The following is a 57,671-nucleotide window of genomic DNA, read 5'->3' on the forward strand; positions in this document are numbered from 1 at the left end:
CGACTCCCCTACTTAGTCCAGGGTATTTTTCTTCGACCAGGTCATGGATTTTAGAAGCTAATTCCATGTTTTTCTCATAATTTGGATTTTCATTTCCATAAACAAACATGATCCTTGCATAAGATTCCCCATCAATTTCTGTTGTGGTTTGTTCTTTACGTAGAGCATCGCGATGGATATCAAATACGTATTGTATATCTTCATTTGTTGCAAAGGCTTCTTCTACAACATCTCTTGAGGCATCATATGATTGCCAGTATTCCATATTATTTTCAGGAAGGACGGAACCGATAATATCTGTATCATCTACCTCTGTCCCTATTCCTTTTGTCTCTAAAGCTTTTGCTAGACGTTCACTAACTAATGATATATTCACTTCATCATGTTGAGCTAAATCAGGGTTATCTTCTCCAGGTAAATGTGGAAGAAAAGACTCCCTGTTATGCGTGTTATAGATAAATACAACATCCCGCTCACCTGTACTTCGCATATTTTCATCTGGTTTGTGTTCTGCTTCTTCAGGTTCATCCATAACTGCTTCTCTATCTTTTAACACTTCTTCCAAAGGTGGAGAGGATTCAATTGGAAGGTTGGTATAATCTGTACCTTCCCCTGCTATTAAAATGTCTCGATCAAAAATAGAAAAACCAGGTATTTCATTGCCCAGCAAACTTCTAGGGTCATTTGGTTTTAGGTTTGTTACAATTTGAAATAAGCTATTCGATAGACTTGGTAATTGATTTTCATCAGAGAAAGCATGATTAAATGCTTTATTTTCCATTCCAAGTAAATTTAAAAAAACAGCTCCATCGATATCACTTGTCCAATTTGAAATCACATCAGAAGAAATTCGATAAGCGGGTTTTGCTGTCGTTAGTAAACCAATTAATATGAATAAAACTGCAATACTAATTACGTATAACCCGCTTTTTTTAGATAGACCTGCTACTCTCTTTTTTAGGGGTTGCTTGTTACTCTGAAGCATGATTTCACCCTTCCTACCATTGCTCTTAATAAAATCTATGAGCAACATGCAGAAAGTAGAACTAAAAAAGAGAGCAAATCTAATAAAATTTAAAGAGTTAATAGAGCATTAGAAGATTTACCTTGAATACGATGCAAAATTCGTTACGTCAATATTTTCATGTAGTGCAGCATTTACACCTTCCGCCAATAAATTGGCCATATCTACCATAAATCCATCAACTTCTTTTGGAGTTACCATCAAATTATGTCCAATCGGTGTTAAGACTTCAGAAATTAATTTACGCTTTTCTTCATCTGATAATGTACCTACTATTCCCATAAATGTATTTCTCTTTTCCTCATCTGGTAAATCCTCATCCGTTAACTTCTTCCCACCAAAAGACATACTCGCAGGTGCCAACGCTTTTGATGGTCTATCCTTTTCATTCCATTCTCTACCAAAGTGCTTCAAAATAAAGTCGATTGTGTCACTCGTAATCGTTACTGCATCAACTACCGTTGGAACTCCGATTGCAATGACCGGTACCCCTAACGTATCTTTGCTAAGCTCTTTCCGCTTATTCCCAACCCCGCTTCCGGGATGGATACCAGAGTCAGAAAGCTGAATGGTTTCATTCACACGCTCAATCGATCTTGAGGCAAGTGCATCCACTGCTATAACAAAATCCGGCTTAAAATTTTCGACAATTCCATGAATAATATCACCTGTCTCGATACCAGTTACACCCATCACACCTGGAGTTACTGCAGCAACAGGACGATAACCCTCTGCTACGGACTCATATTGGAGTTTGAACAAATGACTCGTTACTAATGTCTTTTCTACAGTCATAGGTCCCAGAGCGTCAGGGGTAACATTCCAGTTTCCTAAACCAACAATTAACCCTGTACCACCTTTAGGAATATTATTCTTTGCAATTAAGTTTTCTAATTCCTTTGCCAATATCTTCGCTGCTGCTTCCTGCCTTTTCGTATCTTGGCGCTTCACACCATCTGCATAAATGGTTACATATGTTCCAGTTTTCTTTCCTAAAGCGCTTGCACCTTCTTCATTGATTTCCACATATGAAATTTTAATATCATCTTGATGCTTTTCTTTAAATGTAACACCTTTAATTTCACTCTCTTGCTTTTTCTTTTGTTTTTGAGTCGATTCAACATACATATCTCTCGCTTCAACTGCTAAATCTGTTCTCACTTGATATGCTTGCACATTTTCATCCATTTATATTACTTCCTTTCACACTATCTTAACTATAGAATTGACAAGTTAATAAAAAACATACAAAATGATAAAGGAGCTTAACATTTAAATTAGTGAATAAAATAAAGGAAATTCAAGTACAAACCTTCTACAGATAAAATTAATGTGTCAAGATTTTATACTTTACTATTGAAAAGAACCGTTTCCTTTGGTAAAATATCATTTGTTATCTTGATTCAAAAGCGTAAGCGTCGGTTTAGCGAAACAACTTCTTGCTTCACTTCCTGAATTACTCCTTGGAATTGTCTACTTGTAGCTTTGCGAGGAGCGTTACTTCACCGAATAAGATTGAAACGTGACGAGCAACATTTATGTTGATTTATCGTGTCGTGAGGTGAAGGAAATCTCGCTAAAAGCACGGACGCTGGAGCTGGATGTAGATACGTAACCTAAATGAATTTCTAGTGTTAGATTGAAATAATTGGCATTTGTTCAATATGAAATCTAATTATACCCGCTCTAGGAGGTGAAATCATGGCAAATAACCCATCAGCAATCAAACGTATTGGAATTAATAATAAAAAACGTGTAGCTAACCAATCACAAAAGTCAGAAATGCGTACAGCTATTAAAACAGTAGAAGCATTAGTTGAAGCTAAAGATGTAGAGAAAGCTCAAGTTGAACTTAAAAATACAGTGAAACACATCGATAAAGCTGTTCAAAAAGGACTTATCCATAAAAACAATGGAGATCGTCAAAAATCTCGTTTAACAAAGAAAGTTAATGGCTTAGCGTAAATAAAAAAACGATCCATCATCGGATCGTTTTTTTATTTACGCTCTTTTCTAGAAGATTGTTCCTTTATGACATAATATATAAATATACTGCCAGGTAATGAAATTCAATTTGTGAAGCTCTCGCTCACACTTATGAATACAATGTGCTACGAATATGCGTTTCCTCTAGTTACCTCACAATTTATATCAACGACGAGACCAAATAAACAACAAATATTACGATAACAGCATTTATTTTTCTAGCGTCTCTATGCAGCTTTAATGATATCGAATAATAATAATTCAAAAGCCAAGCCTTTTTCCATTTTCCCTTGTTTCATGGAAGCATCTGCATCTGTTAATTTCTCTATTATATCCTCTAATTTATTGATTGCGAAATGTTTTTCACGATTTATTGCAATCTTTACAACATAAGGGTGTACACCGAGCTGCTTTTGCATTTGAAACTGTGAGTAGCCCTTTTGTTTAAGCAACTTCACACGCAAAATAGTACGAAATTGAAATGCTAATAAACCAATTAAAGCAATCGGCTCTTCCTTCATGATTTCAAGGTCTTTATAAATAGAAATTGCACGATATAAATCTCCTTCAATTACTGCATCAACTAAACGTAATGAAGAGCTATTTGAAGTATGTGCTATTAGATTTTCGGCTATTTCCTTCGTTACATGTCCGTTTTCGCCTACATATAAAGCAAGCTTTGTTAATTCTTCTTCAAGTAGCATAAGATTGGTCGATAATTCCGTTTCTATAATTTCATAAACATCATTGTCTAACGTTATATGTAGTTGATTTACTAATGATTTAATCCACTTGCTTATATCTTTTTCTCTAATTGGATCACAATTAGCAACTGTTGCATGTTTTTTTAGTAATTTACTCGCTTTCTTGCGTTCATCGATCTTTTCATACGCTGCAATAATTACGAGTACGGAATAATCAACGGGATTCGTCAAATAAGTAGCTAAAGCATCCATATCATGTTCAAATGATAGTTTTTCTGGTTTTGCCTTCAAGAAGACTGGATTCGTGGCAATAATTAACTTTTTTTCACCAAAGAAGGGATACGTTTCCACATCATTTATTACTTCTTGAATTGGAATTTCCTCTAAATTATACATGGACAGATTATCTAGGTCACCATGTAAGACCTGTTTCGTAATTTGCTTTTTTATATTTTCAATAAAATAATTCTCTGACCCATGTATTAAATAAATAGGTGCGACTTGATTTTTCTTTAACTGATTTAACACTTCAACATATGACATATAATTCTTCACTCCAACAAACAAAACAAATAGGCTTGTTTGACATATTTGTCCATTCCATGTATATAAGTTATATGGTAAAGCGTAAATATAAGAATAGCAAGTAGGAAATGAAGGGAAATGGCAAATTGTTCAACCATTTATAACATCGGGCCATTCCCCCTAAAGCATCTATATAAACGTTTAACCTGTAGCTCTAGAAACTGCATGTTAAACGATATTTGTTATATAGCATATGTTTTCTTCGTAAAACTATAGATGTTAAGTCTTTCTAATTTTGGAGTTATTTTGTGACAATTTTCATACATAAGTAGATTTTTTATTTTATTTACTATATACTAATCTTGATACAGGAGGGATAAATATGAACGAATTCGAACAAAACCCACAGTCTGCTCATAGCAATGACGTTGTAGATTCCATTAAAGGATTTGCTTTTTCTTTCCTATTTTTCGTAATCATTTTTGCTATTGGCGTTACAATTAGTGTGGTTACTGGTTAAATAGGAAACAAACCAACAAATAATGTTTCCGATCAAAGAGACTGAATTGCTTGTAAGCGCAGTCTCTTTTTATTGTTCCTTTCGATGTCATATACTATGGGAAAAAGGAGAAAAAAGTTCCACTTTCAGCTTTGAATCGATACTGTATCATCCCCTGCTGATCTGAACGTAAGGTAGTAATAGCTTCATCAGCAAGTAACTGCAAAACATCTTGAGAGGGGTGACCATACATATTATTCTGACCTACTGGAATAAGTGCAACTTCTGGATTTATGTGTTGGAGATAAAGATGATTTGTAGAGGTGTTGCTTCCATGATGCGCAACTTTTAGTACATCTGCATGTAAGCTAGGGTATCGTTTAATTAACTCCCTTTCAACTACATCACTTATATCCCCCGTAAACAACCATTTTAAACCTCCAATTTCTGTATACAATATTAGTGAATTATCATTTACCGAGGAATACTGCTGGGAAGGCCCCAAAACAGCTAATTCTTGCCCCTTCACATTTACCGTCGTATTGTATGTGACCTGCTCTACATTTACTTTATCCTGTATTCTTTGTTTTTGTTCTGCTGGTAATTCAAAATATTCACTAACAACTATTTTCCCTACTTCTTTATCCTCCAGCAAATTTGAAACACTTCCAATATGATCCGCATCTTCATGCGTAAGAAAAACAACATCAATCTTCTGTATTCCTCTTGAATCAAGGTAAGGCTTAATAATCTGCTTATATACAGCATCTGTTGCCCCTGCTTCATCAAAAGAAACCCTTGCACCCGCATCGATCATAAAGACACCTTTTCTGTAAGGTAATTCAATGACAAAAGCATCTCCTTGTCCAATATCAAGCATTGTAACTGTTCCTACTGGAGAAAAATATGGACGCAGTGCCAAATAGAAAATAATGATGGTGATGCACGCACCAGATTTCCATGCTTTGTTTAATTTCTTTTGTTCGATATTATTCATAAAAGCTAGAAGGAAAACATAGTACACAATTGTAAAACCTAAGGAAAAGTTTCCAATTAGCCATGGGTAGTCTGCTACCCTGTCAACCCAATGAATAAAAGACAGGACGTACTCATGAATAAAAACAAATGCTTGGTCTAGAAATCGTATAATTGGTAAAGGTAATATCGATAATGGAAGTAGTACGTACATAAATGGAATCACAATGATGGAGAAATATGGGATAACAATGACATTTAGAAGAATAGAAAGTGGTTGGAAAATGGTAAAATAATTAAATTGTAGTGGAATAATAATCATTTGTGAAACAAAACTAATGTTTAGGGCTTGGAAAAAACCATTACCTGTCTGAAAAATCCACCTTTTCGAGAGGAGGATACTAAAGGTAACGAGAAATGACAACTGGAAACCAACATGATAAATAACATGTGGCTCAATTAGGATTAAAAGGATAAAAACAATAGAAAGAATATCTGTAACACTGTAAGTTACCTTAAGCTTACTTAATAGAATAAAACACATTACCATCAAACTCGCTCGCCACACTGAGGGTTCACCACCAGCAAGTAAAGCATACACAGGCAATATCCAAATTACTACCCATTGCGCTTTTTCTCTTGTTAATAAATTTAATTTAATCATTAACAAATATAGAAAACCAAGTAACAGCCCAATGTGTGTACCAGAAATAGCGATAATATGCGATAATCCCCACCTTTGGAATAATTCAACTGTTTCTTTGTCCAATGAAGTGTCATCGCCTAAAACAAGAGAGTTTAGCCATGAAGCGGTATAGGGACTAACACTTTCTTTTATTGTGTTGATTAATTGTAAGCGAAGTTTGTAGAAACGGTTTAAGAAAGACGAACCTTCACAATGAATGTCACCGAGCGAACGCAAGATAATTTGATAAGATATATTTTGTTTTAGGAGGTAATCTCGGTAATTAAATTGTCCTTTATTCCTACTTTCATTCGGGGATTCTGATTCTCCTTTAATGGTACAATTAGCTCCATAATTCAAAGAAAAATTGTGGGGATCTTTAGGTAGGTCATTCTTATCAATAAAGTAAAGAATGAGAAGTTGATTGCTCGTTTTCTTCTCTTCAAAAATAAATTCAATCTTTGATTCAGAAACCTTAACTTCACTTATAATTTCACCATAAAAAGCTTCAGATTCTACTTCCTGTTGGGGAGAAATTACAGACGGGACATTTACATCAGGAATATAATGAGGGAATACGAGGAGAAAGGTTAAGGACACCAGAACTGGAATTTTCCCTAACCTTTCACTGAAAAACAAATAAAATAACCACACAATAATTGCAAAAACAAACAAATAACTATGCATAATTACCGTAAATGCTGCTGCAACAACCGACAATGCTGCAATATGCCAATATCCTTTCAAAATACTTCACCTTATTCTAAATTAAAAATTTTATCCGCTTCTTTCTTTAATGCATCGATCTCTTCAAGGTTAACATTGCATTGATCAAGTTTGCCAATTAATGTTTTAACAAATCTATTTTTTTCCTGATAATTTGTATCAACAGCTAAGTAATCTAGTTTCACCTTTTTTGTTTCAATTCCTGCTTCTGCAAATAACTGAATGGCATACTCATGATTATGATAGTCCTCTGCATAATAAACGGTTGTAATTCCACTTTGAATAATCTGTTTGCAACATTGTAAGCATGGGTAATGCGTTACATAAAGGTCTGCGTTATCCGTTGGCACACCGAACTTAGCACATTGCAGGAGCGCATTTGCTTCCGCATGTACCGTTCTAACACAATGACCATCAATTACATTACAACCTTCATCAACACAATGCACACTACCCGAAACACTTCCATTATACCCACCTGCAATAATTCGCTTATCACGGACTATCGTTGCCCCAACCATTAATCGCGTACAGGTACTTCTTAATGCTAGTAAATGACTTTGTGCCATAAAATATTGATCCCAAGATATTCTTTCCATATACGTAGACTCCTTCATTCGTTTTCTTTAAGTTTACATGCCATCGACAAATTCCGTCAACAGGCGATTTGAAAGTCACTAAGGTACTTGAATCTCCTCTTTTATATTTTCTAACGTCTTCTCACCGATTCCTGATACTTCTAGCAAATCCTCTACCGTTTGAAAATATCCTTGCTCTTCACGATGTTGAATAATCGCCTCTGCTTTTGAAGGTCCAATTCCACTTAAGCCTTCAATTTCTTCTTTTGATGCACTGTTAATTCTTATTTTACTCGAATCGTTTGTTGGCCCTGTTTGTATATTCGAAACATCGCCTATTACAGGTATGAAAATGATCATTTCATCATGTACCTTTTGTGCCAAGTTCACAGTTGTTTGGTCAGCATCAGCTGTAAAACCACCAGCTTTTTTAATGACATCATTTACTCTTGCATCAATATTCATTTCATAGACACCAGGGTTTACCACCCCTCCTTTCACGTCAACAACTGCACTATCTTGCGTTTCCGTTTCTATTGAACTTTCTTCTGGAAGAAGGTTATTAGAAGAAGTTACTGCGGTTAAATCACCATCTGGTTCATTAAAGTCTTCTCTTGTAAAGAAAAGAAATAGAAGAAAAACAATACAAGTGAGGATAACGAAGGAACCTTTCTTAAGAAGGTTAAGCATGTAGAATTACCTCCAATTTAAAAAATAATTTTGCGGAAGGATAAAGAAGAAGTTTACCATACGGCCGCTTTGTGAGTGACTGTTACTTATTCTCATCATTGATATTTAATGAGCGGTAGATGTAAAGTGTGGACTATTTGAATTCAGTATTGGTGAAGCACGTCGTTCCGGAAACACACTTCGCGCACCTTAAGGCGGCTGATGAGCCCCCTTACTACGGTGTCTACTTCACTAGTCTGGGTGAGTGTAGGGCGGTGACTCCTGCGGGAATAGCACGTGTCCGAAGACCCCGGAAGAAGCGTTCTGTGCTTCTGAGGAGGCTGAGGCCGTGCCCTAAGGTCCGCATCCGCCCGGAGCGATCCGAGACGGCGAGATGTGCTCCAATTTAAGATAATCTGAATTAAGTTAGTTTGGAGTTTATACATTTTACGTCATAAATAAATGATGGAAGGCAATAAAATTTCTAAAAAAACCTACCATTTCGTCTCAATACATACTTATTCGACACAAACTACTATATTCCTGCAAAAACAAAAAGATTGGGATAAATGATTTATCCCAATCTTTTTTCAGCTGAAAAGAAAATTCTTTCTGCATTTTCATGTATGTTTTCTTGATTTAATGAAAAATCAGCATAGATTTTCACATTTTCAAATCCTGCTTCATATAAAATTTTTTCATAAAATTGTATAGAATAAGTTCGCTGATGATGGTATTCATCAAACCGTATATATTTTCCATCATCCAATGAGAAAAAGGTTAAATCATGGTACATTTCACCGGGTACATCTCCTTGTGAACAGTACCAAATATATGCAGCATCATCTAATACATCTGCAAAGGTATTATTTTTATAATGATTCTCTACTTGATGGAGCGAATGTACATCAAATAAAAAAATACCGCCATTTTTTAATAGATCAAAGGTTCGTTGAAATACGTTCTGTAGTTCTTCTTCTTCTGTAATATAATTTATAACATCACAATAACTAACAGCTACATCGATATCGGATAATCCTTCAAGCTCCCGCAAGTCTTGATGAAGCCACTGAATGGATAAATTTCTTTCGTTCGCTTTATGTTCCGCATATGCGAGCATATCTGTAGAATTATCCACACCAATCAATTGGTACCCTGCTGCACTTAATCTTGTTGTTATTTCTCCAGTCCCACAGCCGAGGTCTACCATTTTATTAATGTCCCTATTCTTTAACTTTTCAATGGTGAAGTTGGCCCATTCATCATAAGGAGCTTCACTCATTAACTTATCGTAAAGATTCGCCATTTGTTGATACGCCATATGTTTATCCTTCTAACCCAAATTGTAGGGGTACACGGTTAGCATCGCCCCAAAGGCGCTCTAAATTATAGTAGTTACGTTCATCTTTATGGAAAATATGGCAAACTATACCACCAACATCGACCAATATCCATCGAGCTTGCTCAAAACCTTCCATACGTTTCACATCAATATCCTGTTCCTGCATCTTCTCTTTAATCCCTCTTGCAATGGATTGAACTTGACGCTCATTGTTTCCATGACAAATAACAAAGTAATCAGCAATTAACGAAACTTGCTGCATATCTAAGGCTACAATGTCCTCTGCTCGTTTGTCATCACATGCTGTTGCAATTTGTTGTAAGATTTCTTTATTTTCCATCTAATTAATTACCTCCATTAACACGTTTTGTTAAGTCATTATATGCATGAAATGTATCAGGGTAAATACTTGCACCTTTGCTAAGTAAATGATTAATCGTATTTTTTGATGCTAAAAGGCACGCCCCAAGTAAATCTTCCCGAGCAAGTTCACGAACCGCATGAACCCCTGGAAAATCTCTACCCGGTTCGATATAATCTGCTAAGAAGATAATCATTTCCAGTTTACTCATATTTGCTCTACCAGTAGTATGATAGTAGATAGCACTCCTGATATCACGATCAACTATCCCATATTCTTTTTCGACTAAAACAGAACCAACAGGTCCATGCCAAAGTTCATGGTGGAAATCTAGTAAATCTTTGGGGAGTGTGCGAGTAGATACGATACATCGCTTCATTTCTTCTAATGGTCTATACTTACAATAATCATGAAAAATAGCTGCTAAAGTCGCCTTCTCCTTTGATTCATTGTATATTCCTGCCAACTGCTCTGCCGTATCCGCTACCCGTAATGTATGTTCAAACCGTTTCTTCTTAAGATGAGGTTTAACGATTTCAATTGCGTTCTCTTTTTTCATATAACCCCTTCTCCCTAATATAAAGAATCACTTCTTCAGGTACGATATACTTTGTTGGTTTGTCATTACGTAATCGATTTCTTAGCATAGACGAGGAAATATCAATCATTGGAATATCAACTTCAGTGATTGGATAATCGGTTTCCAGCCCATATCCTGCCCGCTTTACCCCAACAAATTGCACTAATTCGACTAACTCTTCTATTTTATACCAATGTGGTAAATATTCCACCATGTCTGCTCCGATGATAAAATAGAACTGGTTCTCTGGAAAATTCTTTCTTAATTCCTTCATTGTATCTAGTGTATACGATTTACCAGATCGCTCAATCTCAATGGTATTCACTTTAAAATAGTCATTACTTGAAGTAGCGATATCAAGCATTTTTAGGCGATGTTGTGCACTTGTCTTAGAATAATCCTTATGCGGAGGCGTGTAGGTCGGGATAAACCAAATTTCTTCTAAACCAAGTGAAACACGTACTTCCTCCGCTATTAATAAATGGCCTAAATGAGGAGGATCAAATGTCCCTCCTAGTATTCCAATCCGCTTCATATTAAACTCCTTATGGTAACTGCAAGTGTTTATGCTCCGTAGATTCTTTGTACAATACAATATTATTCCCGATAATCTGGACAATCTCTGATTCCGTACCTTCAGATAATTGTTCTGCTACAATGTCTTTATCTTCCATACAATTTTGTAAAATACTTACTTTTAGTATTTCCCGTTTTTCCAAAGCCTCCCCAATTTGTTTTATCATATTGTCATTTACCCCTTCTTTTCCAACTTGGAAAATTGGCTTTAAATGGTGAGCTTCTGAACGTAAAAATCTTTTCTGTTTACCTGTTAACATACTATCTTCCTTCCAAAATTTGTTGTAAATCTTGATCCATATTGCCTATCGGTACTTTTACACCTGTCCATATTTCAAATGCTAATTGCGCTTGATATAAGAGCATCGTATGTCCAAAATGAATATTCGCACCTTTTGCTTCTCCTTGACGAAGGAAGCTCGTTCTTATTGGTTGATATACAATATCACTTAAAATCATCTGGGGTTTAAGAGACGGAATAGATACAATCATATCATTTATATTCGGTTTCATCCCAACTGAAGTAGTCTGGATTACTAAATCATATTCTTCCAAATACTTCTTTACATCCTTTAGTAATATGATAGTAGATTTTGTCTCTTTATTTTTAAACCTTATTAGTTCATTCGCCTTCGCAGCCGTTCGATTTGTCAAATCAATGGCTCTGAAGCCAGCCTCATCTAGAGCATAATAAATCCCTCTTGCTGCTCCACCAGCTCCTATAATCAAGATTCTTCCGGAACGATTTTCTAGTACAGATGGATACTTAGCCTCTAATGAACGCAAATATCCAATTCCATCCGTATTATAACCAATCCATTTTCCTGCTTTATTAACGACGGTATTTACTGCCCCTATTTTTTCTGCATAGGCGTCTATACCATCTAGAAACGGAATAATTTTTTGTTTATATGGAACCGTAACATTAAATCCATCAATAGGATTTTCTTTCATTTGATAAATTTCCTCTTCAAATGAAGCTGGCTCAATTTCATTGATCGTATATGTTCCCTCAAGATTAGCTTTTCTCAAAAATTGTTCGTGTATCCATGGTGAAAGCGAATGTTTAACTGGATACCCAATAACTTTGAAACATAACTCCATAAACTTCTCCCCCGTATATCAAGTTAGATTAAAGATTTCCTGATTGAAACAGCAACTCCTTTAGGACTATGCGCGCATACGGTTGCACCCTCTCCTGACAAACTTATCCATCCTAAACCTGGAAATACGATATCTGTTTTATCAGCACTAACTTTAAACGTACTCTCTGTTAATTCCGGTAGCATTTCCAACGTTTTCTCGTTCGGCGGAGATAATAACTCTCCTACGTGTTTTTCATACAAATTATCCGCATTCTCTAATTTCGTGCGATGGACTTCCAGTTCGTTTGCAAAATAACAAACAAAGGATTGCCGTTCCCCTTTAATAAAATCAATACGTGCAAGTCCTCCAATAAACAATGTTTGTCCACTGTTTAGCTGATAAACTCTTGGTTTTATTTCCTTTTTTGGAGTAATGACTTTTAAATCTTCATCAGAAATGTAATGAGCAAATTGCTGCTTATTTACAATTCCAGGTGTGTCAATTAAGGAACTATGAGCATCTAAAGGAATTTCAATAAAACCTAAAGTAGTACCTGGGAAATACGAAGTCGTAATGACCTCATTTAATCCAGTTGATTGTTTAATGAGTCGATTGATAAATGTAGACTTTCCAACATTTGTCGTACCTACAATATAAACATCTTTCTGTTTGCGATGTACCTCTATCTGGCCAGTTAATTCTTCAATCCCGTATCCTTTAGCAGAAGAAATTAAGAAAATGTCCAATACTTTGATACCCGCTTCCTTTGCTTGGGAACGAAGCCACTGCGTTAATTTCTGCTTATTCGTCGATTTCGGTAATAAATCCATTTTATTACCCACTAAAATTATTGGATTGTCCCCAGTTATTCTAGGTAATCCTTTAATCAAACTGCCGCTCACATCAAAAATATCAATAACATGGACAACTAATCCATTCGCATTTCTTATCTGACTTACCATGGATAGAAAGTCATCATCCGTAATTGAAACATCCTCGATCTCATTATAATGTTTTAACCGAAAACATCTCCTGCACAATATGTTTTCTTTTTCCAAAGATGATTTTGGAGTATAACCAAGCTTTTTTTGGTCCACTGTTTGAATCGGTGTACCACAGCCCTGGCAATGTATTTTATCCAAGCCTATTCCTCCCAGCTGATTTTGCCTTTTTTACGCAGATAATTTAAAATAAATCGCTCAATTTTCCGATTGAATTGTGTTATCTTTTCATCCGTTTGTACGATAGGTACTACTAATATCGTCTGTAATCCAGCTGAATTCCCACCTAACACATCTGTTAATAATTGATCTCCAATGACCACAAGTTCTTCCTTATTTAAATTCATTTGTTTTTGTACCTTCTTAAAAGCACGTCTAAGTGGTTTCCTAGCGCTATATACAAAAGGCGTCCCTAGAGGCTCGGAGAAAATCGTAACACGTTCCTCATTATTATTGGAGATAATCGTAACTTGTATATCATTTTCCTTCATTAATTTAAACCACTCAACTACCTCAGGTGTTGCATTTTCCACATCCCAGGCAACTAAGGTATTATCTAAGTCTGTAATTATTCCCTTAATACCCTTTTGCTTTAATTTTTCTGGTTGTATATCAAATATACTTTTCACATGTTCATTGGGTAAAAACCTCTTTAACACAATCCACACCTCATACTTTTCCATTTCAAGGATTACATATTTTTCTTAAAGTATTGATTATAACTTATATCCTACAATAAGTTTCTATAAAATATAAGCTATACTATTTTACCAAATATATTTGTTTAAAACGAGGAAAACTATAAATTTATGATAAGAACTGTTAAAAATATGCATTTTTTCGCTAAAAACCTAAAGAATCGTTCGACAAATATCTCCAATTTCCTCGATGTGGATAACTTTATGCACATTTCAAATTACCTATTTAAACTGTTTTTCTGAAGGAATTTACAATTTAATCACAAGTTATCTACAGGTTAATGTAGATAACTTTCGCCTTGTTCAGTCTCAAGAAACATGATAAGTTATTAATAACTTAAAACTAGTAAAACAATTTGCTCTTAGGAGGGCTGTAGGGATGGAACATTTATCAGACGATCTGCTTATTGAATCCTATTATACAGCAAATGAATTAAATTTAAGCGTTGACTTCATTACTCTAATAGAAGAAGAAATCCAAAGAAGGTCACTATCACATAAAGTAAAGTACACAAAAAAATCTAGTTAATCAACAGTGTAATGGACTAATATATTTCGCTTACCCCTATCATTTAAAATGATAGGGGTTATTTGTTTTTTCTATTAAGTCTCGTGTGTTAAACTATGTTTGTGTGTGGTTTTATTATATAATATATTTTAAATAACTTTTAGGTTCTATTGCAGTCATCATTATAACCGCTATTTTCTGTACTATTCCCAAAGCAATATACAACAACAAAACCCCATTATTTACCACCAATACTTACTTTATTCCTAAGAAGACCGTGTAGATGCATTACCGTCTTTTCTTGCAAGTATCAGTAAGTAAAAGGAAATGATTTATTTAAGGAGGAATACCATTAGATGATTTATGCTGTTTTTGCACCACTAATTTTTGCTTTATTTATACCCTGGATAAGCAAGTTTAAAAATAAAGTACATACTGGTATTTTCGTGTTTTTGGTCCCGTTAGTTATTTTTCTTTATTTTGTACAATTCATAGGAAGCGATTTCTCACCTATTCGAGAAACGATACAATGGATTCCATCATTAGGTATGAATTTTGATTTTTATCTTGATGGTTTAAGTTTGTTATTCGTTCTTCTTATAAGTGGAATTGGGGCCCTTGTTGTATTGTATTCGATTTACTATTTATCAAAATCAGAGAAATTAGGCCATTTCTACGTATATCTATTAATGTTTATGGCTGCGATGCTAGGTGTCGTTTTATCTGATAATGTCTTTGTTTTATATGCTTTTTGGGAATTAACATCTATTTCTTCATTCTTATTAATTGGTTATTGGAATTTTAAAGAGCGTTCAAGATACGGCGCATTAAAATCAATGATGATTACTGTATTTGGTGGACTAAGTTTACTAGGTGGATTCGTTTTACTTACAGTTATCACTGGAACAACAAGTATCCAAGAAATGATTTCTCAAGTAGATGTCATTTTATCTAGTAATTATCTCCCACTAATTATGGCTTTTATTTTGCTTGGAGCCTTTACCAAATCTGCACAGTTTCCCTTCCATATTTGGTTACCTGATGCAATGGAAGCACCAACTCCAGTTAGTGCATATTTACACTCAGCAACTATGGTTAAAGCAGGAATATTTTTAGTTGCCCGTTTTTCCCCTATCTTTTCAACATATGAGTGGTTCTTTATTACCGTTAGCATCGTAGGGATTATTACCTTATGTTGGGGGTCATACATGGCTGTAAGACAAACAGATTTAAAGGGAATCTTGGCATTTTCTACTATCAGCCAACTAGGAATGATTATGGCAATGCTTGGTTTTGGTACGGAAGCTGCGGTATTTGCTGCAATATTTCATATTTTAAACCATGCAACATTTAAAGGAAGTCTATTTATGATTGCAGGTATCATTGACCATGAAACAGGTACACGTGATATCAGAAAACTTGGTGGCTTATTTACCTTAATGCCGATCTCAGCTACACTTGCACTTTTTGGAACATTTTCAATGGCTGGTGTGCCATTTCCATTCTTAAACGGATTCTATAGTAAGGAATTATTCTTTGATTCAACATTAGGTTTAGAAGGAGCAAGTTGGTTGGCTCAGGCTATCCCATATCTTGCTGTACTTGGTAGTATCTTTACATTTGTTTACTCCATGTATCTCTTCTTTGGAGTGTTCACAGGACCTAAACATTTAGATCAACTACCCAAGAAGCCGCATGAAGCGCCAATTGGTATGTTAATTTCACCTATAATCCTTGTACTAGGAGTCATTTTAATTGGTCTATTTGGAGACAAGTTAAATCAGTCATTCCTACTACACGCGGCTCAAGCAGTAAATAGCGGAGTAGAGTATCATGAAATATACTTTTGGCATGGTTTCATAACACCATTCATCATGTCATTAATTGTTGTTGGTGTTGGAATCATACTATTCCTAACGATGAAAAAATGGACTGGTGTATACAATATCCTTCCTGGAAGATTCAGCTTTAATCGCGTTTACGACCGTATCATTGAAAAGCTGGATTCCTATTCTAAAGGGATTACAAACGTTTATATGACGGGGTCATTAAAACATTATATGGCCATCATACTCGGTACTACGATTGTGGTTACCTTCACTTACATGTATATATCAAATGGTTTCTCTATCAGTTTTGACAATTTAGCAGAAGTAACCTTTATTGAAGTAGCTGTCATAGTAATTATCATCATTGGTGCGATTGCAACCTTATTCATAAACAACAATATTGGGGCAATCTTAGTTACTGGTATTGTTGGATATGGTGTTGCCATCATGTTTGTTCTCTACCGTGCACCTGACCTAGCTTTAACACAATTAGTAGTTGAGACGATATCCATCGCATTATTTCTACTTTGCTTCTATCATTTGCCAAAATTACGAAAAAGAGAAGAGTCAACTTCTTCAAAATTGTTGAATCTCTTTATCTCAGGTGGTTTTGGTCTACTGATAATAATGATTGGTATTGCTGCACATAGTACGAATTTGTTTGATTCTATATCTCAGTATTTTGTAGAGAATTCATATAAATTAGGTGGCGGGGATAACATTGTTAACGTAATATTAGTAGATATGCGTGGACTTGATACACTGTTTGAAATTACAGTATTAGGTATTGCCGCACTTGCCGTCTTTGGACTTATTAAAATGAAAAAGAAAAAGGAGGCGGAATAAGTGGAATTTCTAGTTATTATACTGAGCGGCGTATTGTTTGCAACTGCGATTTATAATTTATTACAAAAACAGTTGCTGCGAATTATTATTGGTACGGTTTTATTATCACATGGTGCCCATCTAATGATCCTGACAATGGGAAAGCTGAAAAGAGGACAGCCTCCTGTATTAACGGAAGGTGTAACACAATACACTGATCCTCTGCCACAAGCGCTAATCCTAACGTCGATTGTTATCAGTTTCGGAATTACCAGTCTTATTCTTGTACTGGCATACCGTACCACACAGGAAAACAAAACAGATAATATGGAACAGTTGAGGGGTAATTCAAATGAGTAATTTAGCAGTTCTTCCAATCATTATACCTTTAATATCAGCAATTATCTTAGTCTTCTTTAATTCGAAGACTAACATCTCCAGAATATTAACAAGGGCTTTTTCCCTTATTGGATTAGGTGTTACTGGATATATTGCTTGGTATGTAATCGAAAATGGATCTATTATTTTAGAAACAGGTGACTGGATAGCGCCATATGGAATAATTCTAGTCGTTGATGCACTTTCCGCTATTCTTGTATTAACAACGAATATTGTAGCTGTAGCATGTGCCTTTTATGCTCCACATGCAGGCTTAGGAGAAAAGGAGAAATTTTATTTTTATCCATTCTTCTTCTTTCTCATAACAGGCGTTTCTGGTGCTTTTATAACTGGAGATTTGTTTAATCTGTTCGTATTTTTCGAAGTTCTTTTAATGGCTTCTTATGCTTTAATTGTGCTAGGTGGAGATAAAATTCAATTTAGGGAATCACTCAAGTATCTACTAATTAATTTATTTTCTTCCATGCTATTCGTAACTGCCGTTGCTTTTCTTTACGGTGTGGTTGGTACGATAAATATGGCACAAATTGCCCAGAGAGTGGCGGAGGTAGACCAACAGGGAATATTAACTACAATTGCAATGCTTTTATTCTTTGTTTTTGCAACAAAGGCAGCACTGTTTCCATTATACTATTGGTTGCCGAATTCTTATGTCGTTCCAAACCCAGTAGTTTCAGCATTATTTGGCGCACTACTTACGAAAGTAGGTATTTATTCCATTATAAGGGTGTTCTCGCTAATCTTTGTTCATGACATCCATTTAACGCATGAATTCTTTATCTGGATTGCTGGATTATCGATGATATTTGGTGTAGTTGGTGCTCTATCAACGAATAATATTAAATTAATTGTCGCATATAATATTATCCCAGCTATTGGGTACATCATTATGGGAATTGGTATTTTCAATCAAGAAGCATTGAGTGGCTCTATTTATTATCTAATGCAAGATATGATTGTTAAAGCTGCACTATTCCTACTCGTTGGAGTTATTGCATATGTTGCTGGAACTTCTGATTTACGAAAAATGAGTGGTCTTATTCATCATTATCCAGTATTAGGATGGGTTTTATTTGCTTTTGCATTTGTTTTAGCAGGAATACCACCTTTCAGCGGATTTATTGGAAAACTACTCCTACTAGAAGGTGCATTTGCAGATGGAGAAATTGTAATTTCAATCATTGCGCTATTGACAAGTCTATTAATTCTCTACTCGATAATCAAAATCTTTATTAGAGGGTTCTGGGGTGATGAGAATGCAATGAAGAATTTAGAAAAGAAATCTACAAAAGGCCTCATCGCACCTATCGTGTTTCTATTAGTAACTGTTGTTATCTTGGGTGTTGGAGCAGAATATTTTTATCCAATTACTGATGCGATTGCAGCGTATTTACTTGATCCACAAATCTATATTGATTCTGTATTAAAGGAGTAGTTTACCATGGCCTTTCAAATTGTTATTAATTTAATAATCGCTATTATGTGGATGTTTCTAGGTGAATCATATACTACCCCAAGTTTTATTGCAGGTTATCTATTTGGGATTCTAATACTATATCTATTAAGGCGGTTAATTCCAGGAAAGTTTTACTTTAGTCGAGTGATTAGCATTATCAAATTAGTATTACTTTTTATTAAAGAATTAGTCTTATCCAACATCGCAATGATTAAGTATATCTATTCACCAAAACAAATAGCTGAACCCGGTGTATTTGCATTACCTCTAGATGTTAAATCAGACTGGGAAATCACCTTATTAACGAGTTTAATATCACTAACTCCTGGTACATTATCTGTTGCATTGTCAGATGACAATTCAAAATTGTTCATTCATGCAATGAATATAGATGATGTAAACGAATCAATCTATGATATTAAGAACTCGTTTGAGAAAGCAATTATGGAGGTGACGAGATGACAGATGCGCTCAAGTTTACTGAAAGTATTCTCGATATCACATTAAATATAGGGTTTATAATGATTGCTATTTCACTGGCGTTACTTATGTATCAGATTATTATCGGTCCTAATAATGCGAATCGTGCGATAGCCCTGGATACAATTGGTGTTTCTTTAATGGCGGTTGCAGGTCTAATGTCCATTCAGCTTGTTACAGTTAAGTTAAATGATATCGTCCTATTGATTGGAATTCTTGCCTTTTTAGGTACAGTAGGGATTGCGAAATACTACGAAGAAGGTGTTATCATTGACAGAGACTGAGATTCTTTTTCATATCATTGTAAATATACTGATCATCCTTTCCATTTTGATCGGTTCATTCTTGATACTATCTGCATCAATCGGAATTGTACGGTTTCCTGATATTTACACAAAATTACATGCAGCTACCAAGGCTTCTACCTTAGGTCTAGCAGGTGTATTAATTGCAGCTTTTATGTTTTTGTATATTCAGCACGATATTGTCAGTGGAAAACTATTATTAGCGATTTTGTTCATGTTCATTACCAATCCTGTTTCAGCTCATATGATATCTAGAGCTGCTCATAAAAAAGGTATCAAGCCTGTAATAAAGAACAGAAAAGATGCATATGAGCAATATAAAGAAAATATAAAGACAAATTAAAAAAGTGGCCAACTTGGTCACTTTTTTTTAATTAAAATAGTGGTAACCGCAATTTTTTAAACTTTATTTTGATGGACAGACACAAAACATAACCACGCCTCATAAAGATGTTTATATAGGCAAATACCTATACGATGTAATGCCCGATATCTATAAGATGGGGCTACACTATCTAATCCCATCGAAATGAATTGTTGTTTCTGTCGGAAAAGATATAAATAGTGGACTTATTTAATTCAGTATTGTGTGAAGAGGTCGTTCCCAAAACACACTTCGCGCACCTTAGGGCAGCCGATGAGCCCCCCTCGTGCAGGTTCGCCTACGTCTCCTAGTAACGCTACGAAGTAAGGTTCCTCGGCGCAAGGTAGCGAAGAAGTTTCTCAAAGTAGTAGCCTTACTACGGTGTCTCATCTAGGCCTCTCCTCCAGCGGGAATAGTACGTGTCCGAAGAAAGACCCTGGAAGAAGCGTTTTGTGCGTCACAAGAAGGCTTATGCTGTGCCCGCGCGGATAGCATTTGCCCGGAGCGATCCCGGACGCCAAGATTTACTCCGATTTAAGAAAATCTGAATTAAGTTAGTTCGGAGTTTATATCACCTACACAGTACAACAACAAAACTCACGAATAGGGCCGCAAGTAATACATCTAAATTTTCCGCATTTCTAGGAGGTGCATGTGTTTGTCAGGAATTTTAACCGTTCTTGCTCTACTCGTCAAAGAAGCCCTTTTTTTCGTTTCATATGTGAAAAATCATGCCTTTCCTCAACCTTTACCACCTGATGAAGAGAAGAAATATATTAAAGAAATGCAAGAAGGTAGTGAAACTGCAAGAAATAAACTAATTGAACATAATTTACGATTGGTTGCACACATTGTGAAGAAGTTTGAGAATACTGGTGAAGATATGGAAGATCTAATTTCCATCGGTACCATTGGATTAATTAAGGGAGTTGAAAGCTTCTCTTTAGATAAGGGGACGAAGCTTGCAACATACGCAGCCCGTTGTATTGAAAATGAAATACTTATGCACTTAAGAGCATTAAAAAAAGTAAAAAAGGATGTTTCACTACATGATCCCATTGGCCAAGATAAAGAAGGAAACGAAATCAGCTTAATTGATATATTAGAAGCTGAAAACGAAAACATTATTGAGTTTATTCAATTAAATATGGAAATAACAAAGATGCAAGAATATTTTACTATTTTAGACAATAGAGAAAGAGAGGTAATTGTGTACCGTTATGGGCTAAATAACGAAAAAGAGATGACCCAACGGGAGATTGCAAAAAAATTAAAAATATCCAGAAGTTATGTTTCACGGATTGAGAAGCGAGCCCTGATGAAAGTATTCCATGAATACTACCGTAAAGAGCGCAACAACTAAGAAATCGCAAGCACCTGTTTAGGGAAGCAATGTCTTGTTCCGACACATAAATAACTTCCTAGGATTGATTTACGGGGAGCATCATTCACCGAAAATGCAACGTGACGAGAAATGTTCACGTTGATTTTGATGAATACATGGGCTAACGGATGTTTCGATAGCCTGTACGGGTTCTGTAGCTGCACGTCGGAGCAAAATATATACATTTTTATCCTCTAACAAAGATTGAGCACTTATCTACGCGATAAGCACTCAATCTTATGTTTTACCTCATATTTTTAATGATTAACATAATTAAATTTGCGGCATTTTTAGCAGCTGTATCTAAGAAAGCATCAAATGAAATTGATGACTCTTTCCCCGCTATATCTGACAGTGCCCGGATAATCACAAATGGTTTATTATACAAATGACATACTTGCGCTACTGAAGCAGCCTCCATTTCACTAGCAATCATTGTAGGGAATTTTTCACTAACAAAGCGCACACGTTCTGGGTCTTCCATGAATGAGTCTCCTGTTGCGATGATCCCCTGTTCATAATTGATTCCCAACTGATTAACAGCATTAACAGCCATTGAAATGAGATTCTTATCTGCTTCATACATTGCTGGTAGGCCAGGCACTTGACCATAATCGTAATTAAAAGCTGTTACATCTACATCATGATGCACAACTCTTGTAGAAATAGCGACATCTCCAATTTCTAATTTTTCTGCAAATCCACCAGCTGATCCCGTATTTATTACATGGGAAGGTGAAAATCGTTCATGCATAATAGTTGTTGACATTGCTGCATTTACTTTTCCGATACCTGACTTCAATAACACAACATCTTTTCCATGAAGTTTCCCTTCGACAAAAAGACATCCAGCTACGGTTTGTTCTTTTTTCATTTCGATGTTTTCTAGTAGTAATGCTATTTCTTCATCCATTGCTCCGATTATTCCGATTGTCACTATATATTCCTCCTACACGATACTATCAATATTTTTCCCAATCATTTTCTATTAATATTTCTACTTTCGTTGGCTGCCATCCCTCATTATCTATCCAGGATAGATAAACACGATAGACTTCTGTTTCTTCTGCATCAGAGACCGTTGCAACTACTTTCTGGTCCCCTCCATTAGCTACCCACCACTCTCGATAATTACTGTCATTTAACCCCGTAGCTAATTGTATAGCTTTTCTCATTTCCAAGCGGTCCTGCGAATCATTATCATATTTAACCGTATGTGGCCCTTCCTGTTCCGTTCCAACAGGTTGCCAATTTCCAGTATATGCTTCCGCTACATTATCATCAGAAGGTTCCACTTCTTCCGTGACAACTTCTTCATTGTTTACATTCTCATCATCTAGATTTTCCGAATCCTCCGTTGTTCCTGATTCAGAATCTTCAACAGACCCTTCTTCGTTTAATTCATTTTCATCAGTATCTGTTTCTTCTTCTCGTTCTTCAATTAACTGATTATCATTATTATCAACTTGTCCCTGCTCCACTTCATCGGTAGACTCATCATCATTCCCGCCAAATAACCACATACCGATTAATATCAGTAAGAGAATAACACCAACTACAAGTAGAACAGAAATAGATTTCGTATTTTTTCTGCGTTTTTCAAATTTATTTTTACGTGTACTGTTCTCTCCCATTCGTTCTCCCTCCCCAATTATACTATTTATATTTATTGTATAATATAACAGAATTCATGGAAACTTCCATCAGATTTTTTACCCAAAAATCTGCTTCGATTAATACTAAAAACAGAGAAAAGCAGGATGAACTCCCGCTTTTCCCATTTATTATCCCACTTTAGTTATTTTTACTTTAATATCTCCACCAGGTGTAGATACAGATACTTCTGCACCGATTTCATGTCCTAGTAGGCTCTTCGCCATTGGTGAATCATTTGATATTTTACCTTCAAATGGATCTGCTTCTGCACTTCCAACAATGGTGTATGTTTCTTCTTCTCCATCAGGTAGTTCGATAAAGGTTACTGATTTCCCTAATGAAACGATATCAGCATTTTCTTCGTCGTGTTCAATAATAACAGCATTACGAATCATTTTCTCCACTTGAGTAATTCTTTGTTCAACAAACGCTTGTTCATCTTTTGCTGCATCGTATTCAGAGTTCTCCGAAAGGTCACCGAAATCACGAGCTATTTTTATTCGTTCAACAACTTCTTGTCTACGATCTGTTTTCAAATATTCAAGTTCTTTTTCTAACTTCTCTTTCCCCTCTTGCGTCATATAATAACTTTTCTCTACAGCCATTTAAAACACTCCTTTTTACACTATACATAACAGATAGGCTAAAAAGCCCAATAATAATATATTTATAATTATACTATCCATAACTATGGCAGAATTCCAATAAATAATCAATACTTACGAGTTATTTTTCAGTATTTTTTGCTAAAATATTTTCAATCTTTGATGCCATTATATCAATGGCAACGTAATTTTCCCCACCCTCGGGAATGATGATGTCTGCATAACGTTTCGTCGGTTCAATAAATTGAAGATGGGAAGGTCTTACCGCTGTTAGATATTGGTCAATGACCGAATCTAGCGACCTACCTCTATCTTTAATATCTCTTTGCAGTCTGCGAATAATGCGTAAATCTGCATCTGTATCTACAAATACCTTTATATCCATTAAATCAACTAATCTCGGGTCCTCTAAAACAAGAATTCCTTCTAATATAATAACGTCTTTTGGTTGTACATGTATAACCTCTTCTGAACGGGTATGGATTTTATAATCATACACGGGTTTATTAACCGATTTACGATTTAATAAATCATGTATATGTTCAATTAACAAATCATTATCAAATGCTAATGGATGATCATAATTTGTATTTAACCTTTCTTCAAAAGGTAGATGACTTTGGTCTTTATAATAATAATCTTGCTCAATAACAAGGATCGTCTTGTCACTGAAACGATTGCAGATCGAACGGGTAACAGATGTCTTCCCACTACCACTCCCACCAGCAACTCCAATTACAACTGGTTTATCTTTCATTGATTATGAAGCTCCTTTCATTTCTTATAACTGACAGCAACTCCATCTCCTATTGGAATGATAGATGTATGAAAAAGAGGATGCTCGTTTAAATATTGATTATAATCTCTGATTTTTTCAACCATATTCTTATATCTTTTTGGTGTTTCCTCAGGATTTGCAACGTGTCCTCTAAATAGTACATTGTCAGTAATAATGATCCCATTATCTGCAAGCAATGGTACAGCAAGTTCAAAAAAACGTTTATATTGGCCTTTTGCAGCATCAATAAAAATAAGATTAAATGTTTTACCTGTTAATCTCGTCATTTCTTCAAGTGCATCACCATGAATAACGTCAATCTCTCCATTTTTATTCTGCTGACGTATATTATTAATTGCTTGTTGAAAACGGTTTTCATCTTTTTCGATTGTAACAATCGTAGTATCGGGGTAAGCCCCTTTCATTCGTAAAGCAGAATATCCAATTGCTGTACCTATTTCTAGGATTCGTTTGGGCTTTGTAATTCGTATTAACTGCATTACTAAATGCATCCCTGCCTTATCCATTATTGGTACACGATCTATTGCTGCTTGTTCTTCTAGCTCGATAACCCAATCTTGTTGTTTTGGTAATGTTTGAATTAGATAATCACCAATTTGTTTGTCCATCCTAAAAAAACCTCATTTCTAATTAGAAAAGTGTAAGCGCCCGTTTAGCGACGTACGGACTGGACTGAGCCGAAGGAGATAAAGGAAACACGGCGACCGTAAGGAGCCGAAGGAGATAAAGGAAACACGGCGACCGTAAGGAGCCGATGTTGACTTATCGTACGGAGGTGAGGGAAGTCTCGCTAGTCGCTGGGCGCTGGAGCTGGACAGTATTAAGAAAAAAAACGAGAAATGTGAACAGAATTCACATTTCCATATTGTCCTTAATTCATAAAGTCATCTCTATTTTGATTATGTTCCTCAAGGGTTTCTGCATAATGAATCTTCCCTTCACTGTCATGCAAGAAATAGAAATAATCTGAGTCTGTTGGCTCTAGTACAGCAAGTAATGAGCTTCTTGAAAAGTTCGCAATTGGTCCAATCGGTAGGCCATTAACTTGATAGGTATTATAAGGTGACTCTTCTTCTAGGTGCTCATATAATGTTGTTTCTAGGTGCTCGCCAACCGCATATGCCACCGTTGGATCTGTCTGCAGTGGCATTCCTTCTTCTAATCGATTATAGAATACACCTGCAATCTCATGCCTTTGTTCTTCATTGCTTGCTTCCTTTTCAACCAAAGATGCAAATGTAGCAACTTCATGTATTGTTAAATTTTTATTCTCAATAGCATCTAGGTTCTGATAGATAAGATTTTCTGTTTCCATTAACATCCGTTCTATAATCGAAGGAATACTTGGCTCTTCCTCGTAGAAATCATAGGTAGCAGGATATAGGTATCCTTCTAATGGCGTGTAGATTTCTTCATTAAGAATATCCTCTGGAAGGACGGAATACTTATCCATTAACTCTGATATATAATCATCATCATCAACTACTTCAATGAATTCTTCTTTCGTAAAATGCAGTTTTTCTGCGTATATTTCAGCAATCTGTTCGATGGTCAATCCTTCGGGAATCGTTATGGTATATAAAGGCTCGAGAGAAACCTTGCCTTGCTTAAGATTATTAATAATTTCATCGACATCCATCGATTGCGTAAATGAATAGTTCCCTGCTTGAAATTCAGATTCATTATTAAGTTTTATGTATATCCGAAAGATAAGTCCATTCTTAATTACTTCATTTTCTTCTAATATACTCGCAATAGTAGAGCTAGAAGAGCCTAGTGGTATTTCTACCTGTATTTCTTCTTCACTCGTTGCATCAACAGGTTCTAAAGCTGATCGTATATAGTTATATCCTGAGATTCCACCAATTACAAATATAACAATTAAAGCTAAAATAATGATTGATACAATTTTACGAACCTTTCTTGCCTCTTCACTCCGCGTAATGAGGTTGTCCTTGAATTTATTATCCTTATTCTTTTTGGACATAAAATCCCCCTCTCATTCGACTTATTATACTAAAAAAATGTAATAATATCCATGTTTTTGTCAAATCAGAGAAGAAGCTGATGTCTAGGTAGACATCAGCTTCTTTCTTTATTTCTCTTCTTCTAACTCTTCATCTGTTAATGTATTTAGCATTTCTTCTACAATATCCCACTCTTCATCTGATTCTATAGGAAAAAGAGTTAAATCATCCTTTTCCGTTTCTTCATAGCGAAAAGCGTATACCTCGACTTCATCATCCTCAGCTTGTTCAACTGGAACAACTGCAATGTATGAGTTATTTGTCTCATCTACATCAAATGTAAATAACACTTCAAATAAATGTTCATCACCATTTTCATCAGGGACAATAATTCTTTCTTTCTTTTCTAAAGACACTTTATCACCTCATTTTTTATCTAGATAGCCTTGTAAGATCATAACCGCAGCCATTTTATCAATTACTTTTTTTCTTTTCTTTCTACTCATGTCCGCCTCTAGTAGGACCCTTTCAGCAGCCATTGTTGTTAATCTTTCATCCCACATTTCAATTGGTATGTGAAATGTTTCTTCAATATGCAGAGCAAACCTTTCTGAGGCTTCCCCGCGCTCACCAATTGTACCATTCATATTCTTTGGTAGTCCAACAATAGCTTTCTCAATTTCATGATCATTAATGATTTGTTGTAATTCTTTATCTGCTGAGTGGATATCATTTTCATCCCAATAAATTGTCGTTAACCCTTGGGCTGTCCAACCGAGTGCATCGCTAACAGCGACACCAATAGTTTTAGACCCTACATCAAAACCTACTATTTTCATTTAATCCGCCTTTTGTTGTTCTAAATAAAATTTAACTAATTCTTCAATTACTTCGTCACGCTCTACTTTACGAATTAGATTTCTAGCATCATTATATCTTGGGATATATGCTGGATCACCAGATAATAGATATCCGACGATTTGATTAATTGGATTATATCCTTTTTCACGTAACGCTTCATGCACCGTAAAAAGAATCTCTTTAATATCCTGATCGAATGGTTCATCTGAGAAACTAAACTTCATTGTGTTATCAATCGAACTCATTTAGACACCCCGTTCTTTAGAGAAGTAGCCATCAATCAAGCAAAAATGACACGTCTCCTATAATCTGATACGTATACAACTATCTTAACATGACTTTACATTTAATTATATCTTTACGTTAAGAGAATTCAAGTGTAATCCATTACTTCTCCGTAATATATCGTTTAGCGATAAGTAGAGCTTCATTAATCTTAGATGGATCTTTCCCACCAGCTTGTGCCATATCCGGACGGCCACCACCACCGCCACCACAAACACCAGCAGCTTGTTTAATTAATTTCCCTGCATGGTAGCCTTGCTCTACTAAATCTTTTGAAACTCCTGCTGCAAGCTGAACTTTACCTTCATTCTCAGCAGCTAGAAGGATAATACCTGATGAAATCTTTTGTTTTAAATCATCAACCATGTTTCGTAGCTGATTCATATCTTTGACATTTACATTTTGAGCAAGGAGAGAAATACCTTGCACATTTTCCACTTGATCTAATATGGAAGATGCTTCTGCATTTGCTAACTTAGCACTTAATGATTCGTTGTCTTTTTGTACTTGTTTCATTTCATGGAATAAACTCTCAATTCGTTCAGGAAGTTTCTCTTCATTCGTTTTTACTAATTTTGCAGCCTTCTGTAAGACTTCCGTTTTCCCACGTAAATATTCATAAGCATGCTTACTTGTAACAGCTTCTATTCTTCTTGTTCCAGCACCTATTCCGCTTTCTGACACAATTTTAAACAAACCAATTTCAGAACTATTTCTTACATGACAGCCACCACAAAGTTCAAGGCTATAATCACCAATTTGCACAACACGTACAATATCTCCATATTTCTCACCAAATAAGGCCATCGCCCCCATCGATTTTGCTTCATCTATATTCTTAAGGTTCGTTTCCACAGGAAGTGCAGCCCAAATCTTTTCATTCACAATTTGTTCAATTTTCTCTATTTCTTCCTCTGTAACAGCATGGAAGTGTGAGAAATCAAAACGTAATCGCTCAGGTGTTACAAGAGACCCTGCTTGATTCACATGAGAACCAAGTACGTCCTTTAAGGCTTGGTGTAGTAAGTGTGTGCCCGTATGGTTCTTTATTGTAAAGGTTCTTGAAGTTGTATCAACATGTGCTTTTACATAATCGCCTACATGGATTTCTCCCTTTTCTACAACTACGCTTTGGATGTGCTGACCTTTCGGAGATTTTTGAACATCTTTAATGGAAAGGGAAGCAGTTTCGGTAGAAATCCAGCCATGGTCAGCAATTTGCCCGCCACTTTCAGCATAGAAAGGTGTTTTACTCAGAAAAATGTATACTTCTTCTCCTTCTTTTGCAACATCGACTATATTGGTACCATCAAATATTGTGGCAACCGTTGTTTCAACGTCTAACGTTTCATAGCCGACAAATTCACTCTCAATATCAATTTCACTTAAAGCATGATTCTGTACCTGCATAGAGTCGACTTTTTGTCGGGCATTTCTTGCGCGTTCTCTTTGCTTTTCCATTTCTGTATGATACGCTTCTTCACCTATTGTAAACCCTTCTAGACCAACATATTCTTCTGTTAATTCTTTAGGGAAACCATACGTGTCATACAAACGGAATACATCTTCTCCAGGAAATACCGTATTCCCTTTAGCCTTTTCTCTAGCAATAATAGATGTTAGTATTTCTAAGCCATCATTTAATGTTTCATGAAAACGCTCTTCTTCCACTTTTACAATCGATACGATAAAGTCTTTTTGTTTCAATACTTGTGGGTAGAAATCTTTCATAATTTCTCCTACAGTTTCTACTAGCTCATACATGAAGGGTTTTTCAATACCAATTTCTTTTGCAAAACGAACTGCACGACGAATCAATCTTCTAAGTACATAACCTCTTCCTTCGTTTGAAGGGACTGCTCCATCGCCAATTGCAAAACTAACCGTTCGAATATGGTCAGCAATGACTTTGAATGCTGTGTCACTTTCTCCATTCTTCCCATATGTGGTTGCTGCTAATTTTTCTGTTTGCTGAATAATTGGCATAAATAGGTCTGTTTCAAAGTTAGTCGGCTTATTTTGAATCACCGACACCATGCGTTCAAGTCCCATCCCTGTATCAATATTTTTCTTCGGAAGAGGTGTGTACGTGTCATCCGGATTATGGTTATATTGAGAGAAGACTAAATTCCAAATTTCAAGATACCGATTATTTTCCCCACCAGGATATAATTCGGAGTCATTCGGGTCATTTCCATAATCCTCTCCACGATCAAAGAAGATTTCCGTATTCGGTCCACTAGGTCCCTCCCCTATATCCCAAAAATTCTCTTCTAAGCGAATAATGCGTTCTTTTGGAAGTTTTATATTGTTAAGCCAGAAATCATATGCTTCGTCATCTTCTGGATGAACAGTAACGGATAACTTTTCAGGATCAAGGCCTAACCATTTTTCACTCGTTAGGAATTCCCATGCCCACTCAATTGCTTCTTCCTTGAAATAGTCACCGATTGAAAAGTTACCAAGCATTTCAAAGAAAGTATGATGTCGTGCAGTATAGCCTACATTTTCAATATCATTCGTACGAATTGATTTCTGAGCATTTACAATCCGCGGATTTTCTGGAATAATGCGACCATCAAAGTACTTCTTTAATGTTGCAACACCGCTATTGATCCATAGTAACGTTGGGTCGTCTTTCGGTACTAATGATGCACTTGGTTCTACCCGATGACCTTTTTCTTTGAAAAAATCAATATACATTTGTCTCACTTGTGCTGAAGATAATTGCTTCATCGTATTTTCCTCCTGTTTCATTAAAAGCTATTTTAGTAATGATTGCTGTATTACTGCGGAAAAGGTATAAAATGCGACGTAAGTGCATGTTGATTTCCGCTGCGGGCAGTACGCTTTCCGCGGGCACGGCCTCAGCCTCCAAAGAAGCAAAGAACGCTTCTTTCGGAGTCTTCGGACACGTGCTTTTCCCGCAGGAGTCGACTGTCCTCCGCTACAATCAACAATTATGTTTACAGTAATCACGTTAGAACGTTGAATAGCACAAACTCAGTGGAGGCAATACACGTAGACTCCTGTGGGAGGACAGGCCTAGGTGAGACTACGTAGTGCGTTAGCACGAAGTAGGCTCACCAGCCGCCCACGGAAAGCGAAGTTTATTGCCGGAACGTTAGGAAGAGCACTATCTCAAGTTACTTCGCATTTTATATCTATCGCGAGAAACAACCTTATGGATAGTTTTGAAAACTCAGCTACATTCTTGTAATAAGTAGCCAAAAATCAAAAAAATCCCCTCTCTGCTATTTAGCAGGGACGAGATTACTTCGCGGTACCACCCTAATTATGAACAATTTACATTATTCATCACTTTGTTCATGTTAACGGTATGAATCCGGCGGGGATTAGCCGCACTTAAGCGTAGCTTTCCATGACTCTTGTTTAGGATTTCTTTCAGCCAAATGAAAATCCCTCTCTATAAACTGAAATTCATGTACTTATCACTTTCATCGCTTTTTAATATTTTTACTGACCCCAGTATATAAAAAGTTTAGCCCTATTGTCAATGATTAGCAGGTATCTGCCATATGTGTTTAACAATTACCCTTACAATCGTAAGAACAGGCACTGCCATAATCATTCCTAATACGCCAAACAATTGACCACCTAATAACAGTGCAATAATAATGGCCACTGGATGAATGGCTACACTTTTTCCAACGATATATGGAGACAGTAGATTCCCTTCGATAATTTGAATGATGAAAATACCAATTATCACAAAAATCACTAACTTAATTTGGCCAGTCGTTGTAAAGGCAATAATTACTGCCGGAACAGCTCCTAATATTGGACCGAAATATGGAATAATATTTGTTACTGCCATGCCAATTGCGAGTATCAGTGCATATTCTAAGTCTAAAAATTTAAATATCAAAAGTGAAGTTAAACCAACAAACAAACATACGAGTAATTGGCCACGGATATATTTTCCTAGACTATCATCAATCGCATGAATAACTTCACTCGTTTTCTTTTGATAATTACTCGGTACAAACTTCTTAAAAAAACCTTTTATTTTATCATAATCTTTTAGAAAATAGAAAACAAGAACAGGTATAACAGTAATGATTACTACCATATCAAAAATACGAGTAAAACCATTTACTAACTTGCTTAATAGCGCATCTAAACTGTGTTCGATACGAAAAATAACTTGATCCATCTTATCATGAACGGTTTCTGGTAGAAAGGATGTGTACTCATATAAATGATGAATACTATTTTGGTACAAAGACATAAATTCAGGAAAATTATTTGTTAAATCTCGTACTTGATGTACAACTTGGGGATATACCCGATATACAAGGTAACCAATACCACCGAAAAATAATAAATAGATAAACAGGATGGCTAATCCTCTATGAATACGATAGCTATGAAGCTTCTCTACAATAGGATACAACAAATACGCGATTAATCCTGCTATTAAGAAAGGTGTAAAAAATTTCCACAGAAACGAGAAGATGACTCCATAAAATGGAAATGTTTTTACTAGTAAATAGATAAATAAAAAAAGTAGAATTCCAATTAATATCCAATAAATAAAATTTAACCGTTTTTCATTTCGAAACAAAATCATCCCCCCTTAGTACAAATTCTGTAACTAAGGAAGTTTACTGCAGCCTGAGTTCTTCTTCAGAGAATAAATCATTTAAAGAACTTAGACTACCATCTGATTCAATTTGATGAACGGTTAATTCATTGTTGACTACTGTCATTTCAATAAAACATGTCCAACAATAGTAATTTTGTGAACCAATTTTCCCAATATCTCTTCCATTACAATTCGGGCATCGCATTAACATATAAACACCTCATCATAGTATGATATCTTCTTATGAATAGATATACTTTACAATGAAAGCATTGCCCGATTGCTAAATATTTATACGTATTACATAAAATCATATGGAGAAATCTCTTCTTCATCAACCTCTTCTGTTTTCAATACATCTACTAATATTTCTTTTAATCTTTCTTCCAACGTTGTATGCCGCCTGTTTGTATCCATTGTCCCGATTCCTTTAAAGAACGCAGGCTTCTCCCCACAAATAATAAGTGATTCTTTACTTCTCGTTATTGCTGTATAAAGTAAATTCTTTCGTAACATCCGATTATAGGTTGACACAACCGGCATAATCACAATCGGAAATTCACTTCCTTGTGATTTATGAATAGAGATACAATAGGCATGGGTGAAATTAATATAGTCTTTCCGAACATATACGACATCCTTCTCGTCAAAGGAAATAACAACTTGCTCGACATTTTCTTGGTTCTCATCTTCTCTAAAAATTGCTACAATCTCTCCAATATCCCCATTATAAACACCATCTTCTGGCTGATTAACAAGCTGGATTACTTTATCTCCAACCCGGTACACAACATCATTCACTCTTACCTCACGTTTCTGCTTCGTCTTCGGATTGATTAATTGTTGCAGTTCCCTGTTAATCATTGTAATTCCTGCTTGTGAACGGTACATTGGTGCAAGCACCTGGATATCTTTTACATTCAACCCTTTTTTCTTCGCTCGATCAAATATCTGTATAATACAATCTATCATTTGATATTCATGACAAGATATAAAGCTAAAGTCTTTATCATTTGTTATGGAATCCATTGTGCAAGTATCATTTTTAATTTCATGTGCTAATTGTATGATTTTTGAACCTTCTTTTTGCCTGTATACTTCATTTAATGTCGTGGAAGGGATAAAACCACTACTTAATAAATCAGATAGAACTTGTCCTGGACCAACTGACGGTAACTGATCCTCATCCCCAACAAAGAGAACTTGCATATCGTCAGGAATCGCTTTAAATAGGTGATTTGCTAGCCATATGTCAACCATCGAAAACTCATCAACGATAATAAATTTCCCGTCCAGTTTTTCATTTTCATCTTTATCAAATTCATTACCATTCCAACCTAATAACCGGTGAATGGTAACTGCTGGCAAAGCAGTCGATTCACTTAATCGCTTGGCAGCTCTCCCAGTCGGTGCCGTTAAGATAAAAGGAAAATCAGCTTTTTTATCATAGTCTTTGGGATTCAGAGAAAGACCATGAACTCGAGCATATGCATTGATAATTCCCTTAATAACGGTTGTTTTCCCTGTCCCAGGTCCTCCAGTCAAAATCATAACTTTGGAGTGAATTGCTTGATTAATCGCATTAAATTGTTCTTTACCGTAGCTTAAAACTTCCTGTTCTTCTATATCTCCGATTATTTTCATTACTTCAGCTAATGGCGTTTCTTCCTCTAGCTTATGATCAATGACTCGTTTAAGATGTGAACTAAAGCCATCTTCAGCATAATAAAGGGAAGGGAGATAAACATTGCCCTCTTTCACAATAACCTTTTTTTCTGTGTTTAACTCTTCTAAACGCTCAGCAATTACCGACTCTGATAATTCATTACGAGCATTCAATAAGTCAATAACTTGATAGACGCATTGATCGAGTGGTAAATATACATGCCCATCTTGAATACTCGTTTGTAATACATAAATACATCCAGCACCGATTCGATTTGGATGTGTTAATGAAAGTCCATTTTGTTTCGCAATTTCATCCGCTGTTTTGAAACCAAATCCTTCAATATCAAACACATAACGATACGGATCATCCGTTAAAATATCGATTGCCTCTTCTTTGTACACTTCGTACACTTTTTGTGCCATCTTCAAACCAATATTATATGTTGATAGATTGATAACAACATGTTCAAAACCCTGGTTTTCATGAACGCTTTTGACTAATCTTTCCTTAGTCTCCTTCTTCAAACCAGGGATTTCATTTAGACAATCAGGATCATTGAGGATTTTTGAAATAGCACTCTCTCCCAAGTATCCAACAACACGAGAAGCTGTTTTTTCGCCAATACCATAAAACAAATCACTGGATAAATAGGCAATAAGCCCATCCTTCGTATCTGGTATATACGTTTTAAAAGCATGAACTTTATATTGCAAACCAAATTTAGCGTGTTTTTCAAAATCCCCATAAAAATAGTAGGTTGTATGTTCTTGTAAATTTGCGAAATGCCCTTTGACAACAACTTGTTTTTCCTTAAAATCCTCATTCGTTTCTTCAACAGAAATTTTCGCAATTGAAAAATGTTCAGCATCATTTTGAAAAATAGTATAAAGAAGTTTTCCCTTTATAAATTTTCTCTCTTCCATCGCCTCACGAACAAATTCCATAGTACAACCCCACTTATTCTCTGTTTTTAAATGTTTCTATTGTCTTCTTGCCATTTGCTGCTAATACGTGTTCTGGTTGAATGCGTAGTGCTTCATCGAAATGTTTCTCTGCATCTTCAATATTTTCATTGAATAGATTAATGACACCTAAATTATAATGTGCATCAGAATGTTCTTCATGGAGGCTAAGTACTTTTTCGAAAATCTCTTTCGCGTCTATTAAATGATTACACTGTGCTAGCGTTAGCCCATACTGGAATAACATTTCCTCATCATATGGATTAAGTTCAACAGCCCGCAGTAAAAAAGGTAATGCCAATTTAGATTGATCCTGGTTTTGTAAAGTAATTCCGAGCATAAAATAGACATCTGCATCATCTAATCCTAATGAAATAGCCTGCTGAAAGCTTTCCCTTGCTTTATCAAAAATGGATTGGTCAAAGTAAACATTCCCTAATCCGTAATAAGCTGCTAGAGCTTCTTTATCTAATTCAATTGCCTTAAGAAAAAAGCTTTCTGCACGACTATATTCTTTAAGATGTAACAACAAATTCCCAAAATTAATATAACCTAAGGGTTCAGAAGGGTTTTCCTCGATGACTTCATTAAATATTTTTGCCGCTTCTTCGTATTTATGTTCCTGTATATACTTAATTCCTACTTCATTTTTATCCACCTAAAAAAACTCCTTCAGCTTAACCAACATACTGTAATGCTTTATTATCTTTTAATATTTCATCAATTGTCGCCCCGCCTAGACAAACCTCTCCATCATAGAAAACAACCGCTTGACCTGGTGTAACTGCTCTCTCTGGTTCAGCAAAGTCAACTTTTAATTTACCATCAGCTATTTTGGTTACAGTAACCGCACTATCCTTTTGGCGATACCGAAACTTTGCAGTACATGTAAAGGTATCTTCTACTGATTCTGGATTAATCCAATTAATGTCGGTTGCAATTAACCCGTCAGAATATAATTTATCATTTGAATACCCTTGTTCTACATATAAAACATTTTCTTTTAGATTTTTGCCGATAACAAACCATGGTTCACCTGGCCCACCAATACCAAGCCCTTGACGTTGACCAATGGTGTAATACATTAACCCATCATGTTTCCCTTGCACTTCACCGTCTAATGATTGCATTTCACCAGGCTGTGCTGGTAAATATTCACTAAGGAATGTTTTAAAATTACGCTCTCCAATAAAACATATACCTGTCGAATCTTTCTTTGTTGCCGTTACAAGCCCTGCTTCTTTCGCGATATTACGTACCTCTGCTTTCGGCAAGTGTCCTAATGGGAACATTACCTTCGATAGTACATCCTCCGATAATTGGTTTAGGAAATAGGTTTGGTCTTTATTATCATCTACACCGCGAAGCATCTGTACGTGACCATCTACTTCTCTAACCTGTGCATAATGTCCAGTTGCTAGGTAATCTGCACCTAGTGATAGTGCATGGTCGAGAAACGCCTTAAACTTAATTTCTTTATTACACATGACATCTGGGTTTGGTGTTCTTCCTGCTTTGTATTCATCTAAAAAGTAGGTAAAAACTTTATCCCAGTATTCCTTTTCAAAATTAACCGAATAGTACGGTATTTCGAGTTGATTACAAACCCGTACAACATCATCAAAATCTTCTGTAGCTGTACAAACGCCAAATTCATCCGTATCGTCCCAGTTTTTCATGAAAATCCCGACAACATCATACCCTTGCTCTTTTAATAGTAATGCAGCAACAGATGAATCAACACCGCCACTCATTCCTACAACAACACGTATATCCTTATTTTCTTTCATTTATATCAATCCCTTATTTCGTTAATCGTTTAACTATTTTTGCAACACGTTCTGCTGCTTCTATTACATTTTCTTCTGTATTATAAATTCCAAAACTAAAGCGAATGGAGTTCGTCGTACAGGGGTTATTATTTCCAAACATTGCCGTTAATACATGTGATGGTTCGACACTTCCTGCCGTACAAGCACTACCACTTGAAGCGGCAATACCGCTTAGGTCGAAATTGGTGAGCAATTGTTCAACGTTTGCACCTGGAAAACTAAGATTGACCGTCGAGGCAATCTGAGAATCGTAGTCCCCATTAATTTCAAAATGAATCTCATTTTCTTTTAGCCCTGATAGAAATAATTCTTTATGTGTCTGATAGGTTTCTCTTCTTTTTTCTTTATTTTCCATTGCAAGCTCTACTGCCTTATGAAAGCCAACTACACTTACAACATTTTCTGTACCTGGCCTTCGCTTTCTTTCCTGCTCCCCACCGAATTGTAACGCATTTAGTTGTATTCCTTCTTCTACATATAGAAAACCAATTCCTTTTGGTCCATTTATTTTATGAGAGGAAACGGATAGAAGGTTCACACCTAATTCTCTAACATTAATGTCAAGTAAACCAAATGCTTGAACAGCATCTGTATGGAAGTATGCCAGATGGTCTTCTAGCAGCTCGCCGATTTCCTTTATCGGTTGAATAATTCCTGTTTCATTATTTACAAACATAATGGAAACGAGGATTGTTTCCTCTTTAAGGGCATTCTTAACATCTTCCACTCTTATTTTCCCATCCTCATACACGGGTAAATACGTCACATCGAATCCATTCTTCTCCAAGAATTCAGCCGCTCGCAGTGTAGCATGATGTTCCTGCCTAGTAGTAATAATATGTTTCCCTTTATCACGATTTCCCAGAGCAGTACCGATTATTGCTAAATTATCTGCTTCTGTTCCACCACTTGTAAAGATAATTTCCTTTTCATTTGCATGAATACTTGTTGCCATCGCGCGCCTTGCGTCATCTAAATATTTCCTAGCTTTTCTACCAAATGAATGAACGCTTGATGGATTACCGAATATATGTTGATATACTGGATACATTGCATCAATTACTTCTTTATCCATTGGTGTTGTTGCTGCATGATCCAAGTAGATTGGTTCCATATTCTCTTTCCTTTCTATTCCCTAGTTCAAAGCTTAAGTTAAATGTAAAACATATATGCATCCTGTTGGCCATCATTTTCATGATTTGCTAAATCTTCTAAAGTAGTCTTATCTAGTGTTTCTTTTATCGCATCACGAATTCTCCCCCATAGCTTCTGTTGAGCTGGGCTTTCATTTTCCATTCCCTCGACAATTGTAATTGGACCTTCTAATACTCGAATCACGTCTCCCGCCGTTATTTCCTTCGCATCCTTTGCTAAGACATAACCACCATATGCCCCACGAATACTCTTTATAAGTCCAGCATTTCTAAGTGGAGACGCTAATTGTTCTAAGTAATTCTCTGATAAGTCGTTTTCCTTTGCGATTGATTTTAGTGAGGTTGGTCCCTCTCCTTGTTTTTTTGCTAGATCAATCATTATTGTTAGACCATAACGTCCTTTAGTTGAAATTTTCACAAATATACACCTCAATTTTCTAATACATTCCGTACACAATGATACATGATATTATAGCATGAAAAGCATGCTCCTTGCATTATCTCCGAATTGGAATTAAGCTTTATACTAAGAAAAGCGCAAGCGTCCGTATAGCGAAGCAACTTGTAGCTTTGCGAGAATTGACACTTCACCGAATAAGCTTATTCATGTTGATATCGATTTCCATTAGGTGAGGGAAGTCTCGCTAACAGCACGGGCGCTGGAGCTGGACAGCAAAACACAAAAATTTTTCTTACATACTAAAATAACATATCAGAGGCACTTATGCCTCTTTACGGCTCAACGAATATCCCATATTAAAAGGAAGATTAAAATGAATCGACAACCACTTGCATATCGAATGAGACCTACTCATATTAACGAAATAATTGGCCAAGAACATCTAGTTGGTGAAGGGAAAATTCTAAACCGAATGGTTAAAGCAGAGCTTCTTTCTTCTATGATTCTATTTGGACCACCTGGAACAGGAAAAACTTCAATGGCCACAGCCCTAGCTAAAACAATTGGACTACCTGTGAAATTATTAAACGCTGTTACAGATAAAAAGAAAGATATGGAGATTGTAGTCGAAGAAGCAAAAATGCGAGGAAACATTGTTTTAATTTTAGATGAGGTGCACCGCCTAGACAAAGGAAAGCAAGATTTCCTCCTCCCACATTTAGAAAGTAATTTACTTACACTTATTGGCTGTACAACAAGCAATCCATACCATTCCATTAATCCAGCCATTAGAAGTAGATGCCATCTCTTTGAGTTACATTCCCTAACCACTAGTGATGTAATATCGGCCTTAAAGCTTGCAATTATGGATGAAGAAAAAGGCTATGGTTTAAAAAACATAAACATTTCTGACGAAGCATTGGAACATTTTGCCTTCGCTTCAAACGGTGATTTACGATCTGCTTTAAATGGGTTGGAATTAGCTGTGTCATCCACTCCAAAAGTAGAAAAAGATGAAATAAAGATTAATCTTGAAATAGCTGAGGAATGCATGCAGAAGAAAAGCTTCTCCCACGATAAAGGTGGAGATGCACATTATGATGTTTTATCAGCCTTTCAGAAATCTATCCGTGGAAGTGATGTGGATGCCGCACTTCACTATTTAGGTAGATTAATTGAAGCAGGAGATTTGGATAGTATCGCAAGGCGCATGATTGTTACTGCCTACGAGGATATTGGACTCGCAAATCCGCAAGCAGGCCCCAGAGCACTGTTTGCAGTTCAAGCTGCTGAAAGGTTAGGTTTCCCTGAAGCACGTATTCCGTTAAGTGTTGCAATTATAGAGTTATGCTTATCCCCCAAATCAAACACGGCTTACAAAGCACTTGATGCTGCTCTATCCGATATTCGAAGTGGAAAATCTGGAGATATACCTGCACACCTTAAGGACGCACATTATAATGGTGCAAAAAAATTAGGACGTGGCCTGGATTACTTGTATCCACATGATTATGAAAACAGTTGGGTAGTTCAACAATACTTACCTGATTCTATAAAAAACAAACACTACTATAGCCCTAAGAACTCTGGTAAATTTGAGAAAGCATTAAAGCAAGTTTATGACAAAATGGATCAAGAAAAAAGAAATAAGGTATAAATCCTAATCCAAGCGGTAACAATACATAGTAAACCCAATACCTGGAAATGAAAATTTCCATAAGTCGTAATATGAACGACAATTATAGGGCCACCCTACTAAACTTGTTCAACTAATCAGTATGAAAGCTTACTATAATTGCATGTTCATTGATAAATGTAAAAAAACGAAAACTATTGTATATGCTGCTAGGAAAAGGAGTTGAGCTTTATGGCTAAAGTTAGACAAGATGCTTGGTCACATGAAGATGATTTATTGTTAGCCGAAACTGTATTACGTCATATAAGGGAAGGTAGTACACAGCTAAATGCATTCGAGGAAGTGGGAGACAAATTAAACCGCACTTCTGCTGCATGTGGATTTAGATGGAACGCAGAAGTTAGACAAAAGTATGAAAGTGCAATCGATCTTGCAAAGAGACAACGAAAAGAAAAGAAACGTGCTATAGCAAAGAAAACACAGAACTTTGGAAAACCAATTGTTGCATTACCTGCTAATCTTGAAGAGTATGCAACAATGGATGATGAAACATCTCTCATACAACCTGAGGTTATAAATACTGAAGTTCCTTCAATCTCTCTAGATACTGTTATCGAGTATTTGAAAGAACTCAAAAAAGACTATCATGCTTCAAATCAATCAAAAGCAACACTAGAACAAACATTTAAAGAGAATACAATGTTAAAAGAAAAAGTGAATCAATTAGAGAAACAATTGGAACATACAGAAAAAGAAAGGCTTTCAATAAAAGAAGATTATCAAGCATTTATTCAAATTATGGAAAGAGCTAGAAAAATGACTGTCCTTGATGACCAAGGAACAATGAAATCACCTACATTCCGAATGGACAAGAATGGAAATTTAGAGCAAGTAGCACAAGGAAATTAATCTACTAAAGAAAAAACTGACTCATTATTGTAAATGGGTCAGTTTTTTTATGTAACTATTCATCCCGATAATGCCGTCAGTTTTGGTTTTGATCCCGCTAATAGCAGGTGGGTGCTCTATTTTATAGTTATTGTGCTTCCACTATGATTGCGGCCTGCACGCACCATAAAAACGTGAGCTCCCTAATGTAAAATTGTTCGGTCAAATAACTTTAAACAGACGTACATATCAGGATGAAAATTTTAAAATTTCGTAACTAGCGCCCAAAATCGAAAGACCCACAAACTTCATGGACTCTCTTCATGCGTCGCTACACGGGCGCTTATGCTTTTGCTCTTTGTAAATTTATCTTAACATGTGTGAAGTCCTTTTACAATATGACTTCATATGAAAAATGCATTACATAAATTACAATTTATTAACATTTTTACCGATTAGTCATTTTTCTCTGAAAGCTGTATCGATAATTCCTCTAATTGCACATCACTTACTTCACTTGGAGCATCCGTTAATAAATCAGATGCTGAAGCAGTTTTAGGGAATAAAATGGTGTCACGCAAGTTCGTTCTTCCAGCAAGTAACATGATAATGCGATCTAACCCTAACGCGACGCCACCATGTGGTGGTGCACCAAATTCAAGTGCTTCAAGCAAGAAACCAAATTGTTCCTTTGCTTCTTCCTCTGTAAATCCTAACACTTTAAACATTTTATTTTGAATGTCACGTTTATGAATACGAATAGAACCCCCGCCTAATTCATAACCATTTAGTACAAGATCGTATGCATTTGCAAGTACACTTCCAGGATCTTCTTCTAACTTATCCAAGTCTGCCTCAACCGGTGAAGTGAATGGATGATGTGCTGCGAAATATCTTCCAAGCGCTTCGTCATATTCTAGTAATGGCCAATCCGTTACCCAAAGGAAATTAAATTTAGATTCATCGATTAACTTAAGTTCTTTTCCTAGCTTCAATCTGAGTGCACCTAAACTATCGTATACAACAGAAGATTTGTCTGCAACGAATAATAATAAATCCCCTTCTTCCGCTTCTGCACGACTGATAATGGCGTTTTTCTCTTCGTCTAATAAGAATTTTGCAATTGGTCCTTTTAGTCCTTCTGCTTCAACTTTAAGCCACGCCAAGCCTTTTGCACCATAAACTTTTACGAAATCTGTTAATTTATCGATATCCTTACGGGAAAAGCTTGCCGCCTCCCCTTGCACGTTGATTAGCGCAACTTTTCCTCCGCTCTGTGCTGCACTTTGGAACACTTTAAATCCAGAGTTCTCCATGATATCTGATACATGGATTAATTCCAATCCGAATCTGGTATCTGGCTTATCTGAACCAAAACGATCCATCGCTTCTTTATACGGCATTCTTAATAAGGGTAACTCAATATCAATGTTTTTGACTTCTTTCACTACTTGTTGCATCATGCGCTCGGTCATTTCCATAATTTCGTCGCTTGTCATAAAGGAAGTTTCGATATCGATTTGCGTAAATTCAGGTTGACGATCTGCCCTCAAGTCCTCATCACGGAAACAACGTGCAATTTGATAGTATTTCTCAAATCCGCTCATCATAATCAGCTGTTTAAATAATTGTGGTGATTGTGGCAAAGCATAGAATTCACCTGGGTGTACTCGACTAGGAACAAGATAATCTCGTGCACCCTCTGGTGTACTTTTTGTTAAAATTGGCGTTTCCATTTCTAAAAATCCATCATTATTTAGAAAGTTACGAATGGCTTGTGATGTTTGATGCCTTAGCTTAAAAGTTTCTTGTAGTGGACTCCTACGTAAATCTAAGTAACGATACTTCAGTCTTAAATCTTCAGAAACATCGGTTTCGTCTTGAATTGCAAATGGTGGTGTGTTCGATTTATTTAAAATTGTGATTTCTTTTACGAACACCTCAATCTTCCCTGTTTTCATCGTAGGATTAATCGTTGATTGCTCCCGTCCAACGACCTCGCCCGTTAATTCAATTACGTATTCTGAACGAATTTTATTAGCAATCTCTAATGCTTCCTTGGAATAATCTGGATTAAACACGACTTGCACTAAACCTGATTTATCACGTAAATCAATAAATATCAAACCACCCAAATCGCGGCGCTTTTGTACCCAACCTTTTAGTAGTACTTCTTGATTAATATTTTCCTCTGTAAGCGTTCCTGCTAATTTTCTTTCCATCATGATTCCTTTCCTCCCTGAAGTTTCCCTTGCATCTCTTCTACCAATGTAGTAATAGGTACTTCCACTTGTTCCCCTGTTTGCATTGATTTCACATTAACCACTTGTCTTTCTAGCTCATCTTCACCTAAAATAAGGACATATTTTGCCTGTAGTCTATCAGCTGCTTTGAATTGACCTTTCATTTTTCGATTTTGATAGTCTTTATCTACCTGAATTCCTTTTGCTCTTAATTCATGAACTATTTTTACTGCTGTTTCCTCCGTTTTTTCACCTACCGCTACCAAATAACAATCTAATTCATGATCGATTGGGATTTCTACGTTCTCTGCTTCTAGCGCCATTAACAATCTTTCTAACCCCATTCCAAAACCAATTCCAGGTGTACTTGGTCCCCCGAGTTCTTCAATTAAACCATTATATCTTCCACCACCAGCAAGTGTTGTGATTGCTCCAAACCCTTCTGCATCACTCATAATTTCAAAAGCTGTATGATTATAATAATCCAATCCACGAACCAAGTTAGGATCAACAATATATTCAATTCCCATTGCTGTTAAGAATGTTTTAACCTTTTCAAAATAATTTTTTGATTCTTCATTTAAATAATCCAGAATAGAAGGAGCTGTCTTCATTGCTGGGTGTTCCCGGTCCTTTTTGCAATCTAGTACCCTTAGAGGATTCTGTGTTAACCTCGTTCTACAGTCTTCACACAATTCTTCTTTATGTGGTGTGAAATGTTCTACTAATGCATTTCTATGGTTCGTTCTACTTTCTTTATCTCCCAAAGAGTTGATGACTAATCTTAATGATTTTAATCCAAGATTTTTATAAACGGTCATTGCTAAATCAATGACCTCTGCATCCACTGCTGGATCAGCACTTCCAAGTACCTCTACACCAAATTGATTTAGCTGGCGCATTCTGCCTTTCTGTGGACGTTCATAACGAAACATTTGTGCAAAGTAATACAGTTTAACTGGTTGGTTAGGATCCCCATATAATTTATTTTCAACAAATGCTCGAGATACTGCTGCTGTACCTTCAGGACGCAATGTTAAACTCCTACCACCACGATCCTCAAAAGTATACATTTCTTTCTGAACAATATCTGTAGAATCTCCTACTCCACGCTGAAATACTTCTGTATGCTCAAATAAAGGCGTACGAATTTCCTCATAATTATAGTTATTACATATTTCTTTGATACCTTTCTCAACAAACTGCCATTTCTTAGAGTCCTTAGGCAAAATGTCAACCGTACCTCTTGGCGCGCTCATACTCACTTTCATTACCTCCTATTTTAAAAAAACGAATTAAATTTATGTACACAAAAAACTCCCGTCCCTAATTGAAAGGGACGGGAGTTCACCCGCGTTGCCACCCTAGTTGATGCCTTAAAGCACCCGCTCTTGGCAGTTAACGCCTGCAAAACGTCTATATCTACTAGGGAAGTTCAATATAGATCCTTAGGAGTGTCTTTCATTAGTCCAACTTGTAAAAATGCTTTCAGCCAAGGCATTTTTTCTCTATAGCAAGTGGTGTCTAATTACTTTTTCCATCATTGGTTTTTTTAATTTATAAATTTAATATTACATTTTATATATTCTAGAATGACTTTAATAATAATCGTTACATTTTATATTGTCAAGCACGATTTAACTTTTTCTTTAACATTTTCACTTCACCGATAGATATACCAAATTCCTCTGCAATTTCCATATGATTTGCACTTCCATCCAACTCCATAAAACGATGTAGATTTACACCGAATACATCTTTATTATTTCCAACATTCCACTGTTTATCATTTACTCGCATAATAGACTCCTCCTTTATTAGGCTCTTTTCGAAAGTTTTGTTACTTTTTCGCCTTTGATATAAAATGCGCAGTAAGTTGAGAAAATACATGTCCTACCGTTCCGGCAATACACTTCGCTTTCCGTGGGCGGCTGGTGAGCCTCCTCCGTGCTAACGCACTACGTAGTCTCACCGATGCCTTTCCTCCCACAGGAGTCTACGTGTATTGCCTCCACTAGGATTGTGCTATTCAACTTACTAATAATATTATTGCTAGTATGTGGTTGATTGGAGCGGAGGGCAGCCAGTCGACTCCTGCGGGAAATGCACGTGTCCGAAGACTCCAGAAGAAGCGCTCTTTGCTTCTTTGGAGGCTGAGGCCGTGCCCTAAGGTGCGCGTACTGGCTGCCTGGAGCGGAAATCAACAAAGCACTTATTGTTGCGCATTTTATATCTTTTGTGAATAAGACAAAATCTTATAGAAACAGCTTTCCGTACCTACAGTTTTGCCTTAAAGTGGATTTTTTATTATACTAAATAGTATCTGTTTTTTTAACCTAAACAACGTTTAGCGGGGAGGATCCATTTGCATATAAAGAAACGTTTTATCATAATATTTAGCATATTTTTGATTGCCATTTCATTTTCTATTACGGCATTTGCTAGTGAGGTTGTTATCAATGTTGACAATTTAAATATTCGTAGTGGACCTGGTACAGAATATGCAACGGTTGGACAAGCCAATGCTGAGGAAACCTATCCATTTATCCAGCAGGAACAAGACTGGGTTGAAGTTGAATTGGAAGAGGGAACTGGTTGGATAAACGTGGAATTTTTAACAGTGAATAATGACACAGTCGAAGTTAATGAACCAGATGAAAATAACCAGGAAATACAAACTACGTCTATTACGATTCAGGCAGATAACACACATTTGAGAAGTGGTCCTTCAACTGATTATAATATTACACATTTTGCTGACAAAGGAGAGCAATTTGAAGTCATTTCACAAAAGGATCAATGGTACGAACTAGAGAACGAGAATACAACCGGCTTTATCTTAAAAGATATCATAGCTGATGATTTAGAAGGTTATAATGAATTTAACTTTATGAACAAAACGATTATCATCGATGCAGGACACGGAGGACACGATGTTGGGGCAATTGGAGCATCAGGTACGTTTGAGAAAGACTTCACTTATTTTACTGCACAAGAACTCGAAAAGGAGCTTACTGCATTAGGAGCGAATGTTTTATTAACACGTCCAGGAGATGAATTTATTTCTCTCAATGCGCGAGCTAGTTTTTCCAATATATCTAATACAGATGCTTTTATTAGCATTCATTATAATAGCTTTACCGAACAGCCGAATGTTACTGGAATTGAAACATTCTACTATCACGATCAGAATAAAGATTTAGCAAGGTATGTTCAAGAAGAGATGATAAAGGCAACGAATGCCAATAATCGGGGATATGAATTTGGGGATCTTTATGTTCTACGGCAAAATTTCAAACCCGCAGTATTAGTTGAATTAGGATTTATCTCTAACGGTGAAAGCGAAGCAAAATTAAGAACCAAAGCATATCAACAACAGTTGGTTCAGGGGATGGTAAATGGACTGAGCAGATATTTTTCTTCCTATTAAAATAGAAAAGGGATGTCAAAATTGACATCCCTTTTCTATTTATCCTTACTATCAATGATCAGTGTCACCGGCCCAACATTTGTCAATTGGACATTCATCATTGCCCCGAATTGTCCAGTTTCAACCTGAATCCCCTGATTTTTCAATTTTTCATTAAATTCCTCATATAATTGATTAGCAAAATCAGGTTTAGCAGCCTGTGTAAAACTCGGTCTTCTACCTTTTTTTGTATCTGCATATAATGTAAATTGCGATATAGACAAAACGCTACCATTAACATCAATTAAGGAATCATTCATTTTCCCATTCTCATCTTCAAAAACACGTAAATGAATGATCTTATTTACTAAATAATTTATATCTTCTTCATTATCCTCATGCGTGACACCTAAGAGAATAACGAAACCATCATCAATTTGTCCAACTATCTTCTCATTTACAGAAACATTGGCATCTTTTGCTCGTTGTATTACTGCTCTCACTTTAAAACAACCCCTTTAAAGCCTAATCAATGAATCGTTCGCGTCACGCTATATACATCTTTAATCCGCTTAATCCGCTCAACTATTTTTTTCAAGTGTTGTGTATTGTGGATGAGAATTGTAATTTGAATGATTGCCATCTTGTTTCGATCAGACCTACCATTAACATGGGTAATATTCGTTTTCATCTCATTTACCGCCTGTAATACCTCATTTAATAGACCACGACGATCATAAGCTGAAACTTCAAGGTCTACATGATACTGCTTAGCATCAGTTTGCTCATTCTCCCACTCAACATGCAAATAACGTTGCATCGCTTCTTCAGTCTGGACATTCGGACAATCGTCACGATGAACGGAAACACCTCTACCTTTGGTAATGTAGCCGACAATTTCATCCCCTGGAACAGGATTACAACATTTTGCAAGTCTTACAAGTAAATTATCTACACCTTCTACACGAACGCCTGAATCTCTTCGGTTAATCTTCTTATGCTGTACATCTGTTTTTACACTATCAATTGTTTGTGCAAGTTCTTGTTCTTTTTGCCGATGTTCGCGGATTTTATCTGTTAATCTAGTTGCGACTAATGCAGCCGTAATTCCTTGGTAGCCAACTGCAGCAAACATATCTTCTTCACTAATGAAATTAAAACGTTCCAACACACGCTGGATATTTTCCTGTTTCAATGCATCTTTTGAATCAATATGCATCGATCTTATTTCTTTTTCTACCGCTTCTTTCCCTTTTATGATATTTTCTTCTTTCATTTGCTTCTTAAAAAACTGCTTAATTTTACTCTTTGCTTGCGTTGTTTGAGCAATTTTTAACCAGTCTTGAGATGGACCATAAGAATGCTTGGATGTTAAAACCTCAACAATGTCGCCATTCTTCAATTTATAATCAAGGGGAGCCATTTTTCCATTTATTTTTGCGCCAACCGTTTTATTTCCAATTTCGGTATGAACTTTGTATGCAAAATCAAGTGGAATCGATCCAGATGGAAGTTCCATTACATCTCCCTTTGGTGTAAACACATACACCATATCAGAAAACAAATCTACTTTCAGTGATTCGATAAATTCCTCAGCATCATGTGTTTCCGACTGCCAATCTAATATTTCCCTAAACAGCGTTAACTTTTCCTCAAAAGATTTTTTACCGCTAGTTACTTGCTTTCCTTCTTTATATGCCCAATGAGCAGCAATCCCATATTCAGCAATCTCATGCATTTCTTTCGTTCTAATTTGAACTTCTAGTGGATCGCCTTTGGGACCAATTACCGTCGTATGCAACGATTGATATAAATTCTGTTTTGGCATTGCAATGTAGTCTTTAAACCTGCCAGGCATTGGTTTCCAATTGGTATGGATAATACCTAATACAGCATAGCAATCCTTAATACTATTTACGATAATTCGAACAGCAAACAAATCATAAATCTCATTAAATTGCTTATTTTGTTTTGTCATTTTTTGATAAATACTATATAAATGTTTTGGTCTACCAGACATTTCAACAGCAATATTTACGTCGTTTATCTCTTCTGTAAGCTCAGACATAATACTTTGAAGATAGTTTTCTCTTTCTTCTCTTTTCTGCTTCATTAAATGAACAATTCGATAGTATTGTTGTGGATTTAAGTAACGTAATGCAGTATCTTCTAACTCCCATTTTATTGTAGAAATTCCTAGACGATGGGCGAGCGGAGCAAAGATTTCCAATGTTTCCTTTGCTTTAAGTCGTTGCTTTTCAGGTGGCAAATGTTTTAATGTACGCATATTATGCAATCTATCTGCTAATTTTATTAATATCACACGAATATCTTTCGCCATCGCTACAAACATTTTACGGTGATTTTCTGCTTGAAGGACAGCTTTTGACTGATATTTAATTTTCCCTAATTTTGTTACGCCATCAACAAGCATTGCAACTTCGCGGTTAAATGAATCTTCAATTTCCTCTAAGGATATACTCGTATCCTCAACAACATCATGCAAAAAACCACCCGCAATGGTTTCAGCATCCATCTTTAAGTTCACTAATATCCCTGCTACTTGCACAGGATGAATAATGTACGGTTCCCCAGACTTCCTGAATTGTTCTTTGTGCGCATCTTTCGCATATTCAAAAGCCTTCTGAATAAAAGACACATCTTCTTCTGCCAGATACTTATTTGCCTTCTGAACAATATCTTCAATTGTAAAATTTTCATCTTTTGCCATAGAATCACCTTTTAACATAGGTATATTTACTTATATTTGTAAAGAAAAAGTAATCAATTAAATATATTCATTATATGTCGAAATATGGCTTATGTCCATCGATTCTTTTCATTTCGATTAAATTAAATATTTTCCAGTTATGTTCACACATTAGATAAACGAATAGGTCTGACGGGAATTCTCCACATCAGACCTTGCTTTGCATCTAAAATTAATAACGCATTAATGTTAATACATCATAGCCATTTAGTTTATCTTTTCCATCTAAATAGGTCAATTCAACTAAAAATGCACAACCTGCTACAACCCCACCAAGCTCTTCAACTAATTTAATCGTTGCGTCGATTGTCCCGCCGGTTGCAAGCAAATCATCCGTTATTAATACACGTTGCCCTGGTTTGATCGCATCTTTGTGAATCGTCAATACATTTTCACCATATTCTAGACCATAATTTACTTTTATTACTTCACGAGGTAGCTTCCCTTCTTTACGAACAGGAGCAAATCCAACTCCTAACGCGTAAGAAACAGGACAACCAATAATAAATCCGCGTGCTTCAGGACCTACAACAATATCTATTTCTTTTTCTTTTGCATATGCTACAATCTCATCCACAGCAGACCTATATGCTACACCATCATTCATTAATGGTGTTATATCTTTAAAACTAATACCTTCTTTAGGGTAATCTTTAACAATTTCAATATATTCATTATAATCCATGTATTACTTCCTCCTTCGGGGTTCTTAAATAGGACATACAACTATTTTCTATCCAATCCTTTAACACTTCGTAATTTGAATAGTACAATGTCTTTTCTACTTCAATCTGGTTTATATAGCGACTATATAGTGTAGAATCACTCAAATCTCTTTTTTCAGGACTAGGATTTAAATAAATTACTCCGTTTTTTATTGTAACAAAACCAAGTTCAAAAAACACATTTGACATAAAGATAATTCTATCTTTACTCCATCCTTTAGACTGCATAAGGTTCTGTAAGTTGCGCTTTAAATCTAGCGTTTTCTGTTTCTTGATAAGCGCATAATACCAAATGAATTCTTCTCTTTGTGGAAATGTTTTTAAATAAGCACTATCTTCGACCGTATAACATACATGGATGTTATACGGATTTGTTTTCTCTATTATCTCTTTTAATTGACTTAAATCCTCTGGTAAATCACGAATATACAAAACTTCTACTTTTGTAAGGGAATGTACGTCCGTTTGATACGATATGGAAGAACAATTTTCTTTATCATATTGCTTTTGCTCATTTTCCAACACAAGAATCGTTTGGTTTTCATATGGCAAAAAATCAACATGTTTTCTCCCTCTTTGATCAAATAATTGCCAAGTATCGATTTGCATGTCTTGTACCATTATTTGGGCTTTTTTCAGACCATTCCATTCATTTATACTTAACTCACCAACCAATTTAATAGGGGTTTTTGGTGAGATATAATGAAATAATTCTCCCATTCCAAAACCTACACCATCAAGTAACGTACTTTCTTTTTTAAATTGTAATTTCAGATGATTTTTAGCACTTCCAATTTGCCGAACCTCTGTTGGAATTTCTTCCACTTGAAAGATTGGTTTCGGATTTTTCATACCAAATGGCGCTAATTTTGCAATATCATTTATCAAATCTATATTAATATCTGTGATAGGGATGTTACTACTGATTTCGATTTCCTGTTTAAAATCTTCTTCAGATAAATCGTGTAGTATTGACTCACTTAGTTTTTGCCTTATAAGATGTAGATTTTCAAGTGGCAATGTCATTCCTGCTGCTTGCGCATGGCCACCGAAGCTTGTGAATAGCTCTCTAATGTTCATACAATTACTAAATAGGTCGAATGCAGGAATACTTCTTGCAGACCCTTTAGCCTGTTTCGTCTCAGGTTTGATTGTTAACACAATGGCTGGTCGATCATATTTTCGAACCAATTTAGATGCAACAATACCTAGTACACCTTCATTCCAACCTTCCTTCGCAACAACAATCACACCTTCTAAATCATCGGGTCCGAGAATCTCTTCAGCTTCTATAACAATTTCATTTACAATCTGTTGTCTTTGACTATTGATTTCTTGAATTTCTTCTGCAATAAGTTCTGCCTCTTGCACACGATCTATCATTAATAATTGAACAGCAAGATCAGCATCTTGTAATCTTCCTACCGCATTTATTCTTGGGCCAATCGAAAATCCAATATCTTCCTCCGTTACATTTCCTTCGATTTTACATACCTTTTTTAAAGCTCTTATCCCAGGATTATTTGAATTCGTTAGCGCATGTAAACCATGATAAACAAGAATTCTATTCTCATCCACAAGTGGAACTAAATCGGCAACTGTACCAATAGCAACAAATTCTAACAAGTGCTTTGGAAAGTATCCAAGTAACCGCTCCGCAAATTTAAATGCAACCCCTACACCAGCTAGCTCTTTAAAAGGATAATCGGGGGAACATTTCGGATGAAGGATTGCATATGCATCTGGTAATGTATGTTGGGCTTCATGATGGTCAGTGATTATTAAATCGATTCCTAATTGTTTAGCAATATCTGCTTCATGTACTGCTGAAATACCAGTGTCAACGGTAATTATTAGGGTAAAACCCCTTTTATATGCTTCTGTAAATGCAGCTTCATTTGGTCCATATCCTTCTGTGAAGCGATTAGGGATATAGTAATCACAATTTGCCCCTAATTCTTGAAGTGTCTTTAACATAACAGTTGTAGAACTAACACCATCCGCATCATAATCACCAAAAATAAGGATTTTTTCATTTTCCTCGATGGCACGGTGGACACGTTCTGTTGCTTCTTCAATTGACGCCATTTTTTGGGGGCTATGTAAATTCCCAACATCAGGTGATAAAAATTGTTGGACTTCTTCTTTCGAATGCAGGTCCCTTTGTAACAACAATTGCTTGATGATCGGTGACAACTTCCTGAATTCATCATGGTCATCTAACCAAGTTACCGCATTACTAGCTTTTTTAGTATACTTCCAATTTGATTTACTTTGTAACATAAATTCACCCCTGACCAAACTATTATACTAGAGTTTAGCTAGGGGAGCAAATAAGGTTTCCATACCAATCATTAAAATTTAATTCGTATTTTCTGTTTGATTTTTGTCCGTTTCTATTTCTTCAAGATTCAATCCATGTTCTTCTAGTTTATTGTTCAACTCTATATTCTCTGATTTTAATTTCTTTATTTCTCTTTTCAATTGATACATCTTTACAGCACCAACTGCAGCAGTAATAATTCCACCCATTAATACAGAAAACAGAATAACGAGAATAAGTGGTGATTCACCTGACCAGAATAAATAATCCACTTCTACAGGTGCTACATTCATAATCGCAAATACCGCAACAATAATAACAAAAACAATAGCCAAAATTACATATGTTTGACCTTTCACTTTATTCCTCTCCTTAAAACACCAGATATGTTTAAAATACCCATACTAACGAAAAAAATTAACCCCTGTTACGAAAATTGTAACAGGGGTTATATTATATTATACTTGCGGTCCTTCAACTCGTTTTTTCTTTGTAAAATCAAGTGGTTTCCTATTAACTGACTTTCCTCTCCATACAACCCATATGCTCGCTGCTAAAAATAGCGAAGAGTAAGTACCAGCAATTAAACCAATAGCTAAAGCAAATGCAAAACTAGTAATAGAAGATGCACCTAAGATTAAAAATGCAAAGACAGCAATCAATGTTGTAATTGATGTATTCATGCTTCTTGTAAAGGACTGGGCAAAACTTTTATTCACAATAGCCGCGAGTTCTTTAAAAGATTTCACACGCTTCTTCAGACGGATGTTTTCCCTAATTCTATCAAATATTACAATCGTATTATTGATGGAGTACCCTACGATGGTAAGCAACGCTGAAATAATTGTAATATCAAACTCAATTTGCATAATGCTAAATACGACTAGCATAATAAATACATCATGCAACAAGGCGATTAACGCTGTCAACGCAAAGAAAAACTCAAATCGAATCGTTACGTAGATAATCATGAAAACAGAAGCAATCGCAACAGCATAGATGGCATTTTTCACTAGTTCTTCCCCAACGATTGGCGAAACAACACTGACAGTTGGATCTTGTCCATATTCTGCCCTAAAATGACTTTGAACCTCAGCAACCTGATCGTCTGAAAGTACAGTATCGAACCTGGATACAGCCACTTCATTATTATCTCCAGAAAGAACAAGGGATGTTGGATTTAATTCCAATGTATTGAAACCTGCTTCCACCTCTTCTTCCGTTAAACTAGTATCAGAAACGACCTCTATTCTTGTTCCACTCGTAAAGTCGATCCCAGGATTAATTTGGAATACCAAGAAAGAAACGATTCCCAAGATAACAATGGCTGAAGTAGTAACAAAGTATTTCTTCCTATTTTCTACAACTTTCACTTCTCGTTTAAATACTTTAGGCGTTTCCTCCGTATTATCGGAAATATCTCTAATATCTTTTTCCTTCACACCAAACCAAGTCTTACGTTTCGTTAATACACCACTTTGAACCCATAGTCCAAGTAAAAGTCTCGTACCATATACAGCAGTTATAAAACTAACTAAAATACTGATAATTAACATGGTAGCAAAGCCCTTTACAGAACTTGTACCAAAAACGAATAAAACACCTGCAGCAATTAATGTTGTAATATTTGCATCAAATATCGTTGAAAGGGAGTTTTTCGTCCCTGCTTTAAATGCCGCTTTTACAGATTTACCAGTTCGTAATTCTTCTTTTATTCGTTCAAATGTAATGACATTTGCATCGACTGCCATCCCAACACCAAGGATTAGTGCCGCAATACCTGATAATGTTAATACACCATTCATTAATTCGAATACTAAAATAACCAAGTATGTGTAGATTATTAAGTTGATTGCTGCAATTAAACCACTAAAGCGGTAAAAAGCTATCATATATAATAGAATAATTCCAACACCGATAAGTCCAGCAATGACTGTTTCATTTAATGCCTGCTGACCAAATTGAGCACCAACTGAATTTGAATAAATTTCTGTCATATGTACTGGTAGTGAACCAGAATTAATGATGTCAGCTAGTTGTTGTGCTGATTCAACGGTGAAATTTCCACTTATCATAACATCAGATGTGTTTAACGTTTCACTCACAGCTGGTGCAGATATATATTTTGGATTTTCTTTTGTAAACTCTTCAGAAAAGGAATCTCCTTCCATGAAATCCATCCAAATGACTAATAAATTATCGGAATAGATTGTTTCAGGATCATTCATATTCTTGATCCTGCTCGTTACATCACCAAATTTAGCTGCATCATTCAATTGTAACGATACAATTGGTTGATTGGTGTTTGGATCGAAATCTTGTGAAGCACTGCCTTCTTTAAGGTCTGTTCCACTTAATAGCTCATTATCATTGACATCACGGAAGGAAAGCTGTGCAGATGTCCCAATTAACTCTCTAGCTTCAGCTTGGTCCTCCACTCCAGCAAGCTGAACCCGTATTCTATTCTCACCTTCAATATTAATTACAGCTTCACTAATACCAAGCCGGTTCACACGATCGTTTAATGTTTGAACAGTGCCTTCCATTAAACTTCTCGTGACTTCCTGTGATTCGTCCACAGGTTCTACTTCATATAAAATCTCGAATCCACCTTGAAGATCCAAACCCAAATTAATGTCCTTCGTAATTCCTGTTGTCGTTGTACCGATTGTTAGTGCGAATAGTATTACGACAAGGAAAAAGGCAACAATTCTGCCTCTCTTTTTCATATGGAAATTTCCTCCTTTAATCTTACCCGAACGCTCAAAATTATTTCTTCACCTAGTGTGTAATATTCAAAGCTGTCATTTAACCAACATTCATTATGTAAAAATACTACTTCTCTACTTCTTTTTGACCTGTTAACGCTACAATAGAAGCCATTAAATCATTATCCTGATAAGATTGGGTCGTTAAATAACTAAGATAAATACTTGATCCAAGACGGAAGATATCCTGAACAATTTCATGAATCCGTCTTTCAGGGTTCCCTTTCCACACTTTCTCTACAAGACATTTCCAAATATCCTCAGCATTTGCTTGGGAATAACCAAGCGCCTTGAATTCAATTGATTTGCTTTCTAATACCGATTGTACCATTGGTTTCCAATCATTAACAGTTTGTACAATTTCCATATTTCCCCTCCTATTCTCGGAGTTTTATAGTTCTTGTCATGCTTGGCCACATGATTAGCATATATATCATTGTATATGATTTTTTATTTTTTGAGAAGGCAGGTCGACATAAATGGCCAAACAAACATTTATAAAGGGTGCACTCATTCTTATACTAGCTGGAATGATTACCCGGTTCCTCGGATTTATTAATCGAATTGTTGTAGCAAGACTGATGGGTGAAGAAGGTGTAGGGCTATATATGATGGCACTCCCAACTCTTTTTCTTGCGATGACCTTAACCCAACTTGGACTACCTATCGCCATCTCTAAACGTGTAGCAGAAGCAGATGCAATTGGAGACCAAGCAAAGGTGAAAAAAATACTCATTGTATCATTAGTTATAACTTCCATAACGAGTATCATATTTACCGTTCTTATGATCCTTGGCGCACCATTTATTGCGAGTACTCTACTTACTGACGAACGCACACTTTTACCATTGATAGCAATAAGCCCTATTGTACCAATTACCGCAATTTCAGCTGTATTACGAGGTTATTTTCAAGGGAAACAAAACATGAAGCCACAAAGTATTGCCCAAGTTATCGAACAAGTTGTACGGATCACCTGTGTTGCCTTGTTTATTAACTTGTTACTACCGTTTGGGGTAGAATATGCAGCAGCAGGTGCGATGTTCAGTGTAATCCTTGGTGAATTCATTTCACTATTATACATGATTCATCACTTTAAACGAAAAAAGAAAATTAAAATCCGGACGAACTTCTTTGCATATTTAGCCTCTAGTAAAGATACATTAAAGCAATTATTATCTATCTCACTACCAAGTACTGGGAGCCGTATGATTGGTTCGATATCAAATTTCTTAGAACCAATCATCGTAGCACAAAGTTTGGCAATTGCTGGATTTACAGCTCAAGCAGCAACAAAGCAATACGGGGAATTAACTGGATATGTCATCCCTCTATTATTTTTACCGACATTTATCACCCATTCACTAGCAATCGCTTTGGTACCATCTATTTCAGAAGCAGAAGCAAAAAACAACCAAAAGCTCATCCATTACCGAATCCATCAATCGATTCGAATTTCGTTTGCGTCTGGTGCGGTTTCTACTGTTGTGATTTCATTATTTGCAGTGCAGATCCTAACGTATATGTACGGAACAGCAAACGCTAGTCAATTCATTGTCTTAATGGCACCATTCTATCTACTGCTATATATTCAATCCCCACTTCAGGCTGCATTGCAAGCACTCGATTTAGCAAGAGCCGCAATGTGGAATAGTCTTATTGGTGCAGTAGTAAAATTTGTTGTTCTTTTTCTACTTGCGTCAAATCCAGATTTCGGAATTATGGGTGTAGCTATAGGGATGAGTGTCAGTGTCGTCTTGATCACACTATTACATTTGATCACACTACAAAAAGCAATTCAATATACGATTCCATTTATAGATATAAGTAAAATGATTATTCTGATTCTATTAACCTTTGGAGTTGGGAGTTTCTTTAAAAACATCTATACAGGGATGGAGCAAAACCTATTTATTTTCTTATTCATACTTATTCTAATCTGTGCTGTTTATATTATTTTTCTATTTGGTCTACGATTTATTACGAAAGATGAATTGAAGCAAATACCAATTATTCAAAAATGGTTGAGATAGGATTTTGCACATAAAGATTGTACAAATATTTTCTTCTATTTTTGAAAGAACATGAATAAAGTTATAGTAAGAGCTTGTTTAATAAGAGGGGGAATATGATGCGTAGGCAGTTGTTTCATGCTCTATTATTTGGTTGGATTATTGTATTAAGCCTAATACTTATTTCAAGTGTAATCATCGCTTTTTTATTACGGGTGACTACACTAGATGAAAACCTGTTATCGTGGATTGCATTAGTCATTGGTATTTTATCATTATTTATCGGTGGCCTCATATCAGGATTGAAAGGGAAAACAAAAGGTTGGATTATAGGAGGAATAACAGGTATTGGATTTACCCTTTTCACATTTCTTGTCCAGTATCTTGGGTATCAGCAAGGATTTTCTTTAGAACAATCCCTTCATCATTTAGGCTATATGTTTGCAGCACTCATAGGTGGTGTAGTAGGCGTTAATATTGTTGGGGATGCAAAAGAGTAATCTATTTAAAAAAGAAGTTAATCAACTCAGATT

At 35.9% G+C, this 57,671-nt stretch carries 56 protein-coding genes, 1 other RNA gene and 2 other annotated features (1 of these 59 only partly in view); of the genes, 15 read left to right on the top strand and 42 right to left on the bottom strand.

Going from position 1 to position 57,671, the window contains the following annotated elements:
- Both spoIIP and gpr read right to left on the bottom strand, forming a co-directional pair.
- On the bottom strand, nucleotides 1-985 hold the 5' portion of the coding sequence (gene spoIIP / locus D8M05_RS02985) for a stage II sporulation protein P (RefSeq protein WP_121128492.1). The gene continues 182 nt to the left of window position 1, outside the view; 985 of the gene's 1,167 nt are visible here — the first part of the coding sequence; it begins with the start codon at nucleotides 983-985; its stop codon lies off the left edge, out of view.
- 117 nt (nucleotides 986-1,102) lie between these two features.
- The gene (gene gpr, locus D8M05_RS02990; protein WP_121128494.1) at nucleotides 1,103-2,212 is read right to left on the bottom strand and encodes a GPR endopeptidase; all 1,110 of its coding nucleotides are present in this window, start codon (nucleotides 2,210-2,212) and stop codon (nucleotides 1,103-1,105) included.
- A gap of 513 nt (nucleotides 2,213-2,725) precedes the next feature.
- On the opposite strand from gpr, the gene rpsT reads away from it, so the two are divergent.
- Nucleotides 2,726-2,989 carry a 30S ribosomal protein S20 gene (gene rpsT, locus D8M05_RS02995; protein WP_121128496.1) on the top strand — a complete coding sequence of 88 codons (264 nt, stop codon included), beginning with the start codon at nucleotides 2,726-2,728 and terminating at the stop codon, nucleotides 2,987-2,989.
- Between the two features lie 248 nt (nucleotides 2,990-3,237).
- On the opposite strand, the gene holA is transcribed toward rpsT, so the two are convergent.
- The gene (gene holA / locus D8M05_RS03000) at nucleotides 3,238-4,257 is read right to left on the bottom strand and encodes a DNA polymerase III subunit delta (RefSeq protein WP_121128498.1); all 1,020 of its coding nucleotides are present in this window, start codon (nucleotides 4,255-4,257) and stop codon (nucleotides 3,238-3,240) included.
- A 364-nt stretch (nucleotides 4,258-4,621) separates the two neighbouring features.
- On the opposite strand from holA, the gene D8M05_RS03005 reads away from it, so the two are divergent.
- Nucleotides 4,622-4,759: a YqzM family protein gene (locus D8M05_RS03005; RefSeq protein ID WP_121128501.1), complete on the top strand. Its 138-nt coding sequence runs from the start codon at nucleotides 4,622-4,624 to the stop codon at nucleotides 4,757-4,759.
- Between the two features lie 94 nt (nucleotides 4,760-4,853).
- On the opposite strand, the gene D8M05_RS03010 is transcribed toward D8M05_RS03005, so the two are convergent.
- The 11 genes from D8M05_RS03010 to D8M05_RS03060 form a co-directional block, all read right to left on the bottom strand.
- Nucleotides 4,854-7,145, bottom strand: coding sequence for a DNA internalization-related competence protein ComEC/Rec2 (locus tag D8M05_RS03010; protein WP_121128503.1), 2,292 nt, complete (start codon nucleotides 7,143-7,145; stop codon nucleotides 4,854-4,856).
- A gap of 11 nt (nucleotides 7,146-7,156) precedes the next feature.
- A complete protein-coding gene (locus D8M05_RS03015; RefSeq protein ID WP_121128505.1) occupies nucleotides 7,157-7,723 on the bottom strand; it encodes a ComE operon protein 2 in 567 nt (188 codons plus the stop codon).
- 78 nt (nucleotides 7,724-7,801) lie between these two features.
- A complete protein-coding gene (locus D8M05_RS03020; protein WP_121128507.1) occupies nucleotides 7,802-8,392 on the bottom strand; it encodes a helix-hairpin-helix domain-containing protein in 591 nt (196 codons plus the stop codon).
- A 553-nt stretch (nucleotides 8,393-8,945) separates the two neighbouring features.
- On the bottom strand, nucleotides 8,946-9,692 hold the full coding sequence (locus D8M05_RS03025; protein WP_121128509.1) for a class I SAM-dependent DNA methyltransferase: 747 nt from the start codon (nucleotides 9,690-9,692) through the stop codon (nucleotides 8,946-8,948).
- Between the two features lie 4 nt (nucleotides 9,693-9,696).
- Nucleotides 9,697-10,053: a ribosome silencing factor gene (gene rsfS, locus D8M05_RS03030; protein ID WP_121128511.1), complete on the bottom strand. Its 357-nt coding sequence runs from the start codon at nucleotides 10,051-10,053 to the stop codon at nucleotides 9,697-9,699.
- Nucleotides 10,054-10,057: 4 nt separating this feature from the next.
- On the bottom strand, nucleotides 10,058-10,633 hold the full coding sequence (gene yqeK / locus D8M05_RS03035; RefSeq protein WP_121128513.1) for a bis(5'-nucleosyl)-tetraphosphatase (symmetrical) YqeK: 576 nt from the start codon (nucleotides 10,631-10,633) through the stop codon (nucleotides 10,058-10,060).
- The gene (locus D8M05_RS03040; RefSeq protein ID WP_121128515.1) at nucleotides 10,611-11,189 is read right to left on the bottom strand and encodes a nicotinate-nucleotide adenylyltransferase; all 579 of its coding nucleotides are present in this window, start codon (nucleotides 11,187-11,189) and stop codon (nucleotides 10,611-10,613) included. Before D8M05_RS03040 ends, yqeK begins: the two co-directional genes overlap by 23 nt.
- Nucleotides 11,190-11,199: 10 nt before the next feature.
- Entirely contained in the window at nucleotides 11,200-11,490 is a 291-nt protein-coding gene (gene yhbY, locus D8M05_RS03045; protein ID WP_121128517.1) for a ribosome assembly RNA-binding protein YhbY, read from the bottom strand.
- A 1-nt stretch (nucleotide 11,491) separates the two neighbouring features.
- Nucleotides 11,492-12,334 carry a shikimate dehydrogenase gene (aroE, locus tag D8M05_RS03050; protein ID WP_121128519.1) on the bottom strand — a complete coding sequence of 281 codons (843 nt, stop codon included), beginning with the start codon at nucleotides 12,332-12,334 and terminating at the stop codon, nucleotides 11,492-11,494.
- A 23-nt stretch (nucleotides 12,335-12,357) separates the two neighbouring features.
- Nucleotides 12,358-13,458, bottom strand: a complete 1,101-nt coding sequence (gene yqeH, locus D8M05_RS03055; protein ID WP_121128521.1) for a ribosome biogenesis GTPase YqeH — start codon at nucleotides 13,456-13,458, stop codon at nucleotides 12,358-12,360.
- A gap of 2 nt (nucleotides 13,459-13,460) precedes the next feature.
- A complete protein-coding gene (locus D8M05_RS03060) occupies nucleotides 13,461-13,976 on the bottom strand; it encodes a YqeG family HAD IIIA-type phosphatase (RefSeq protein ID WP_121128524.1) in 516 nt (171 codons plus the stop codon).
- 418 nt (nucleotides 13,977-14,394) lie between these two features.
- Between D8M05_RS03060 and sda the strand changes: the two genes are divergently transcribed.
- From sda to sigK, 8 genes are all read left to right on the top strand, one after another.
- The gene (gene sda / locus D8M05_RS03065) at nucleotides 14,395-14,544 is read left to right on the top strand and encodes a sporulation histidine kinase inhibitor Sda (protein ID WP_121128526.1); all 150 of its coding nucleotides are present in this window, start codon (nucleotides 14,395-14,397) and stop codon (nucleotides 14,542-14,544) included.
- A gap of 335 nt (nucleotides 14,545-14,879) precedes the next feature.
- Nucleotides 14,880-17,198: a Na+/H+ antiporter subunit A gene (locus D8M05_RS03070; protein WP_121128529.1), complete on the top strand. Its 2,319-nt coding sequence runs from the start codon at nucleotides 14,880-14,882 to the stop codon at nucleotides 17,196-17,198.
- Entirely contained in the window at nucleotides 17,199-17,537 is a 339-nt protein-coding gene (locus tag D8M05_RS03075) for a Na(+)/H(+) antiporter subunit C (RefSeq protein ID WP_121128531.1), read from the top strand.
- Nucleotides 17,530-19,011 carry a Na+/H+ antiporter subunit D gene (locus D8M05_RS03080; protein ID WP_121128532.1) on the top strand — a complete coding sequence of 494 codons (1,482 nt, stop codon included), beginning with the start codon at nucleotides 17,530-17,532 and terminating at the stop codon, nucleotides 19,009-19,011. Before D8M05_RS03075 ends, D8M05_RS03080 begins: the two co-directional genes overlap by 8 nt.
- A gap of 6 nt (nucleotides 19,012-19,017) precedes the next feature.
- Nucleotides 19,018-19,494, top strand: coding sequence for a Na+/H+ antiporter subunit E (locus D8M05_RS03085; protein ID WP_121128534.1), 477 nt, complete (start codon nucleotides 19,018-19,020; stop codon nucleotides 19,492-19,494).
- A complete protein-coding gene (locus D8M05_RS03090) occupies nucleotides 19,491-19,796 on the top strand; it encodes a monovalent cation/H+ antiporter complex subunit F (RefSeq protein ID WP_121128536.1) in 306 nt (101 codons plus the stop codon). Before D8M05_RS03085 ends, D8M05_RS03090 begins: the two co-directional genes overlap by 4 nt.
- On the top strand, nucleotides 19,783-20,160 hold the full coding sequence (gene mnhG, locus D8M05_RS03095; RefSeq protein ID WP_121128538.1) for a monovalent cation/H(+) antiporter subunit G: 378 nt from the start codon (nucleotides 19,783-19,785) through the stop codon (nucleotides 20,158-20,160). The genes D8M05_RS03090 and mnhG overlap by 14 nt, the downstream gene beginning before the upstream one ends.
- A gap of 679 nt (nucleotides 20,161-20,839) precedes the next feature.
- Nucleotides 20,840-21,544, top strand: a complete 705-nt coding sequence (sigK, locus tag D8M05_RS03100; RefSeq protein WP_121128540.1) for an RNA polymerase sporulation sigma factor SigK — start codon at nucleotides 20,840-20,842, stop codon at nucleotides 21,542-21,544.
- A gap of 265 nt (nucleotides 21,545-21,809) precedes the next feature.
- Here the strand turns inward: sigK and mtnN are convergent, their stop codons facing one another.
- The 17 genes from mtnN to cymR form a co-directional block, all read right to left on the bottom strand.
- Nucleotides 21,810-22,502: a 5'-methylthioadenosine/S-adenosylhomocysteine nucleosidase gene (gene mtnN, locus D8M05_RS03105; RefSeq protein WP_121128542.1), complete on the bottom strand. Its 693-nt coding sequence runs from the start codon at nucleotides 22,500-22,502 to the stop codon at nucleotides 21,810-21,812.
- A 25-nt stretch (nucleotides 22,503-22,527) separates the two neighbouring features.
- Entirely contained in the window at nucleotides 22,528-23,199 is a 672-nt protein-coding gene (locus D8M05_RS03110) for a YrrS family protein (protein ID WP_121128544.1), read from the bottom strand.
- 150 nt (nucleotides 23,200-23,349) lie between these two features.
- Nucleotides 23,350-23,826 (bottom strand): transcription elongation factor GreA, encoded by a 477-nt coding sequence (greA, locus tag D8M05_RS03115; protein ID WP_121128546.1) that lies wholly within the window; start codon nucleotides 23,824-23,826, stop codon nucleotides 23,350-23,352.
- Between the two features lie 121 nt (nucleotides 23,827-23,947).
- Nucleotides 23,948-24,583 carry a uridine kinase gene (gene udk / locus D8M05_RS03120; protein ID WP_121128548.1) on the bottom strand — a complete coding sequence of 212 codons (636 nt, stop codon included), beginning with the start codon at nucleotides 24,581-24,583 and terminating at the stop codon, nucleotides 23,948-23,950.
- Between the two features lie 17 nt (nucleotides 24,584-24,600).
- Nucleotides 24,601-25,233 (bottom strand): O-methyltransferase, encoded by a 633-nt coding sequence (locus tag D8M05_RS03125; RefSeq protein WP_121128549.1) that lies wholly within the window; start codon nucleotides 25,231-25,233, stop codon nucleotides 24,601-24,603.
- Nucleotides 25,234-25,496: 263 nt separating this feature from the next.
- Entirely contained in the window at nucleotides 25,497-26,612 is a 1,116-nt protein-coding gene (mltG, locus tag D8M05_RS03130; protein ID WP_121128551.1) for an endolytic transglycosylase MltG, read from the bottom strand.
- A gap of 108 nt (nucleotides 26,613-26,720) precedes the next feature.
- A complete protein-coding gene (locus D8M05_RS03135) occupies nucleotides 26,721-27,008 on the bottom strand; it encodes a DUF1292 domain-containing protein (RefSeq protein WP_121128553.1) in 288 nt (95 codons plus the stop codon).
- Nucleotides 27,009-27,017: 9 nt separating this feature from the next.
- On the bottom strand, nucleotides 27,018-27,431 hold the full coding sequence (ruvX, locus tag D8M05_RS03140; RefSeq protein WP_121128555.1) for a Holliday junction resolvase RuvX: 414 nt from the start codon (nucleotides 27,429-27,431) through the stop codon (nucleotides 27,018-27,020).
- Entirely contained in the window at nucleotides 27,432-27,698 is a 267-nt protein-coding gene (locus D8M05_RS03145) for an IreB family regulatory phosphoprotein (protein ID WP_121128557.1), read from the bottom strand.
- 142 nt (nucleotides 27,699-27,840) lie between these two features.
- A complete protein-coding gene (gene alaS, locus D8M05_RS03150) occupies nucleotides 27,841-30,474 on the bottom strand; it encodes an alanine--tRNA ligase (protein ID WP_121128559.1) in 2,634 nt (877 codons plus the stop codon).
- A 524-nt stretch (nucleotides 30,475-30,998) separates the two neighbouring features.
- Nucleotides 30,999-31,209 (bottom strand) — a binding site (T-box leader).
- A 43-nt stretch (nucleotides 31,210-31,252) separates the two neighbouring features.
- Nucleotides 31,253-32,326 carry an AI-2E family transporter gene (locus D8M05_RS03155; RefSeq protein ID WP_245985169.1) on the bottom strand — a complete coding sequence of 358 codons (1,074 nt, stop codon included), beginning with the start codon at nucleotides 32,324-32,326 and terminating at the stop codon, nucleotides 31,253-31,255.
- Nucleotides 32,327-32,366: 40 nt separating this feature from the next.
- Nucleotides 32,367-32,552 carry a hypothetical protein gene (locus tag D8M05_RS03160; protein WP_183072691.1) on the bottom strand — a complete coding sequence of 62 codons (186 nt, stop codon included), beginning with the start codon at nucleotides 32,550-32,552 and terminating at the stop codon, nucleotides 32,367-32,369.
- Nucleotides 32,553-32,647: 95 nt separating this feature from the next.
- Nucleotides 32,648-34,960, bottom strand: coding sequence for an SF1B family DNA helicase RecD2 (gene recD2, locus D8M05_RS03165; protein ID WP_121128565.1), 2,313 nt, complete (start codon nucleotides 34,958-34,960; stop codon nucleotides 32,648-32,650).
- A gap of 13 nt (nucleotides 34,961-34,973) precedes the next feature.
- Nucleotides 34,974-35,636 (bottom strand): tetratricopeptide repeat protein, encoded by a 663-nt coding sequence (locus tag D8M05_RS03170; protein WP_121128567.1) that lies wholly within the window; start codon nucleotides 35,634-35,636, stop codon nucleotides 34,974-34,976.
- A gap of 19 nt (nucleotides 35,637-35,655) precedes the next feature.
- Nucleotides 35,656-36,768, bottom strand: a complete 1,113-nt coding sequence (gene mnmA / locus D8M05_RS03175) for a tRNA 2-thiouridine(34) synthase MnmA (protein ID WP_121128569.1) — start codon at nucleotides 36,766-36,768, stop codon at nucleotides 35,656-35,658.
- 13 nt (nucleotides 36,769-36,781) lie between these two features.
- Entirely contained in the window at nucleotides 36,782-37,924 is a 1,143-nt protein-coding gene (locus tag D8M05_RS03180; protein WP_121128571.1) for a cysteine desulfurase family protein, read from the bottom strand.
- Nucleotides 37,925-37,962: 38 nt separating this feature from the next.
- The gene (gene cymR / locus D8M05_RS03185; RefSeq protein WP_121128573.1) at nucleotides 37,963-38,382 is read right to left on the bottom strand and encodes a cysteine metabolism transcriptional regulator CymR; all 420 of its coding nucleotides are present in this window, start codon (nucleotides 38,380-38,382) and stop codon (nucleotides 37,963-37,965) included.
- Nucleotides 38,383-38,737: 355 nt separating this feature from the next.
- Here cymR and D8M05_RS03190 point away from each other — a divergent pair, with 355 nt between their 5' ends.
- Both D8M05_RS03190 and D8M05_RS03195 read left to right on the top strand, forming a co-directional pair.
- Nucleotides 38,738-40,021 carry a replication-associated recombination protein A gene (locus D8M05_RS03190; protein WP_121128575.1) on the top strand — a complete coding sequence of 428 codons (1,284 nt, stop codon included), beginning with the start codon at nucleotides 38,738-38,740 and terminating at the stop codon, nucleotides 40,019-40,021.
- A gap of 210 nt (nucleotides 40,022-40,231) precedes the next feature.
- Complete coding sequence (locus tag D8M05_RS03195) at nucleotides 40,232-40,909, top strand: RsfA family transcriptional regulator (protein ID WP_121128577.1); 678 nt, start codon at nucleotides 40,232-40,234, stop codon at nucleotides 40,907-40,909.
- Between the two features lie 57 nt (nucleotides 40,910-40,966).
- On the opposite strand, the gene ssrS is transcribed toward D8M05_RS03195, so the two are convergent.
- From ssrS to D8M05_RS20085, 4 genes are all read right to left on the bottom strand, one after another.
- A non-coding RNA gene (gene ssrS, locus D8M05_RS03200) (6S RNA) lies at nucleotides 40,967-41,147 on the bottom strand.
- Between the two features lie 196 nt (nucleotides 41,148-41,343).
- On the bottom strand, nucleotides 41,344-43,113 hold the full coding sequence (gene aspS / locus D8M05_RS03205; RefSeq protein ID WP_121128579.1) for an aspartate--tRNA ligase: 1,770 nt from the start codon (nucleotides 43,111-43,113) through the stop codon (nucleotides 41,344-41,346).
- Nucleotides 43,110-44,396, bottom strand: coding sequence for a histidine--tRNA ligase (gene hisS, locus D8M05_RS03210; protein WP_121128581.1), 1,287 nt, complete (start codon nucleotides 44,394-44,396; stop codon nucleotides 43,110-43,112). The genes aspS and hisS overlap by 4 nt, the downstream gene beginning before the upstream one ends.
- Before the next feature lie 67 nt (nucleotides 44,397-44,463).
- Nucleotides 44,464-44,684 (bottom strand) — a binding site (T-box leader).
- 73 nt (nucleotides 44,685-44,757) lie between these two features.
- Entirely contained in the window at nucleotides 44,758-44,931 is a 174-nt protein-coding gene (locus D8M05_RS20085; RefSeq protein WP_183072688.1) for a hypothetical protein, read from the bottom strand.
- A gap of 565 nt (nucleotides 44,932-45,496) precedes the next feature.
- On the opposite strand from D8M05_RS20085, the gene D8M05_RS03215 reads away from it, so the two are divergent.
- Nucleotides 45,497-46,561 carry an N-acetylmuramoyl-L-alanine amidase family protein gene (locus tag D8M05_RS03215; protein WP_121128583.1) on the top strand — a complete coding sequence of 355 codons (1,065 nt, stop codon included), beginning with the start codon at nucleotides 45,497-45,499 and terminating at the stop codon, nucleotides 46,559-46,561.
- A 35-nt stretch (nucleotides 46,562-46,596) separates the two neighbouring features.
- Here the strand turns inward: D8M05_RS03215 and dtd are convergent, their stop codons facing one another.
- From dtd to D8M05_RS03250, 7 genes are all read right to left on the bottom strand, one after another.
- Nucleotides 46,597-47,043 (bottom strand): D-aminoacyl-tRNA deacylase, encoded by a 447-nt coding sequence (dtd, locus tag D8M05_RS03220; RefSeq protein ID WP_121128585.1) that lies wholly within the window; start codon nucleotides 47,041-47,043, stop codon nucleotides 46,597-46,599.
- A gap of 26 nt (nucleotides 47,044-47,069) precedes the next feature.
- On the bottom strand, nucleotides 47,070-49,271 hold the full coding sequence (locus D8M05_RS03225; protein ID WP_121128587.1) for a RelA/SpoT family protein: 2,202 nt from the start codon (nucleotides 49,269-49,271) through the stop codon (nucleotides 47,070-47,072).
- Between the two features lie 211 nt (nucleotides 49,272-49,482).
- Nucleotides 49,483-49,995, bottom strand: coding sequence for an adenine phosphoribosyltransferase (locus D8M05_RS03230; RefSeq protein ID WP_121128589.1), 513 nt, complete (start codon nucleotides 49,993-49,995; stop codon nucleotides 49,483-49,485).
- A complete protein-coding gene (gene recJ, locus D8M05_RS03235; protein ID WP_121128591.1) occupies nucleotides 49,985-52,318 on the bottom strand; it encodes a single-stranded-DNA-specific exonuclease RecJ in 2,334 nt (777 codons plus the stop codon). The genes D8M05_RS03230 and recJ overlap by 11 nt, the downstream gene beginning before the upstream one ends.
- 78 nt (nucleotides 52,319-52,396) lie before the next feature.
- Nucleotides 52,397-52,717, bottom strand: a complete 321-nt coding sequence (locus tag D8M05_RS03240) for a LapA family protein (RefSeq protein WP_121128593.1) — start codon at nucleotides 52,715-52,717, stop codon at nucleotides 52,397-52,399.
- Nucleotides 52,718-52,816: 99 nt separating this feature from the next.
- The gene (secDF, locus tag D8M05_RS03245; protein ID WP_121128595.1) at nucleotides 52,817-55,087 is read right to left on the bottom strand and encodes a protein translocase subunit SecDF; all 2,271 of its coding nucleotides are present in this window, start codon (nucleotides 55,085-55,087) and stop codon (nucleotides 52,817-52,819) included.
- Between the two features lie 106 nt (nucleotides 55,088-55,193).
- Complete coding sequence (locus D8M05_RS03250) at nucleotides 55,194-55,493, bottom strand: post-transcriptional regulator (RefSeq protein WP_121128597.1); 300 nt, start codon at nucleotides 55,491-55,493, stop codon at nucleotides 55,194-55,196.
- Between the two features lie 112 nt (nucleotides 55,494-55,605).
- Between D8M05_RS03250 and spoVB the strand changes: the two genes are divergently transcribed.
- Nucleotides 55,606-57,159, top strand: coding sequence for a stage V sporulation protein B (gene spoVB, locus D8M05_RS03255; RefSeq protein ID WP_121128599.1), 1,554 nt, complete (start codon nucleotides 55,606-55,608; stop codon nucleotides 57,157-57,159).
- A gap of 98 nt (nucleotides 57,160-57,257) precedes the next feature.
- Nucleotides 57,258-57,638: a TIGR04086 family membrane protein gene (locus D8M05_RS03260; protein ID WP_121128601.1), complete on the top strand. Its 381-nt coding sequence runs from the start codon at nucleotides 57,258-57,260 to the stop codon at nucleotides 57,636-57,638.
- Nucleotides 57,639-57,671 lie beyond the last annotated feature (33 nt).

The sequence above is a fragment of the Oceanobacillus bengalensis genome, assembly GCF_003628445.1.
Lineage (GTDB): Bacteria > Bacillota > Bacilli > Bacillales > Amphibacillaceae > Oceanobacillus > Oceanobacillus bengalensis.

Bases quoted from the DNA above. Each gene is read 5' to 3' on its own strand.
- udk (WP_121128548.1), bottom strand. From the start codon at position 24,583: ATGAAAGATAAACCAGTTGTAATTGGAGTTGCTGGTGGGAGTGGTAGT.
- secDF (WP_121128595.1), bottom strand. From the start codon at position 55,087: ATGAAAAAGAGAGGCAGAATTGTTGCCTTTTTCCTTGTCGTAATACTA.
- gpr (WP_121128494.1), bottom strand. From the start codon at position 2,212: ATGGATGAAAATGTGCAAGCATATCAAGTGAGAACAGATTTAGCAGTT.
- mnmA (WP_121128569.1), bottom strand. From the start codon at position 36,768: ATGAAAGAAAATAAGGATATACGTGTTGTTGTAGGAATGAGTGGCGGT.
- ruvX (WP_121128555.1), bottom strand. From the start codon at position 27,431: ATGAAAATAGTAGGTTTTGATGTAGGGTCTAAAACTATTGGTGTCGCT.
- recD2 (WP_121128565.1), bottom strand. From the start codon at position 34,960: ATGGAATTTGTTCGTGAGGCGATGGAAGAGAGAAAATTTATAAAGGGA.
- alaS (WP_121128559.1), bottom strand. From the start codon at position 30,474: ATGAAGCAATTATCTTCAGCACAAGTGAGACAAATGTATATTGATTTT.
- recJ (WP_121128591.1), bottom strand. From the start codon at position 52,318: ATGTTACAAAGTAAATCAAATTGGAAGTATACTAAAAAAGCTAGTAAT.
- D8M05_RS03090 (WP_121128536.1), top strand. From the start codon at position 19,491: ATGACAGATGCGCTCAAGTTTACTGAAAGTATTCTCGATATCACATTA.
- D8M05_RS03195 (WP_121128577.1), top strand. From the start codon at position 40,232: ATGGCTAAAGTTAGACAAGATGCTTGGTCACATGAAGATGATTTATTG.
- D8M05_RS03080 (WP_121128532.1), top strand. From the start codon at position 17,530: ATGAGTAATTTAGCAGTTCTTCCAATCATTATACCTTTAATATCAGCA.
- aspS (WP_121128579.1), bottom strand. From the start codon at position 43,113: ATGATGGAAAGAAAATTAGCAGGAACGCTTACAGAGGAAAATATTAAT.
- aroE (WP_121128519.1), bottom strand. From the start codon at position 12,334: ATGGAGTTATGTTTCAAAGTTATTGGGTATCCAGTTAAACATTCGCTT.
- D8M05_RS03190 (WP_121128575.1), top strand. From the start codon at position 38,738: ATGAATCGACAACCACTTGCATATCGAATGAGACCTACTCATATTAAC.
- D8M05_RS03070 (WP_121128529.1), top strand. From the start codon at position 14,880: ATGATTTATGCTGTTTTTGCACCACTAATTTTTGCTTTATTTATACCC.
- D8M05_RS03110 (WP_121128544.1), bottom strand. From the start codon at position 23,199: ATGGGAGAGAACAGTACACGTAAAAATAAATTTGAAAAACGCAGAAAA.
- sda (WP_121128526.1), top strand. From the start codon at position 14,395: ATGGAACATTTATCAGACGATCTGCTTATTGAATCCTATTATACAGCA.
- D8M05_RS03005 (WP_121128501.1), top strand. From the start codon at position 4,622: ATGAACGAATTCGAACAAAACCCACAGTCTGCTCATAGCAATGACGTT.
- D8M05_RS03260 (WP_121128601.1), top strand. From the start codon at position 57,258: ATGCGTAGGCAGTTGTTTCATGCTCTATTATTTGGTTGGATTATTGTA.
- D8M05_RS03180 (WP_121128571.1), bottom strand. From the start codon at position 37,924: ATGGAACCAATCTACTTGGATCATGCAGCAACAACACCAATGGATAAA.
- D8M05_RS03040 (WP_121128515.1), bottom strand. From the start codon at position 11,189: ATGAAGCGGATTGGAATACTAGGAGGGACATTTGATCCTCCTCATTTA.
- rsfS (WP_121128511.1), bottom strand. From the start codon at position 10,053: ATGGAAAATAAAGAAATCTTACAACAAATTGCAACAGCATGTGATGAC.
- spoVB (WP_121128599.1), top strand. From the start codon at position 55,606: ATGGCCAAACAAACATTTATAAAGGGTGCACTCATTCTTATACTAGCT.
- D8M05_RS03085 (WP_121128534.1), top strand. From the start codon at position 19,018: ATGGCCTTTCAAATTGTTATTAATTTAATAATCGCTATTATGTGGATG.
- mltG (WP_121128551.1), bottom strand. From the start codon at position 26,612: ATGTCCAAAAAGAATAAGGATAATAAATTCAAGGACAACCTCATTACG.
- D8M05_RS03160 (WP_183072691.1), bottom strand. From the start codon at position 32,552: ATGCGATGCCCGAATTGTAATGGAAGAGATATTGGGAAAATTGGTTCA.
- D8M05_RS03250 (WP_121128597.1), bottom strand. From the start codon at position 55,493: ATGGAAATTGTACAAACTGTTAATGATTGGAAACCAATGGTACAATCG.
- D8M05_RS20085 (WP_183072688.1), bottom strand. From the start codon at position 44,931: ATGCGAGTAAATGATAAACAGTGGAATGTTGGAAATAATAAAGATGTA.
- yhbY (WP_121128517.1), bottom strand. From the start codon at position 11,490: ATGTTAACAGGTAAACAGAAAAGATTTTTACGTTCAGAAGCTCACCAT.
- greA (WP_121128546.1), bottom strand. From the start codon at position 23,826: ATGGCTGTAGAGAAAAGTTATTATATGACGCAAGAGGGGAAAGAGAAG.
- D8M05_RS03020 (WP_121128507.1), bottom strand. From the start codon at position 8,392: ATGCTTAACCTTCTTAAGAAAGGTTCCTTCGTTATCCTCACTTGTATT.
- D8M05_RS03230 (WP_121128589.1), bottom strand. From the start codon at position 49,995: ATGGATTATAATGAATATATTGAAATTGTTAAAGATTACCCTAAAGAA.
- D8M05_RS03025 (WP_121128509.1), bottom strand. From the start codon at position 9,692: ATGGCGTATCAACAAATGGCGAATCTTTACGATAAGTTAATGAGTGAA.
- yqeK (WP_121128513.1), bottom strand. From the start codon at position 10,633: ATGAAAAAAGAGAACGCAATTGAAATCGTTAAACCTCATCTTAAGAAG.
- D8M05_RS03125 (WP_121128549.1), bottom strand. From the start codon at position 25,233: ATGGACAAACAAATTGGTGATTATCTAATTCAAACATTACCAAAACAA.
- rpsT (WP_121128496.1), top strand. From the start codon at position 2,726: ATGGCAAATAACCCATCAGCAATCAAACGTATTGGAATTAATAATAAA.
- D8M05_RS03145 (WP_121128557.1), bottom strand. From the start codon at position 27,698: ATGAGTTCGATTGATAACACAATGAAGTTTAGTTTCTCAGATGAACCA.
- holA (WP_121128498.1), bottom strand. From the start codon at position 4,257: ATGTCATATGTTGAAGTGTTAAATCAGTTAAAGAAAAATCAAGTCGCA.
- D8M05_RS03225 (WP_121128587.1), bottom strand. From the start codon at position 49,271: ATGGCAAAAGATGAAAATTTTACAATTGAAGATATTGTTCAGAAGGCA.
- D8M05_RS03015 (WP_121128505.1), bottom strand. From the start codon at position 7,723: ATGGAAAGAATATCTTGGGATCAATATTTTATGGCACAAAGTCATTTA.